Genomic DNA, 57,671 nt, shown 5'->3' with positions numbered 1-57,671 from the left:
GAAATAAAGAAAATTATAAGTATAGTGTAGAAATTCCTTTTAAATACGAAGTTGATGAAGAGGAGTTTGAAAGGAAAGAAGATTTTTTATATAAATTGAGTAAGGAATTAAGAAATGTTTTCAAAGATAATCAGCAAGAGCTTTGGTACTCTTTTACAATGTCTCTGGAACATAGTGGGGAATTTAACATGCATTTCGATTATACAAATTGGTTTGATACAGAATATAGTTTTAGTGATCAGATGATTATTTGGAAACATAAATACTTAGGTGAAGTACCAATTGATGAAAATGATAAAGAGCTAATTCATAAGTATGACAATGAATTTCCGAATAATCCTATTTGACTGAAAGGAAAGAAGAAATGGTTTTTATAAAAATCATGAATTTTAAAGCGTAAGTTGAATGAGAATATATATTCATAATGGAGGACGCTATTAATGGAAGTACACGGAATGGTTTCAATATGGTTCGGTAATATGCAAACGCAAGATCAGTTGGATTCATATATAGATGTTACGTATGATGAAGAAGGAGACTCTATACCAGCAAGATTTTTTGTTGATTTTAATATTGATATGATTGATGTAGATGAAGATTTTATTGAAAAGGAAGTGTTAGAAGAAGCGAGTGATGATATTTCTATGTTATTAACGGGATGTTCATATGATGATAAAATACTTTCTCGAATTAAGGAAGTAGTTAAATTAAATAAATCCTATAATTCTATCGTTTTAATTTATAATTTTCAATATGACAATTCAGTAAGTAATTGTGAAGGTTTTAATTTTGTAACTGCTACAAGTTATCTATAGATACAAGAAAATTGCAGTAGAATAAAAAATACATTTGTATAGTTTTTTCAATGAATTTTTAGTATGCATGTTATTTTTTAATAAATTTACAAACGGAATTTAAAGGTAAGTATGAGGAGTTGTTTATAAATGATAAAGAAATTTACTAGAGTAGTACTAACTACGGTGATGCCAATTGGTCTTATCATGGGTTGTGGGAACGTTGAAAAAACTAAAGCAGAAGAACCGAAAACGGCGGAGAAAAAGGACTATACGGATTACTCATATGGAAGTAAAGGTATAGTAGTAAGCGGCAAAGCGAAAGAACGTCAACAATACGAGGTTGGATATATGGATGATAACAAGTTAATTGGGATTGACGAAAATATTGAGGACTGTATAGTGTTAGATAATAAAGATGAAGCAGGTCTTGTTTGGAAGCAAATAGAGCGTGGATCGATTATTGAAGTGCAATATGGTAAGGACCGCAATGATATTGTAGGCGTACAATTAGTAGGAGATCGTGAGCCATACGAAATTAGTGATAAGTTTGATCGAAATACGATAAACGAGATTGTTGGAAACGTTAAAGGGAATTTGTAATAGAAGCTAAAATAAAAAATATTTTACTATTAAGAAAGTCGATTCCTTATTAAAATAAGAAATCGACTTTTTATAATTATTTATTTTGTAAGTTGTCTTTCCAAAAATTATAGCTATTATCAATAACTTCTTTTAATTTGAAATAGTTTTCCCAAGTATCTTTCACGTGGTAGAGAGTTTCTTCGTCTATAAAAACGTCTGAGTAATCACTTATATACTTCCATTCCTCATCATTATTAAAGTAATACATCGCGAATTGGTTACCTTCGTCATTTAACATGTCATCTGCCAAAACGCCATCCCAGTTCATATAAATTTCTGTGCCGGTCATTTGTCTAAGTTTAAACTGTTTAATTTCGTTTGGAGACTCTTCTTCAAATTCTTCACTATATAAATTATGTTCAATTATCCATCCTAAAAACATACCAGTATGTACAAAAGCTTGATCAATTGATAAGTCCGCAGGAAAATCACCTTGATAATGGTACTTCGCTTTATCGTAAACAATCGTATGTAACAATTCGTTCATCCCCTTTAAATAACGTATTCTCTAATAAATTTGTACTGTTTGTTTTAATAGTTCAACTATGTTTTCAAGCCATTCTAGCGGTGTTATTTCTAGTCCTTCAAAATATATACCATCTGCTGAATATCATGTGTACCCTCGTTTTTCTTCATCATTTTTTGGTCTTCTTCATTTCAGGTATCAATATGAGAAATCTTTTCCAAATAAAACTCATTTCAATGTAAAAGGTTACATCTATATTATCGCAAGAATGTAAAAATGTTAATATTTTCAAAGAGAAAAGTACAAGGAAACAGCATTTATTTAATAGAGACTTGATAGTTATGAAAAATTATAAACATCCTTCTTGTTGAAGCAAAACAGTAAAAGGTATCCTAATCTATTTTTTGAGAAGTAGTAGTGTGCAAAAGGGGACAAGTTCTTTTGACGGCAATAGCAATTGGTTATAAAATAATGTCTGTTAAGGGATTCTCTAGAAAATATAATTCGCCTTCTGGGGATAAAATGAAAAGGTGGAATAAACATATTTTCATACATAGTAGATTCATAGTCTTTCACGAATGAGAAAATAAAGGGAGGTTGAGATATTTACACGGATAGTGTAGGTATCGATTACAGCAATGAATATAAAAAAACGAGTAATCGCACTATCAACAAGTTTAGTGATTTTAGGGAGTGCACCTTTATCAATATCAGCAGAAGAGATAAACAAATCTCATACTGACCAGCTTAGTATTGCACAAGGGGAACGTGGAACGAGCGGATTACGTTATTCTGATTTCAATCTAGAAACTCCTGATCACATGCAAATTAATGAAGCGGAAGTATCAGGAAATGAGAAAATTCTTTTAGAAGAATATAAGCATAAATATTCTGAATCAGAAGAATTACATAAAATGAAAGAAGCGAAAAAAGGTCAAGTAGCAGAAGAAGAAGCTATTTCAAACATTGAAAAGGCATTTGAACATGTAGACGGACGAAATGATGGTTCTACTCGCGAAATGAAGCCGGTTGAAAAACGGAGAGCTATTCAGTATAGCGCATCGATGACTACGAAGAAATATGGAACGCTTGCAGGTACTCCATTTGTAGAGTGGATTGTTCCAGCAGGAAACCCTGATATTCGCCCCGCTAATCCGATGAAAGCACGTTATATTACAATTCACGAAACTGCAAACACTGCCCGCGGTGCAAATGCTGAAAACCATGCGAAGTATTTATATAAACAAGCAACGGAAGGTACGTTCCGAACAGCTTCATGGCATTTTACTGTAGACGATAAACAAATTTATCAGCACTTACCAACAAATGAAAACGGTTGGCATGCAGGAGATGGCGATGGTTCCGGAAATAGAGAATCAATCGGTATCGAGATTGCGGTTAACCAAGATGGAGATTACAATAAAGCGCTAGAGAATGCAAAGAGACTTGCAGGTTATTTAATGAACAAAGAAGGTATTAGTGCGGACCACATTTATAGGCATCAACAATGGAGCGGGAAAAACTGTCCTGATATTTTAATTTCTCGTGGGAATTGGACTGGCTTCGTACAAGGTATTCAATGGTATGCAAATGTTAACGCACAAATTGATTCGCCTTTACAAGAAAGAAATGAGCTATTTGATTCCAATGAATATAATCCAGCTGAACCTAATATGGAGCTTGTAGTGAATGGTGATGGTATAAACGTACGTAGTGGTTCGGGACTTGAACATCATATCGTTCGTAAAGCTTCAAACGGAGATCGTTACAAAGTGTTAGCAGTTAAAAATGGTTGGTATAAAGTAGGTAACGATGAGTGGATTTTCTATAACCCAAGTTGGATTAAGATAAACTATAATGTGCCACATAAAGAAGTACAAAAACCAAAAGATGATATTACAGGTGGATGGTTTGAAGGGAACATTCGTAAGCTGAACAGCCTAGGAATTATGAACGGTGAAGGAAATGGTGTATTTGCGCCTTATCGTAATGTTACGAGAGCTGAGTTTGCAACATTAATCTCAAATGCTCTCAAGCTACCGGAAGGAAATAAGTCATTTGTAGATATTAACAAAGCGCATCCATCACTTCATAGCGGTATTAAACGTAGTGCAAGTGCGGGAATTATTAACGGTCGTGGCGGCGGGATTTTTGATCCTAATGCATCTATTACACGTGAAGAAGCATCGATCATGATTGACAACGCATTACAGTATAACGGTGTTACAGGTGAATTAGTTGCATTACCATTTACAGATCAACATCTAATCACATACAAACAACATGTTCAACGATTATACAGTTTAAAGGTAGTTACTGGTGTTGGAAATAATGAGTTTAATCCTAAAGGGACAGCAACTCGTGGTGAAGCAGCTGCCTTTTTAGTGAAGATGTTAGATGCAAGTCAAAAATAGAAAGAATGATAAAGGAGCTATCCAAAATGAGAATTTGGAACAGCTCCTTTTTATATAAGCCCTTATTAAGCCCCTTGCAAGCCCCTTATAAGCACCTACCAAGTAATAAATCACTAAGAAAAAACAAAACAAAAACAACTACAAAAACAAAAAAGCGCGAAAAAATAAAACCGTCGTTGTAGTAGTTAAAAAAGTTTGGAATTCAACTGCAAAAACCAATCCCTCACTCCTATATGTATATTGAAGGATTGAAATCTGCCTTTTTATAAGTGCGAGGGGGAGGTAAACATATGGCGGTGTACCGTAATGTGCAAGTGAACTTTTGGCAAGATGAATTCATATTAGATTTAACGCCAGAGGAGCGTTATTTTTACATATATTTGTTAACTGGTACGAAAACGAAGCAATGTGGAATTTACGTATTACCGAAACGTTTAGCAGAACTGGAAACAGGCTACAGTATGGAGACTGTTGAGAAGCTGTTAAATAGGTTTGTTGCATATGGGAAAATTTTATACGATGCGGAAACGAAAGAGTTATACATACTAAATTGGTTACACTATAACCCTATTTTAAATACGAATGTAGAAAAATGTGTGTTACGTGAGTTAAAGACTGTAAAAAATAAAGAATTCATACATATGTTTTTACGTAAATGTCTGGAAGAAGAATGGAAGATTCCATTGTTGTTGCAACATTTTAGTATGCCAGAGGAAGAGGATACTAGTAGTTTACAAGAAGTTGTTGAAAAAATAGAAGATATGGAAGTGGAAGAGGATACTCAACATAGTGAAGTTTACAAATTTTACGAACAAAATATAAGTAGTCTATCTCCATATATTGTGAAGGAATTGAAGGGGTGGATACGAAAAGTTTCAGGAAATACCGTACTAGAGGCACTTAAAATTGCGTTTGAACAGAATAAGCGAACGTTTGCTTATGTGAAGGGGATTTTGAGGAATTGGTGTAAGAAAGGACAGGGGAATTTAATTGAAGGAAAGGAAGGAGAAGTTTGTTTACATGATCCATAACATGGGAAAAGAAGGATTTTTCCTTTTCAAAAAGGTTCTTTCAAAATAGAAGCGAATAGTTTGAGAAAGGAGGGGTTATATGGAAGTTGTTATAAAGAAGAAACGAACTAGGGGTAAGAAAATTTTCATTTGGTCTAGTAGTACCGTTCTTTTATTAGTTATTTGTACAGCGATTTTTTTAAACATATATACGCTGAAATCTGTGCCAAAGATAGATGGAACGATAAAACTAGAGGATTTACAACGTGCTGTTACGGTAAAGCGAGATAGTAAAGGAGTACCACATATTAAAGCGGAAAATGCACATGATTTATATTTTTCGCAAGGGTATGTACAAGCGCAAGATCGATTATTTCAAATGGATTTAAGTAGAAGGCAGGCTTCTGGGATGTTAAGTGAAGTTGTGGGGGAAGCAGCTGTTGATCGAGATAAGTTGTTTCGAACGCTCGGTTTACGGCGAGCAGCCGAAGCGTCTGTTAGTCAATATGATGGGGAGGCGAAAGATGCTCTGCAGTCATTTGCTGATGGGGTGAACGCTTTTATACGCGAGGCAAAAGAGGAAAAGAAATTGCCGGTCGAGTTTACTATATTAGGCTATGAACCTGCTGAATGGTCTATTGTTGATACGTTAACAATTGGAAAGTATATGGCGTTTGATTTAGGTGGACATTGGCATGGACAGGCATTTCGATATTGGGCGCTGAAAAATTTGCCGAAAGAGCAAGCAAATGAGTTATTTCCTACATATCCGAAAGATGCGCCTAGATTGCTAGCTGAACTCGAGAATACAAATGTGAATGTTGCACAAAGTTTTGCAAAAGCAATCATTCCACCAGAGTTTAATGGTAGTAATAACTGGGTTATAAGCGGTGAGAAGAGTGCGTCTGGTAAGCCAATTTTAGCGGATGATCCTCATTTATCACTTGCGACACCTTCTATTTGGTATCAATCGAAACTTGAGATGAAAGATTTACATGTGAGTGGCGTTATTTTCGCTGGCGTACCCGGGGTTATATTAGGACACAATGACAAAATAGCATGGGGCGTTACGAATACAGGTCCTGATGTGCAAGATTTATATATTGAGAAGAGAAATCCTAATAATGAAAATGAATTTCTGTATAACGATAAGTGGGAAAAAGCTACCGTTGTGGATGAATCTATTAAAGTAAAAGGCGGAAAGACAATACCGTATAACGTTACCGTTACGAGGCATGGTCCAGTCATTTCAGAGTTTGCGGATAAGGGGAAGAAGAAAACGAAAACCGTATTCGCTTTGAAATGGACTGCTTTGGAGCCTTCCGCTGAATTAAAGGCTGTATTAAATATGAATAAGGCGAAAGACTGGAATGAGTTTGAAACGGCTCTTCAAGATTTCCATACCCCAACTCAAAACTTTGTATTTGCATCAAACGACGGCACAATTGCTTATAAAGCAAATGGAAATATACCAGTGCGTAAAAAAGGTGATGGTAGTTTACCTGTTCCAGGATGGACAGATGAATATGAATGGGAAGGGTATATTCCGTATGATCAGCTTCCAAAAGTAATCAATCCAAAACAAGGGTTTATTTCAACTGCGAATAATAAAATTGTAGATGATAATTATCCGTATCATATTAGTAATACGTGGGCGCAGCCATATAGGCAAATGCGTATTCAAGAGTTTTTACAAGAGAAGGAAAAATATACAGTGAAAGATTTAGAAAAATTACAGATGGATCAAAAAAATTTATACGGGAAAGAGTTTGCTCCTATATTTTTAAAAGAGTTAAATAAAGCATCTTTAAATGAAGTAGAGAAAGAGGGCGTAAAACAATTAACGAAGTGGAATTTTTACGATAGTAAAGATGAAGCGGCACCGTTACTATTCCATTTGTTAATGAAAGAGATTTCAAATACGTTATTTTCAAAAGAAATACCGAAAGATGTGATGGAGTTATTTGAAGGGAAGTCACAAGTTGTGGATGAATTGATTCGAAAAGAAGTAGCAGGAGAAAATAGCGCTTGGTTTAAGAAATACGGGGGCTTCACAAAAGTTGTGCATACATCGTACGAGAATGTAATGAAGAAATTACAGAAGGAATATGGACCCGATGTTACAGAGTGGAAGTGGGGCGATTACCATCAACTTGCTTTTACACATCCAATCTCAAAATCATCTAGTATGTTAGCGTTACTAGCATTTAATCGTGAGAAACCAGTTCCAATTGGCGGAAGTCAAGTTACCGTTCAAGCGGCGAGTTACGGAGATAACGGTATTGTCAATCACGGAGCTTCTTGGCGATTCGTTATTGATACGAAAGATATGTCAAACGGTTATCATATTGTAGGACCAGGACAATCAGGACATTTTAGAAGTGATTGGTATCATGATCAAATAGATGATTGGGTAAATGGCACGTATCATACGACCACATTGAATACGGAGGGGATAGAAGGGGAGGTGTTAAATTTGGAGCCGAAGTGATAGAGTGTTTTTGTTTGTGGAGAGGACTAGTAATAATCTTTTTGATAATGAAATCTTATCATTTAGAACATAACCCAGTTCTTAAATCATTTTAACAGCCAGCCTACTATCATTTAATTGGATAGTAGGCTGTTTCCATCTTCGAAATACGCTGTAGCAACCTCTTCAGGATTACGATTATTTCTACATGCTGCAAGTACTGTAACTAATAAAGCCATTACAACTATTAACATGATCATTCCAGTTTTAAGGGAAATTAGTTAACAAAGACCAGATATTATTTGCAACAGAACTGTTCCTCTGTACCCCTTGTTTCATCATTTTTCTAGGCCATTCAACTTGACAAATGTTTTTTTATCAAACTACAATGAAAATCATTATCAATAATATAGGGAGGATATTTTTGTCAATAAATGAAAAACAATATATTTATAGGTTAATAACTAGATGTTGTTAAGTCGTATGTACTATTTTTAGTTTAGCGTTGCCCAGAATGTACACCAATTAATCTCACGAATTACAAGAAAACTATAATTGAAATGAGGCTTGCATTGTGAAGTTGGACGTGAATGAGTTAGCAGAGTATCTTGCCAATACTCCTTTCCGAGTAGAAGGAGTATATCGTTATGCTAAAAATCCAGGTGTGCCTTGTGCTGAGTCTACAGATTCTTTCCCAGGATTTGTATTTCCACTTACAGGGAAGACGCAATTTCAATTTAATGGTACGCCGTATATCCTTTCCCCAGGAAAAGTTATACATGGGGGTGCAAAAATGACATTAGCCCATAAAATGCTTGGTGAAATAAACTGGGAATATATTCTTGTTTTATATCGGATAAGCAATTCAGAACGAGAAGACTCTGGCTTTACTCATCAGCATTTTGAATTGTTAACAGGACAATCTCCTCGTCTTGTCGAATTACTTATGCGTCTTTGGGATGTGTATAATCAGCGAGGAGGCATTTCGATGTTTCAGACTGAAATGCTGTTTCGCGAAGCGTTGAATGAAGCTTTATTAAGTGTTGTCAATAGAGAAAACAACTATGAATCGCATACTTTATTCGAACGAATATCTAGTTATGTCCATAAATACTATTATAAAGATATTACAATAAATATGCTTACAGAACAAAATAATGTTAATCGAAATCGTCTTTCTTACGTGTTTAGAAAGCATGCAGGTATGGGGCCAGCAGAATATTTATTGAACTATCGTATAAAGATGGCTCAAAAAATGTTATGTACAAGTGGTGTGCCTGTACAACAAATTGCGCAGGCTGTTGGAATCGCAGACCCTTTTTATTTTAGTAGAGTTTTCAAGAAGCGAGTTGGCATTTCGCCTACTAAATATCGCGAGAAGTTCATCAATAATCCATACTAATGTCAACAGAGGTCCATTCTTATTTGAAAATCATTGTTCTATACTTATGGAGAGTTAAAGGAAACATTAGATTGAAAGTACTTTCATTGAAATCACTCCTTTGTACTATCTGAATGAAAAGTTCTGGCCTGAGCATTTTCTTTTTAAGCGTAATAACGACTTTTTTACTTAGATTACTGTAATATAGTGGAAGTTGAAAATGAGGAGGGATCATTATCCATTACCAACCTATTAAACTAAATGACGAGTTATCTAAAATTAACGATTATTGGTATCCACAAGTGATTAGTGAAATGAATGACGATCAAATTCAGCTTTTTAAAGCTAATGGAGATTTTATATGGCATGAGCATCCTAATACAGATAAGCTATTTATTGTGCTTGAAGGGGAGATGTTCATCGATTTTCGTGATGGACAGGTGAAAATTTCTAAAGGAGAGATGTTTATTGTCCCGAGGGGCGTTGAGCATAAACCGTTCACTGAAAAGGAATCCCACATTATGTTGGTAGAGCCTAAAAGGGAAATGGATTGATAATCGTAAAAAGATAAAAAAGGAGCGGAAATCCGTTCCTTTTTTATTTATCATACTATTTTTGGAAACTCAGTGTGAATAAAATGTGAATAAGGGATGAATAGCATTTTTATCAATAAAAATTTATTGGTTTTTTTGTGGAATATATATGAAACGTTGTATAAAATAATCAAGAAAGCCAAAAATTACAGGGGGAAAGTTGTGAAGAAAAATAAGAGTTTAATAAGTTTTTTAGGAGTGTTTATTATGCTGTTTTCTTTTTGTTTTCAAGGAAATGTACAGGCAGATGTAAATACTGTTCAATCTGGAAAAATTAAATCAGGAAATGTAACGGTATGGGAAGTTGGAAATGTAGCGAAAGTGTTAGCTGATGTAGAGCGCTTAAATTTAAATACAGTAAATGTACCAATTCAGGTAGATATTCCGAATGTGACTTCTACGAACATGGTAATTAATCAAGCGCAAAAGCAACAGGCTATTATTTTAATTCAAGAATTATTAAAGCGTAATATTCAAGTTATAGTAGAACCGTTCCCATATATTCAGCAAGGAAATGTTGGAGAAACGGAATGGAATCCAAGTAATATTAATGATTTCTTCTGGAATTGGAAAACGGTTATTTTGCAAGACATCTTTAACTCGATTACAAGTAAATACAATGTGTACGGGCTCAAGATTGCTTCTAATTTCGTGAATATGGAATATGCAGAAGGATATTGGAGCGATACGATTGATTTTGTTCGCCAGCAGTATAAAGGAAATGTTTTGTATCAAATGAATTGGTGGTTAACAGCAAGCTGGGATCCTTCATATGAAGCGAAGTTTGTTGAGAAAATAAATCGTCCGTATTTAAAGAAGGTAGACATTGTTAGTATCGATAGTTGGTTTGAAGTTTCGGAAAAAAGAAATCCATCATACGAAGAAGTGAAGCAAAGTTTATTTGCGACGACAGTGTATAACCGTGGACAAAATGTTGTTCAACAACTAGAACAATTACATAAAGCAACAGGAAAACCGGTTTATTTTGGCGGATTTAACGTTCCAGCGCGTGAACTAGGCTTGCAAAATCCGTGGAATCCAGATGTTTCTAATGTGTTTTCAAAAAACGTACAATTAAACGGATGGCGCGCTTACCGTGACGTATTAGAACCAAAGCCATATTTTAAAGGTTTTTCAATTTGGTTTATTGGTTCTAATGATAGTACGCATGCGTATCAAATACATAGTCAAGAAACGGCGGCAGTTATTAACGGCTGGTACCGAAAATAATTTTTATAAAATAGGTAAGTTTTAAAGTTTGGCACATATATTTCTAGTGAAAGGCCTTTCACCATCTTATCACCTAGGGGGCAATCATAATGAAATTTTTGTCTTACCTTACAGTAATTTTGGTGATTCTTGGCGGTTTGAATTGGTTATTTGTAGCGTTAGATTACAATGTAGTTGAGAAATGGTTTGGTTCTATGCCGGCGCTTGTGGACACTATTTATTGGCTCATTGGTCTTTCTGCAATTTATCAAATTTTTGATCGGTTCTTTACGGACAATTAGCAATTATACTTTATTACTAGAGTGTTAAGTACGATTATGTACTTAACACTTTTTTATGTGTTTATAAAAACATTGGCACTTGCAAGCGATTCCATTGCGTCTTACGCCGTAATAATAGAAAACAAATTGACCGTGTCTTGTATTGTGGGTTATAATTCAGAAAGTTTAAAAAATACCAAAATGAGAAATAGGGAGGTCATCCGGGTGATGGAAAGAGTGTATAATTTTTCAGCAGGACCATCAATACTCCCTTTGCCAGTTTTAGAGAAAGTGCAAAAGGAGCTAGTAAATTATAACGGGACAGGCATGTCTATTATGGAAATGAGTCATCGATCTTCTTATTTTCAAAGTATTATAGAGGAAGCGAGTAGCTTACTTCGTGAATTAATGAACATTCCTGATGAGTATGAAGTATTGTTTTTACAAGGCGGTGCGTCATTACAATTTTCTATGATACCGCTGAATGTAATGAATACGTATAAAAAAGCAGGATATATATTGACTGGCTCATGGTCTAAAAAGGCGATGCAAGAAGCTGAAAAAGTAGGAGAAGTGCAAGTGATTGCTTCTTCTGAAAATGAGAAGTTTACTACAATTCCTAAACTGGATGGTTTACTAGGCGATGAAAAACTAGATTATGTACATATTACAACGAACAATACAATTGAGGGAACGAAGTATGTGGACATTCCACATGTAGATAAAGTACCGCTCGTTGCGGATATGTCCTCAAATATTTTATCAGAACGATATGATGTTTCGAAGTTTGGTCTTATATATGCGGGAGCGCAAAAGAATTTAGGGCCAGCAGGCTTAACGATTGCAATTATAAAAAGAGATTTAATTGGGGGAGCAGATCGCTCTTGTCCTACGATGTTAAACTATGAAACTTACAGTAAAAATAACTCCTTATATAATACACCGCCGTCCTTTAGTATTTACGTAACGAAACTTGTACTAGAGTGGCTGAAAGAGCAAGGTGGAGTATCTGCGATTGAAGAACAAAATAAAATAAAATCTTCACTTCTTTACAATTTCTTAGATGAATCAAAATTGTTTACTTCACCAGTTGATCCTACGTATCGATCACTTATGAACATTCCGTTTACAACACCGTCAGAAGAGCTGAACAGTGAGTTTTTACAAAAAGCGAAAGAACGAGGACTTGTTACACTAAAAGGACATCGTTCAGTCGGTGGTATGCGCGCAAGTATTTACAATGCGATGCCAGCACACGGCGTACAGCAATTAGTAAATTATATGAAGGAATTTGAGCTTGAGAATAGATAGGGAGATGGGGATATGTTTCGTGTTCAAACGTTAAATCAAATTGCAGAAAAAGGTTTGCAAGTGCTTAGCGGAGAGCGCTATGAAGTAGGGGAGAGAATGGACCACCCAGACGGTATTTTACTTCGCAGCTATTCTTTACATCAAGAAGAATTTTCAAAAGATTTAAAGGCGATTGCCAGAGCTGGTGCTGGTGTAAATAATATTCCTGTCGAGCGATGTACAGAAAAAGGGATTGTAGTCTTTAATACGCCAGGGGCGAATGCTAATGCAGTAAAGGAACTTATTATCGCCAGTCTTATTATGTCTTCACGTAACATTATTAACGGAGTAAGCTGGACGAAAAATTTAGAAGGTGAAGAAGTACCGCAGCTTGTTGAATCAGGAAAAAAACAATTTGTTGGATCTGAAATTGCGGGAAAACGCCTAGGAGTTATCGGGCTTGGTGCAATAGGTGCTTTAGTTGCGAACGATGCGTTAGCTTTAGGGATGGACGTTGTCGGATATGACCCTTACATTTCAGTTGAAACAGCTTGGCGCCTTTCTACACATGTGCAAAGAGCATTTAGTTTAGATGAAATTTTTGCAACGTGTGATTATATTACACTGCATATTCCTCTTACGAATCAAACGAAGGGGATTATTGGTGAACACGCTGTAGAGAAGATGAAAAAAGGAATGCGTCTATTCAATTTCTCTAGAGGTGAACTTGTAGATGAAAAGGTTCTTCAAAAAGCGTTAGAAGAAGAAATTATTGCGCATTACGTAACGGACTTCCCAAATGAAAATGTGATAAAGATGAAAAATGTAACTGCGACGCCACACCTTGGTGCATCTACATCTGAATCAGAAGAAAATTGTGCGGTCATGGCAGCGCGTCAATTACGTGAATATTTAGAGACAGGAAATATTCGTAACTCAGTCAACTATCCAAACGTAGAATTGCCGTATATCGGAAAGAAACGTATTACAATCATGCATCAAAACGTTCCGAATATGGTAGGACAAATTACAGGATGCTTAGCAGAACATCATATAAATATTGCGGATATGATTAATCGTAGTAAACATTCTTGGGCGTACACGATGATTGATATTGATAACGGAATTGATGATATAATAAAAGAGAACATTGTGGAAAATATAAGCAAAATTACAGGTGTTGTAGCCGTTCGAATGATTGTGTAAAGGAGAGAGGAATGTGGCAAAAATCCGACCGTTTCGGGCCATTCGTCCAGTAGAAGAAAAAGCAGCACAAGTTGCAGCTTTACCGTATGACGTATTAAATAGTGAAGAAGCAAGAGAGGTTGTAAAAGGGAATCCGTATTCTTTCTTACACGTTGATAAAGCAGAAATTGATTTAGACCCAGCGCTTTCACCGTACGATGATCGCGTATATGAAAAAGCGGGTGAAAATTTAAATCGATTGATACGAGAAGAAGTGTTCATTCAAGACGAAGAGCCAGCACTATATATTTATGAACTGACGATGCAAGGAAGAACGCAGTCCGGTCTTGTCGTTTGTACATCTATTGATGAGTATGAAGACGATACAATTAAAAAACATGAAAGAACGCGCCATGAAAAAGAACTTGATCGTATTCGCCACGTAGATGTGTGTGACGCAAATACAGGTCCTATCTTTTTAACATATCGTACAAAAGAAGAAGTGAAACGTTTCATCGCAAACTGGAAAGCAGAACATACGCCAATCTATATATTTACAGCGGAAGACGGCGTTAGGCATATTGCTTGGAAAATAGATGATGAAGAAGTAATTGCAAGTTTAGTAAACTTATTTGAAGATATTCCTAATCTTTATATTGCAGATGGACATCACCGCTCGGCATCAGCTGCAAAAGTAGGGCTCATGCGAAGAGAACAATATCCGAACTACACAGGAGAAGAGGAGTTTAATTTCTTCCTATCAGTTTTATTCCCTCACGATGAATTATCAATTTGGGACTATAACCGAGTTGTGAAAGATTTAAATGGCTTGTCAGAGGAGCAGTTTTTAAATCAAATTACGCAGTACTTTTATGTAGAAGAAGCATCTGTTTCTCCGTATAAACCAAATGAACCAAAAACATTTGGCATGTATGTGAATGAGAAGTGGTATAAGCTCACAGTGAAAGAGGAAACGTTTGATGCGAATGATCTTGTGAAAGGTTTAGATGTATCTATTTTGCAAGATCACTTATTAAGCCAAGTACTTGAAATACATGATCCGCGATCTGATTCACGTATCGACTTTGTCGGAGGAATCCGCGGATTAGAAGAACTAGAACGCCTTGTAAATAGCGGCGAGTATAAAGCGGCGTTCTCACTATATCCGACATCAATGGAATCTTTATTAGCAATCGCAGACGCTGGAGAAGTTATGCCGCCAAAATCAACGTGGTTTGAACCGAAACTGCGTAGTGGGTTATTTGTACATTCTTTAAAATAATGATAGACTTCATTAGTTTGAAAAACCGAAATGATTTTAGTTTCGGTTTTTCTTATTTTAAAAGAGTTAAGGACATTCCTAGTATTACAAGAAATATCCTTTCCACTAATTTATAGGATGTTTTGCTAAAATTTAAACTCTAAAATTAGTTTACTAGTTTGACCTGTAAACTGATAATTATAGAATCCTCGTAGGTTTTCTAAGTTACCGGTAGCTTTAATAATTGTTCCTGGGGAATCTAAATTTCCTTTATCAAATATACCTTGCTCTATAGCTGTAAATGTTCCTTGTTGCCCCTTATAAATCCCTTCAAAGTGTAAAAAACCAGAAATTTTAGCAGTAGCCAAGTGACCATCATTTATATTTGAGTCTAAATAATATAATAAGTATTCAACAAAAGCTTTTCCTTTTAATTCCCCATCAATATCATATTCAACATGAGCAATATTAATAGGAAAATCTTTTCTAGTGTCATCAATTGGTTTTTCATCCCATTTACTTACTGTAAATGTTACTTCCATACACGTAATCTCCCTCCAATTATATACTTTTAAAAAGTACCAATTCACAGACATATCTCATAGGAGTGATTTTATTCATTCCACGCCACTCTCTAAAATAGAAAAAGATACATTTTCGCAATCAATTTCTGCCATTGCGCCGTAAGGTAAAATAAACTTCGGTTCAGTATGGCCAAAATTAAAATTATAAAGAATCGGCAAATCTTCTAAGTTATGTTCTTTCATTACTTGCAGTATTTCGTGTTTATATTCTTCATAATACATTTCGTCTTTTGGTTTACCAAAAATGATGCCTTTTGCTTTTTGCAGAATGCCTTGCGCTGCATAATTTCGTAACCAATACTTTATATAACTTGGTTCTGGATGATCTTCAGAAGTTTCAAAGAAGAGAATGCTATCCTCCCAATGTTTTTTCTCAGGCCAAAGTTCCGTTCCTTTTGCAAATTCCAGTACTTCTATACATCCGCCAATTAAACGCCCTTGTACAGTAGTAGAACCTTGAAGTACCTCATATCCATTGTTTTGCTGCATCGTCCGTCTTGTATCCTTATTTACCTCTATCCATTCTAAACGCTCACTCGTCCATTCAGGAGCTGGTTGAATTTCGCCAATAACTTCATTTGAAAAGAGAGTTCGCTTTACCATTTCAACCGTATATGGATTCATCTCTATATTTTCAGCAAAATCCGTTAAAATGGCTGGACCGTAAAAAGAGGAAATACCTGCTTTATGGCAAAATAAATGTGAAATGGTAACGTCAGAGTACCCCATAAAAATTTTCGGATTTTCACGTATTACATTAAAATCTATATAGGGAAGTAAGCGAATGCTATCTTCTCCGCCGATATTCGCGATAATTGCTTTCACGCGCGTATCTTGAAATGCAGTCATTAAATCTTCCGCACGAGCCTGTGGATTTTTATAAATGAATTCGCTACCTTTTAAACTATTCGGCATTGGAACAACCGTAAGACCGAAAACTTCTTCTAATCTCTTTACCCCTTGTTCATAACGCCATCTTATTTCAGAATCGCCTGCGCCTCCCCATGAAGGGCTTACTGTTGCCACGATATCACCTGGCTGTAATCTGTTTGGTTTTATTAACATGTTAACTCCGCTCCTACATAATGTAATAGACTACGATTATACGTAACATTGAAAAATATGATGCATGACATTAGTTTCTTCATCATCAATCTGTTTACCTGCTGTGATGCAAGAATTTAGCAGTAGTGCTGAATATAGGAATAATCGATCTATATTTAAAAAGTACAGTATGCATCATTGTATAAGAAAGATGGTTGATATTTTCTACAATCTGTAACTGTAATGATTATAAGTTGGCCGTATTCAATCCGAAAAATAAAATTATCATGAATGGAGAGGTTACAGCTTTTCCTGAACAAGAAAGCTATCGTCTTTAGGCACTTGAGATGAAAGTGGGATTGGATCCGGAGTGTCACTAAAAATCGTAACGTTCGTGGTACTTTAAGTGTCTGAAGTATAGGGAGTTTCTTCGTTTTTTTTGTTGGGGTTTTTAGGGGAGTATTCTTTAATTATTAGATAGAGAGATAAAATAAAATACACCTAGTTAATAGGTGTATTTTTTAGAATTGAAAACCACATAACATCGAATGGTTTTCTTGTAAACATATAGGAACAGTAGTATAGATTGTTTTTAATTTTGTTAACTTACCAACCTGTACCATGTTCAGAATTAGCAGGAGCACCGCCAGTATTGCCATGAGCTTCAAATTTTGGAGCAGGGAAATGTGTATGTCCTTCTTGTTTAGGAGCCCCACCAGTGTCACCAATGTTTAATGCAGGAGCCCAAGTATCCGCATGTGAATCTAATTTTGAGCTTAAATCAGCATGTGTCTCTTGTTTAGGAGCAGGGAAATGTTCGTGCCCCTCAAGCTTCGGAGTCGGCGTATCACCAACATTTAAAGCAGGAGCGCCAGTATTACCATGCGCTTCTAACGTAGGAGCAAAGAAGTCAGCGTGACTCTCTTGTTTAGGAGCCATTCCTTCTCCATGAGTATTTGTATAAGAAGGAGCCCAAGTATCCCCTATATTGTATGATGAAATAGGAGGTCTGCCATGATCATAAGCAGGAGCGCCACCGCCATCTCCAATGCTTACTGATTTCGGAGCAGGAGTATCCCCAACATTGAAAGCAGGAGCGCCACCGTAGTCACCATGATTTTCTAATTTCGGAGCAAAAGTTTCACCGTGCTCAGCTTTTACAACGCCGCCATCCCCAATATTTACACCAAAAAGACCAAAGCTAAACACTGATAACCCTACAACAGCTGTACTAATTTTTCTTTTCAATCTATCTCTCTCCTTTTTATTGTTTTATTTCATTTTGTCTAAACGTGGTAGATAAAATGAAACGAATCGTAAAAAAATTCCAAATATATTACGATATACGAATAATTCTGTGTAATATTTTGTAAAACCTCCTTGAAATTTGAATTTTATGAAAATAAAATTCGACATGGTTCATTATTCAACTAGTTGAATAAATTTTGATTGAGTTTTTATAAAGCTATTCGTTAACCTTAGGACCGAAAGTGGTTCTTAATTTCTTTATACCGTGGTCATAAGGTTATTTTAGCTTTGAATTAAATTAAAGCCCTCTTGTTGTATATTTAAAAAGTACAGTATGCAACATTGCATAAGAAAGGGGGTTGCTATTTTCTACAACCTGTAACTATAATAGTTACAGGTTGGTCGTATCCAATCAAAAATAAAATCATCATGAATGGAGATGTTTCATAATGGGTATGAAAAAATTAATTTTAGCAGGTGCTTTAGGAATCGCAGCATTATCAGGAACGAATTTACCAGGGTTAGAACTAACAAAAGCGAGTGCTGCTTCTATAGAATCGAATTTCTCAACATTAGAAGGGCGAGTAGTAGAAGTAGATAACGGTGTAATTGTCGTAAAATCTAAGCAATACGAAGAACCTGTTAGTGTATACATGGATACTTTCTCAAATGTGAAAGTAGGAGATGAGGTTAAAGCTACTGGATCTATGATGCGTAATTTTACAGAATATATGGTTGCAACTGCAATTGAAAATACAACAAACAAGTTAGGCATGCACATGAAAGAAGATGGCTCACCTGATTATGTAATTGGTGAAGTATCAAAAGTAGGAACAGACGGTGCTACTAAATATGTCGTAGTGGGGTATCCATCGCTAAACGGGAAGAAAGTGATTATTGATGTTTTCTTAACAAAGGGACAAGTATTTCATGCGGGTGAGAAAGTGAAAATTGATATGAATTATGTGGGATGGGGTGGAAGTTCTATTAACTGGAACACAGTTGACCATATTGAAAAAGTTCATGAGGTAAAGAGCAACGTTGAAAATAATGATGATGTTTGGATTTGGTCTTAATTAGACTTCTGTAAATAATAAATGGATTATTCAGTACCTAGCAAATGGTCATACACATGACTATTTGCTAGGTACTTTTTTGTTTTGTATTTTATTGAGAATAAGGTATTCCTGACTAGAATATGATGTTTAAATCGGAGTGAATTTAAAAAATACAATAATGAAAGAGGTGTTTATATATGGAGCGAGATGAGAATTATTTACGAGCTAAAAAAAGAGTGGAGAATTTAAAAGCGTTTTATATTCATTTAGCATTATATATACTAGTTAACTTAATGCTTTTTTTTATAAATATAAGCTCTGATTCAAGTAAATTATGGTTTTTATATCCACTTGCAGGTTGGGGGATTGGTATCGTTATACATGGTTTGACAACTTTTCCATTCGGGATATTCGGAAAAGAGTGGGAAGAACGAAAGATTAAAGAATACATGGAGAAAGATAAGTAAATTTATTTTTGGAATGTATGAATATAAATCTCTACAATCAAATGCTTGATGCGAAGCCTATTTTATAGCTTCGCCTATTTGTTTTGTACTCGAAGTTCATGCGAGTACGTGTTCCTATTCGGTTTTTAGCATGAATAACATGTGAAATCAAAACTTTACTTGTAGTACATAATAAATACAGTTGTTACCCTTTTAAAATTACATGTGGATATAGAATAAAGTTGATTTATCATCCTATATGAAAATAAAAATAAACCACTGTTCGATTTGAATATTCCACGATATAATGGTGAGAGTTTATGACAGAATAAATATTTACATAAGAAGTGAGGTACTGTATGAAAAAAAGAACGACAGACATTATTTTTATTATTATCGGTGCATTTCTTTTTGCGTTAGGTGTCAATTTGTTTGTTATCCCGAACGAGTTTGGTGAGGGCGGGGTAACAGGTATTACGATTATTACGTACTATTTATTTGAATGGTCACCAGGTTTAGTCAATTTAATTTTAAATGCGATTTTGTTAATAGTCGGTTATAAATTTTTGAATAAAATCACAACGATTTATACGATTATCGCTGTAGTTACGAACTCGCTATTTCTTCATTTAACAGAAGGATGGACGATTGCTTCGGATGAAATGCTCGTAAATGCTATTTTCGGTGGAATATTTATCGGGTGCGGGATTGGTCTCATCATTCGCGTTGGTGGAACGACAGCAGGTACTACCATCTTAGCACGGATGACGCATAAATATTTAGGATGGAGCATTAGCTATGGTCTACTGTTCTTCGATTTAATCGTTGCGTTTTCATCTTATTTCATCATTGGTGCAGAAAAACTGATGCTGACAATTATTATGTTATATGTAGGAACGAAAGTAATGGAATTTGTAATTGAAGGTTTAAATCCGAAAAAGGCCATTACGATTATTTCGGATAAACCAGATGAAATTGCAGGGAAGGTAACAACCTTAATGGGCAGAGGAGTTACCGTGTATTCAGGTCATGGCTATTACACGAAAACGCCGAAGGACATTCTTTACGTTGTTATTAATAAGCAAGAAGTAGTGAAGCTAAAGAGGATTGTTCAAATTACAGATCCAGCTGCGTTCATTGCTATACATGATGTTCGTGACGTATTCGGAGAAGGATTTGTTGATATTTCGAAAGCTTAGAAATTATTTTTGTTTAAAATAATCTTAATACTAAAACGTGAGAATCTATTTTGAATAATCTTTTTTCAAAATAGATTCTTTTTCTTTTTCTTGCAAAAAATCCAATTGTTTCTTAATGTAGTGATGTAGAAGGATGAACAAGAGAGGGTTTAATGAAGATGATACATATTTTATTAGCTGATGATGATAAGCATATTAGAGAATTATTGCATTACCATTTACAAAAAGAGGGGTTTACAGTTTTTGAGGCAGAAGATGGAAAGGTAGCGCAAGAAGTATTAGAGAAGGAAAATATTCATCTTGCGATCGTAGACATTATGATGCCGTTCGTTGATGGCTATACGTTATGTGAAGAAATTCGGAAGTATCATGATATTCCTGTTATTTTATTAACAGCAAAGGATCAGTTAGTCGATAAAGAAAGAGGATTTATTTCTGGTACAGACGATTATATCGTAAAACCATTTGAACCAGCTGAAGTCATTTTCCGTATGAAAGCTTTATTGCGCCGTTATCAAATGCTGAGTGCGGACATAATTACACTTCACGGGACGACAATTGATCGTAAAGGTGTTGAAGTAAAGTGTAACGGGCAGACGATTTTGCTTCCATTAAAGGAATTTGAATTATTATCACAATTAGCTAGTTATCCTGGGAGAACATTTTCAAGAGAAGAGTTAATTGAGCTAGTATGGGGAATGGATTTTGAAGGGGATGAACGAACGGTTGACGTTCATGTGAAAAGGCTCCGAGATCGTTTCTCAAAACGAACGGATGATTTTCAAATTACAACAGTGCGCGGACTCGGTTATAAGTTGGAGTTGAAATAAAATGAAATCATTATACTCTAGATTTGTTTTTATGACGGTCGGTATTATGCTACTTAGTAGTATTATCGGCTTTTTATTAACGAACGTATATTATCAAGTGAAGTTAAAACCGTATAATAGTGAAAAGATTTTAAAGTATGCGGAAGAAGTTAAATCGTTATATGAAAAGCAAAGCGAAGAAAATCAAGAGGCGTACTTACAATCTATTGCGAAGTTAGGGTATGAAATTTATATTGTCGATGATCAAAAGAATGGAAAGCGTATCGGCAATGCGTTTCGTAAGACGTCTATTAGTGATGATACCGTTCATAAAGTATTGCAAGGGGAAACGTTTAATGGTGTTTCTACATATCCGACTCGCCTATTTATTACCGGTTTTTTCGATAATGAATTAATAAATAGTGTCGGTGTACCGGTAAAGCACGGTGATAAACAGTACGCATTATTTATTCGCCCTGACATTCAAAACCAATTCGGCGAGATGCGAATTTTCTTAGCGGTATTACTTGGGTTTATCGTACTATTAAGCATTATCTTTATAGCGATTGCAGCAGGATATATCGTTCGTCCAATTCGTAAATTTACGAAGGCTACGCAAAAAATTGCGAGTGGGGAATATGAAATTGAATTAGACGTAAAACGAAAAGATGAAATTGGTACGTTATCTACAAGCTTCCAAAAGATGACGAAAAGTATTAAAGAACTAGATGAAATGAGACAAGAGTTCGTTTCGAACGTTTCACATGAATTCCAGTCACCGCTTTCTTCCATACAAGGTTTTTCGAAAACATTGCAAACAGAAAAGATGAGTGAGGAAGAAAGAAACCATTACTTACAAATTATTGAGGGGGAAAGTAAGCGAATGTCTAGTTTATGTAAACAGTTACTGACGCTCGCTTCATTAGATAAAGAAGAGAAAGTTTTACAAATAAAAGAATTCAATTTGCAGAAGCAAATTAAAGACGCCATTTTTATGCTCGAGTGGAAATGGCGTGAGAAAGATATCGCCGTTGAATTTGATGTGCCAGATATCACTATAAAAGGTGATGAAAACTTACTTCATCAAGTATGGAGTAATATCTTTACGAATAGCATTAAATTTTCAAACGACGGTGGGACCATTGAGTTTTTTGTCGAAGAGTTAGAGTCTAGCGTTATAATCTCGATATCCGATAACGGAATCGGCATGGAAAAAGAAGAAATGGATCGTATTTTTGATCGTTTTTATAAGGTGGATACAGCAAGGGCAAGAAATGTAGAAGGTAGCGGTTTAGGATTGTCGATTGTGCAGAAGATTGTTGAACTGCATAACGGAACTGTTTCAGTTTATAGCACGAAAGGGGAAGGGACGACTGTTCGGGTGGAGCTTCCAAAATAGAGGGAAGAGGCTGTTTGGGAACGGCCTCTTCTTTTTGTCGTTAAGTCGATATAATCGAAAAATCGCTGATATAATTTGAGTTGCGCCGATATATTGTGAAAATCGCCGATATAATTCGAGTTGCGCTGATATATTTGAAAAATCGCCGATATAAATTTCACGTACTATCATTCCTGCTATAAAGCCGCACCTTTCCCGCGCTCTTCCTTAAACCGAACCCCAAAAGTATCCGCTGTAATTTCATCAGCTTTTGGCAATGCTCGTAATTTCGGATGGAGTAGCCATACGAGAGAAATAAATAAAATCCCGATGCTAGCGAGTGCGAAAATGAGTTGGCTACTAAATACATTTGCAGCATATCCGCCAATTAAAGAACCGAACGGCATAGCAATTGTGCCCATACTTCGCATAACTGAGTTGATGCGTCCAATATATCGATTTGGAATTAAAATTTGACTAATTGTCGCAAATAATATGTTGGTTGCACCAATTGGAATCCAAGATAGGCCGAATAAGAAAATAGATAACCATTGAAACGGTACAACCGTAGAGAGAAACCAAAAGATAGCACCAGTCGCAAAGCTAATAATAGATGCGCGGCCAACGTTACGTTTGCCAACCCACGAACTGAATAAAGCACCAATCAGACTACCTGCTAATATAGCAGCTAAGAAGAATCCGTATGATTTCACGCCTCCTAAAGAATCAGCGAAAGAAGGGAGTATGGCCATCGTCATACCGATAGAAAAATTGGCAACAACTGAACCGATTAAGAATACGCTCATTAAGGAACGAAAGACGATTGAAAAACCTTCTTTTAAATCAGAGAAATATTGTTTAGTTGAAAGTGATGTGTTTGCTGCAGTTTGCTGTGGCATTTTCAATGAAAAGAACAAAAGGGCAGTAATCGCGAATGTGAAAGAGTCAATTACATATAAAGAGATTGCGCCAAGTAGTGCTACTAATATTCCAGAAAGAGTCGTACAAATTAAATCGATGCCTTGATACGCAAATGAGAAGAGTGAGTTTCCTTTTAATAATTGTGTTTTATGCAGTAGAAGTGGTAAAGCTTTTGACTGTGCAGGATAGGCGAATTGTTCGATAAAGGCTACGATGGGCATGATGATGAGTAGTAGTTGGACTGTTAATAGGTCGAAGTAGTGTGTAATAGGAATGATTAATATAAGAATGCATTGCAAAACTTGTGTGATGACGAGGGTGTTTTTAATTGGCCATCTATCAACGAATGGGCCGGTAAGAAATTGTAATGCAGAAGGTAGTAACGTAAGGAAACCAGCCAATCCAGAATAAAAAGGATTACCACTTAGCTTATATATGAGCCACATTGCTGCTACGTAATATAAGCTATCTCCTATGTTGGTGAAAATTCTCCCTAAAAATAATAAGAGGAAATTCCGGTTTTTTAATATGTCCACTTTATCTACTCCTTTATAATAAATTTATTCGGTAAAATAAATTTGACCGTTTATCCCGCATTAACGGGCAGTAAGACCTCCATCTCAAAATTCAGCGAAAGCAAAGAAATTAGGTGGGGGTCGGGCTGCCCGTAAAAGCCCGATTGGTTCAACTAATAATCAGTGGGGGATGAACAAAACCCCACTGATTAAAGTTTCACTTTATGTAAAAAAAATCGTATTACGATTTTTCTTCTTTAATAAATTGCTGCATTGTTCTCTCTGCGATTTGAAGTGCAGTAGTAGAAATATAATAAGGTTTACTATTCGGATCTTTATCTGCACCTTTTGTGATTTCGTTTAATTCAGACATTAATTCATAAAACTTTTTTACCCACACTTGAAATTGTTCTGGCGTAGCATCAAACTCCCAGCAAGATGAAACGTAATTCCACTTAGCTGGGTCTTCACTTGCATTTCGTAATGTAAAAGCTTCCTCTGGTGCAGCGAGAATTTGGCTTTTCGTTCTTTCTATCATTTGTAAAAAGATTTGGCGACCTGATTCGCTTACTATTTCTAAATGAGGTAATAGATCTGTGGCAGGGGTGAAGCCTTTAGCGACAGATTGATAAAACTTTTGAATGATGCCATTCTTTTCTTCTGTATAAACAATCTCTATAAGACTATTCTTTTCTAATTCTTTTAAATGATAATGAATTTTCGCCCTTGAAATGCCGAATTTCTCAGATAGTAATTGTCCAGTATAAGGACGTTCGCATAGACGTATCATCATTTCGGCACGTAGTGGATCGCTTAATGCTTTTAATTGGCTATAAGTAGTGAGTGTTAATACGGGCTTCAATATGATCAACTCCTTGAATTAAATTACTCGGTCAATATTATTTGACTGAATTGTATCAAGGATTCTATTTATTTTCAATACTTTCTGAAAATTTAATCTTTCCTCTGTAATCTTCTGTTCATATTCCGTTCATATTTCTTTTTTATGATAAGTGCATAGAAAGAAAGAGGAAGGAGCGAGCGAAATGTTTTTAGCTCTGCGTGAATTGAAACAATCAAAATTAAGATATGGATTAATCGGACTTATCATGGTTTTATTATCATTTTTAGTCCTTGTGATTTCAGGATTAGCAAATGGATTATCATATGATAATGCTTCATCGATTCAAAATATGGAGGCAAATAAGTTCGTTTTAGCGGATGATGCGGAAAATAAATTACTTCGTTCACAAATTAAGAAAGACGATGTAGATAACGTAGTAAGTCAAGTAGGCGAGAAAGAGGCCGTTCCGTTTCGCGTGAAAGTTTCAACATATGAAAAGAAAGATAGTTCAAAAAAGGTTGATATCGCTATTTTCTCAAGTGAACGCGATACATTTTTGGAACCGAACATTGTAAAAGGTGAGAAATTAGGTACAGCAAACAATGAAATGGTTGCTGATGAATCAATTAAAGAAAAAGGAATTGATATTGGGGATACAATTATTGATCCTGTTTCAAAGAAAGAATTTACAATCGTTGGATTTACGAAAGATCAAATGTTTAGCCATACACCAGTTGTATATGTAAATGAAGACGTATGGGGTGCTATTTCACAACCAAATCAAAAAGATTATAGTGCAATTGCACTGAATACAGATAAAGAAATTAAAAATGCACATGTTATCGACAAAAAAGAAGTACTGCAAAGTATTCCAGGATTTAAAGAAGAGCAAGGAACATTAACGATGATCATTGCGTTCTTACTTGTTATCGCTGCGCTATTAATCGGTGTATTCTTCTATGTCATTACGCTGCAAAAAACACAGCAATTAGGCGTATTAAAAGCGATTGGTACAAAGAACTCGTATTTAGCAAATAGCTTAGTCGTGCAGGCGTTATTCTTATCAGTCGTTGCGATGATAATTAGCATCGTTCTTGTACAAGGATTAGAACAAATTTTACCAACAGGTATGCCGTTCTTATTAACAACACCGATGATTGCACAATATGCAGCAATCTTTATCGTCATTAGTATTTTAGGAACACTTATTTCGTTATATCAAGTATTAAAAGTTGATGCACTAGAAGCAATTGGAGGCGGGATGTAATGACTTCATTATTGAAATTAGACAAAGTAAGTAAAGTGTACGGAGAAGGGAATACGGAAGTAACAGCCCTTCATCCGATATCGCTTGATGTAAAAGCTGGAGAATTTATCGGAATCGTCGGTCCTTCTGGATCAGGGAAAAGTACGTTATTATCAATCGCGGGTGCACTATTATCACCGTCAAAAGGGGATATTTACATTCGTGAGCAAAATATTACGAAGTTATCAGAAAAGGAAATGACAGACATTCGTTTGAAAAAAATCGGCTTCATTTTCCAGTTTGCAAATCTTGTTCCATATTTAAATGTGAAGGAACAGTTACTTTACATTGCTAAGCTGAAAAAAGAAAGTAAACAAGAATCAGAAAAGCGTGCGGATCATTTATTAGCAGCATTTGGATTAGGAGAAAGAAAAAATCATTATCCAAATCAACTATCTGGTGGGGAAAAACAAAGGGTAGCAATTGCTCGTGCGTTCATGAATAACCCAGATTTAATATTAGCGGATGAGCCAACGGCAAGCTTAGACTCAAAACGCGCACGTGAAGTTGTGGAAATGATGAAACGTGAAGTGAAGGAGAGCCAAAAAGCAGCAATTATGATTACACATGATGAAAGAATGCTTGATGTATGTGATCGTATATTGACGCTAAGAGATGGACAATTAATATAAAGAAAAAGGGCCAACCGTACATGCGGTTGGCCTTTGTATAATTATTTCTAATAAGTATAATGGCTTTATTTTGAGAATAACGTTTTAATTTTATTGCGCGCAATTAATAAAACGCCGCCTAATACAGATAACATACCTAAAGCCATATTATTTGATTGCTCACTACCAGCATTAGGAAGTTCTCTAGCATTATTGTTTGCATTTGTAGTACCAGTCTTTGTTTCTGTTTGTTTCGATTGAGATACTTCGTTGATCTTGTTATCTACATTTTGCTTCGTTGTGTGTAACTCAGCTAATTTGTCATCAATTTTTTTCTCAGTATGTTTAAAGTCGTTGATTTTAATATCTAAGTCTTGTTTTTTCTTTGATAAATCGTCTGAAACAGTTTGTTTCGATTGCTTAATTTCGTTAATTTTATTGATTAAATCTTGTCTAGCTTCTTGTAAAGCAGCAAGTTTGTTTTTCACATCCTGCTTAGCTAGTTCTAAGTTAGCAGAAAGACTATCTAAATTGCTTTTAATTTTCTTAAGTTCTTCTAACGTGTTACCAATATTCGGTTTGTTTTCTTTTAGTTCAGCAAGTTTGTCCTCAGCAGTTTGTTTCGCTTTCTTTAACTCAGCTAACTTTTCATCGACTTGTTTTTTAACTTCCTTAAGTTCATTAACCTTTTGATCGATGTTCTCTTTATGCTGCTTAATTTCATTCACTTTTTCATCGACAGTTTGTTTATGTTCTTTAATCTCATTAACCTTATTATCGATATTTTGCTTATGTTCTTTCACTTCAGCAACTTTATCTTCTACTTGTTTTTTATGCTCTTTTATTTCAGCGATTTTATCTTCGGCGATTTGTTTGTCTTGCTGAAGTTTTGCATCGAACTCTTCTTTACGTTGCTTAATTTCGTTAATTTTTTCATCGGCAACTTGTTTACGCTCGTGTAGTTCATTCACCTTCGTATCAACATTTTCCTTAACTTTGTTAAGTTCATTCAATGTTTGATCCACGTTTTCTTTGTGTTGCTGCAATTTCGCATCTAACTCTTGTTTATGTTGCTTAATTTCAGCTAATCGATCTCCCGTACTTTGCTGAGGAGTAGCATCAGTTACTTCCGCATGAGCAGAGTTTGCGCCAGCAATCATTGCTAAAGCTAGTGTAGACGCAGCGATTGTTTGTTTTGTTTTCATATTTTTGTACCTCTTTTCTTTCATATGCATGAACTGTTTTGTGTAAAAATGAGCATATAGAAGTAGATTATCTTATCATTATATACTATGTTAGGCGCTTAGAGGAAGGATTTGCATAATAATCTATCATTATGTAATTCTTATAGTCTCTTATTTTGGAGTAGGGGACAAATCTTTAGCAAGATGAACAATTTCTTCAATAGTAAAGCTTACATCTTTACTATTGCGAATAACAAACAAATAATCAGCCTCGTTTTCTACAGGATCTACGACATCATCGTGAAGTGATTCAGTTTGTTGTCGATCAAGTACTTCTTTGAAACTAGCATATCCACCTCTAAAAATATTCGTACTTCGCGTGCTTCGAGCCACTCTTTCGTAAAGTACATCATCTGGAATGTCAAAATGAACGAGTATGCGTACATATTCATTTTGTGGAAATAATTCGTTTAGTAAATATAACCTTCCGTTTTTACTGCGATTGGAGTTACTAATAATAAGGTGTAAATTTGTATGTCCTTTCGCATAATCAACAATGAATTTTGAAAGGCCGTGCTTAAATGTATTAGCGCCTTCAGCCGGCTGTAATTTTTCATAATGCGCGTTAATAAATTCTGCTTGGTTATCTTGATCCATAACGAAAGAGTGGGGTAACTCTTTTTCTAATTCTCTTGCAAATGTAGTTTTTCCGCTGTGTGTTTTTCCTACTGTAATAATGACGAATCTTTTCATATTGGCCTCCATGTGTATTGTTATAATCTGGAATATTCTGTGTGAATCGACAATTTTCCTGCTAGAGAATATACAAAGTGTCGGAGTGATAGTAGGCTGGAAACTTGACAAAAAAACTTATTTATGCTATAATTTGCCAATATAAAAATAAAGTGTATAATAGGGTTCTCCTGGCCAGGGGAACCCTATTTTTGTTGTGAAAATGAAGGAGTGTATGTGCGTGAAAAAAGGTGAAGCAAGTATAACGTCGTTAGTATCAGCTTTCGGAAGGGCATATCATAGTGAATTTGATAATCCGAAAATCTTTGATGATTATGTAGCTAAAGAGTTCATTTCTCAAAAAGAACGTAACGACATTGAAATGAATATGGTTCAAGGAATACATTTTTTCAATACAGACATTGCACAGCAGTTTCAAGATAATCCACAAGAAATATTAAAATGGATTACACAAGTGCAATTATCACCAACACCTTTAGCGCGTGCGGCATATTGTGAAAGAGTATTACTACACGAGATTACGCTGGGAACGAAACAATACGTTATACTCGGTGCGGGATTAGATACATTTAGTTTTAGACACCGAGAATTAGAGAGTAATATAGAAATATTTGAAGTGGATCATCCTTCTACACAAGGGTTTAAGAAGGAGAGAATAAAAGAAGCAGAACTTGAAGTTCCAAATAATCTTCATTTTATTTCGATGGACTTCACGAAAGGATTTTCCTATGAACAGTTACGGAATGAAGGATTTGAAAATAAAAAGACGTTCTTTAGTCTATTAGGTGTAACGTACTATTTAACGAAAGAGGAACTTTCTAGTTTAATAGAATGTCTATTTGTGATGGTTCCAGAAGGGAGCTCTATCGTTTTCGATTATCCAGATGAAAACTTATTTACAGAAAAGGGACTGTCCAATCGAGTGGAAAATATGGTGAAAATGGCTACAATAGGCGGAGAACCGATGAAATCATGTTTTTCTTATACCGAAATAGAAGCACTATTAGAGAAGGCGGGCTTACTCATTTATGAGCACTTATCACCAGAGGACATAAATACATTATATTTTGAAGGACGAAATGATTATTTAGAAGCTTTTGAGACGGTGCATTATGTGCATGCGGTGAAGAAGTAAGGAATTAGTAGGCATGGGGAGGAATCTCTGTGTCTTTTTTTTTGGAAAACAAGAGGATGGGATTTATTGAAAAAGATAATGATAGGTATATTGCTACATGAGTTACTACATCTAAATGAATATCAGGAAGAATGTGGGGTGTCTTTGTATAAAGAAACAGAATATTCAACAAAAATCAACAATTATGTTATATAATGATTTTAATAAACCATATTTTAGAAATTAACCCCGATTGTGTAGAAATTATATTTTGTTTGGATAAGCTAAAATGTTTAGCTAAAAGAACTTGTAGTGGGGCTTGCTACAAGTTCTTTTATTTGTAAAATTTCTATTGGATAAAATATGGAAAAAGGGAGGATGTAAGTTTGATAAGAAATTTAAAGAAAGCAGCACTTAATTCGTTAGATGGGAAATGGGGAGTAAGTATAGGGGGATCGGCGTTATACTATTTTGTACCAACTTTAAGTGCATCAGCAATCGCTAGTTTTATATATTTAATACTTGGCCTGTTTATTGGGGTAATTGGTTTGGATGTTTTCTTTATTTATTCAATTGGTGGGCAGCCGCAAGTAGATCCAACAGCACTAGTTTTACTTATTCTAAGTTATTTTTTTATAGGACTGATTTGTTTTTTTATTTACAGTGTCATACAAGGTATCTTTAATTATGGGTATTCTGTTTTCACCTTACGCTTAGGTAAAAATGAAGATGCTAAGGTGGACGATGTATTTGTAGGGTTTAGGAAGAACAATTTGTTTAGAGCAATGAAATTAGGAGTATTGCAGGCTATTTTTCTATTTTTATGGAGTCTGTTATTAATTGTTCCAGGTATTATTAAATATTTTTCTTATTCAATGGCATATTACATTTTAATAGAGAATCCGGATTATACAGCAAGTGAAGCATTAAGGGAGAGTAAAAGAATAATGAAAGGACATAAGTTCAAGTTATTTGTTCTTTGGTTATCTTTTATTGGTTGGTTTTTATTAACTGCATTTATAGGCATGTTTACATTTAATCTATCATTCATATTCATTTCCCCTTATTACAACACAACTGTCTCGCATTTTTACTTAGACTTAATTAAGAAACAGGATGCTAGAGAAGCGAAGGTAAGTATATAAAGAATATAAGTAGTAAGAAAATATGTATAATGTATCATTTCTCGATTGTGGACATGCAATTAAGCATATCCCTTTTTAATGTGATATTGAAAGAAATAAAGAAGCTGCAATTGGATATGTTTTACTTATAATAATTTGGATAAGGATGTTATAACATTGGAGGAATTTAAAATGGGAAAGAGTGAAATGTTTCAAGATTTTAATTTTAAATTAGTAGTAATTGAAGCTTTATTAGATAAAGAGCCACTATTTTTAAAAGAATTAAAAGACTTAATAGATAAGTATACGAATCATTTTGAATGGTATGCAGGAGCTGGCCCGATTGTTGAAATTAGAGCTTTTTTAGAAGAGTTAATTTTGGAAACAAGTGATTTGGAAAAGATTGAATCCCTTTGCTTTGATGGAGGAAATGAAATTTATCATATTTTAAAGCCAGATTGGGATGGTGAAGACGGTTTATTTGATGTAATATCTGTTGAAGGATTTCAAAATTTAAAAAATCTAAAAACAGTGGAATATATTTCAATGTGTTACCCAAAAGTATTAGAACCATTTAAACAAGCTGGAATTGAAATTGAGGATTAATGAGAGACAAGTTATATAATAATGGAAGTGATTCTTATTAAGAAAGAGTCACTTTTTCTTATGCAACGAACAAAGCAGAATGGAGGATACTATGATACTAATCGATAATGATGGTGAAGGATACTGGAGTAAAACTGTTGATTTAGGCATTTTAGGTAAATTCAATAGCATTTTTATAGATTTAGATGGATGCGATATAACAGGGGCGACGGATAATATGACTCAAGAAGAAAGGGTAGAAAAAGCTACAAAATATTATGGTAATAGATTCAAAGAGTTAGAAACAAATGTTGGATTTATAAATGAGCAATTTCTAATGTGGATTATAACGCATTTATGTGATATAGAATATCCATTTTGGGAATTTGGTGATGAAGAAGAAAGTAGTGAAGGTTATCCAGATTATATAGTAAAAGAAGAAATAAAAAAATTCGAAGATGAAAATGGACAATTGCAACATGATCCGTATAGTCCAAGTCCGATTTATAGAGAAATTCAGAAATATAATGCATTTAATAATGAAGATAATTTATTAAGCTATGAAATCATAACGAAATATTTACCGGTTCTTGATTTCAAAAAATTTGTAGATACAATTAGACCTAATAGTATAGATACATTTGAAGATAACATAAACTTTCAAGTGAGTAGTGAGGTTTGTGGTGGAATGTTACTTTGTGCTACTTACGGAACAATTTATGCTAATAATGAGCTAGAAGTTACGCATAACTGTTAATACAAAGATTACTGATAGGTATATCGCTACACATCTATTAACTGAAAAATATTAATTACAATCGAGCGTAAAAAAACGCGATTCTTAGTAAAAAATAGTGTTTTTTTACTATTCAAATATGATTACATCTGAATTTAATGAAGATTTCTTCTGCAAAAGTAGTAGTTTTTTTTATTTGAATTTACTACCTCAGTTGGATGTATCATATTTCAATCTCGATAGAATAGTAAAATGGAGTTTATATAGTATATTTTTAATAATTTATTTTATATGTATCGTTTGGATGAAAGAGAGAAGTGCTTGAAGAGTAGTTCTCTTTTTTATCCCGCTTTAATGGGCAGTAAGACCCCCACCTCAAAATTCAGCGAAAGCAAAGAAGTTAGGTGGGGGCAGGCTGCCCATAAAAGTCCGATTGGTGAGGGCTGATAATCAGTGGGGGATGAAGAAAACCCCCACTGATTAAAGTCTCACTTTATTAAGTTTTTGAAACAGCGCATTATGTACATACAGTAAAGAAGTAGAAGATTAGTAGGCATGGGGAGAAATCTTTATGTCTTTTTTTATGAGGATTTTTAATTTTAAAAATATATTGTAAGAAATAATTTAAAATTTGTAAAAAATAATTTACAATTATCTAAAGAGGTGTTGCTATTGTTGCATAATAAAATTGTAGTTTGTCGAGCAGAAAAAGGTTGGACCCAAGAAGAACTGGCAACAAGAGTGGGAGTTAGTCGTCAAACTATCGCTACTCTTGAAAAGAATAAATATAACCCTTCTCTAATTCTTGCCTTTAAAATCGCAAATGTATTTGAAAAGTCGTTAACCGACGTATTTGATTATCTAGAGGAGTGATACATATGTTGTTGTTGTTAAAAATTTTGTTATTTGGTTTAATAGTGATAAGTAAGATGTATGTAATAAAATTTCAATCAAGTGATGAAGCAAATGACGAAAGAGGAAGAGCAATTCTATATAAAACAAATAATGCTTTGTACAATATTCTATATTTAGGTATCCTTGCCATTATTGTTTTACAATTAATTGATATTATTCCTTTGAAATTTCTACCTGATTTGTTGTTATATTTTGCACTTTCATTAAGTGTGTTAGGCAGTATTTTTATATTTATCAACAGAAACAGTAAAAATTACTAATACGAGTTAAGTGTTTAATCTTGTTCTGTTAGTTAATTGAACAAAATTTTTTTTAGTAAGCTACAAAAAATAATCAATCTTCTTCATGAAAATTTAAGGAAGCCAAAAGAACCCACACATTTTAATCAAAATGTGTGGGTTCTTCTTTTTATAAAATGAATATTTGTAGTGTGGAATATATCCAATTGATTAACCGAACTAGTATTTTAGGGGGATTAACTGAAATCATAAATATAACTTCATGTCTATCTTGTTGATGAATTTCATTGTCCTCGGATAAAAAATCAGTAAACCCTTTAAGTATGTATTACTTTGGTTTTTATTACAATTTTGTAAGGTAAAGTAATGAAAATCGATAGAACGGGATATTGGAATGGGATACTCTGATTAACGGGTAGAATATTCTGAAAAAAGGGGTAGGACAAATGAAGAATAGACAAAAAGCATCGATAATATGCAAAAGCATTTTATGTTTAATCATTTGCATATTGATTACGAATGAAGCATGGTTTACAAATGTGGTGAGGGCAGAATCGGGCACGTTGACTGATAGGAGTATAGAGGATTTCAAAAAAAAGCTAGATGAACAGGTACCAAAATGGCAGGGGAATTATAATGTACCAGGGGTTGCAATAGGAATTGTACATGAGGGGCGTATTGCTTATACACTTAACTATGGTTATGTAGATAAAAAGACAAAAAAAGCGGTGAGTGATGATACTTTGTTTCAGGCTGGTTCCATATCTAAAAGTCTTACAGCGTGGGGAATCTTGCATCTTGTAGATGAAGGTCGTATATCACTAGATGATCCCGTTGGAAAATATCTGACCAAATGGAAATTACCTAATTCAGAGTTTAATAATAATGAAGTCAAGATCAGAAGATTATTAAGTCATACAGCAGGGCTGTCTGCACATAAAGGATACCTTGGGGTTGCACCAGGGAAACATCTTGATTCTATCCAGGAGTCTCTGTCTGGAAAAGGATGGCTTAATGAACCAGTGGAGGTTACCAATAAACCAGGTTCAGAAACAATTTACTCTGGTGGCGGATATACAATTTTACAACTTGTAATTGAAGAGGTTACCGGAATACCATTTAATCGCTATATGGAAGAACAAATTATGAAACCTTTAGGAATGAAATCTAGCTCATTCTTACAACGTCCTGAAAATCTTAATCTTTCGAAAGTCTATGGATATTTTGGAGAGGAGGTCCCTAGTTACCAATTTACCGAACAGGCTGCTGCAGGTCTCAAGACAAATGTTACGGATATGATGACATTGATACTTGCAAGCATGGATGCAAATAATAAAGGGAATGGTGTCATCAAAAGTGAACGTGTTGAGGAAATGCAAAAGCCAGTATTAGGGGAGAATGGTTTAGGTATATTTGAAAAAAAACTATCTAATCAATGGAAATTACTTTATCATTCTGGTGACAATCGAGGCTGGCATTCTTTTTATGGTTTCATTCCTAATACAAAGGATGGATTGGTAATCCTTACAAATAGTGAAGGTGGTATAGACTTACGTCAGGATATTTACCACGCATGGATTGAATATGAAACGGGAAAATTACCTGAAAGTTACTTCGCTCTAGCTGAGCAGAGAAAAAATAACTCCATTACATCAATTGTTATTGGAGCCGCACTTGGTATGTACTTGCTACTGTTTGTGATTAGATTGTACAAAGGTAGAAGAACGTTCATTTTTAAGCAAGAGAAGAAATCTTACATCGAATTAGTAGTTAGGACATTTTTACTTATTATTACTGCTGTTCTCGTTTTTTGTGCTGCCGATTTGTGGAGAGTTTTCAGCTTGAATTCCGGTAATACAATAAATTTTATTCTAATAATGGTATGGATTATAACGCTATTAATTAGTGGATTTTTCCCGAAAATTAAAAGTAATAAAAACAACGTATGAAACGAAAAGATTTAACATCAAAATTTACATGTATGTAATGTTAAAGGCTAGAAAGCTAGATTGGCGTGAATCGCTAATTGTGGAGTGCAAAAAACGACAAAATCTCTTAAAAAACACTTAACTTTTTACTCCATCTATCTTTACAATCCCTCCTTATAATGTGAATTGGACAAGCACCTAAGAGAAAGCAGAACATGTCAGTTTGTACATTCTATTATTAGGGGGAGAATTTGTATGAAAAAGACAGTTGCTTCGTTAGTGGTTATGACGGCATTATTACCGACATTTTCAGCACATGCGGAAGGGAAAGAGCAAGTTCGAAAATCAGCTACAACTTTTAATGTTATTAGTGATATTCAAGGGGATTTAGGAGACTTTGATCACGTGTTAAAAGATATGAACAAAGTGACGCCACTTTCTAGAGCGCTTATTATGAATGGGGATATAACGCCAACTGGACAACAGTCCCAATATGATGATGTGAAGCGTGTGTTAAACAAAAATAAGCATCCCGAGAATGTATGGTCAACTGTTGGGAATCATGAGTTTTATGCTGGTAAATGGACAGCTGATGGGAAGTTATCTCAAAGTACATGGCCAAATGGTGTAACTGAGGAAACTTTATTTAACCGCTATCTGAAATTTAGCGGACAAGAAAAAGTATATCATAAAAAAGAATTAGACGGTTATCCGCTTCTATTTTTAGGAACGGAAAAATATATGAAATACCACGATTCAAAAATGTGGGATGAAGTATATATGAGTGATGAACAATTAGGTTGGTTAAAACAAAATTTAGAAGAGTACAGCCAAAAAGATAAAAACAAGCCGATTTTCATTTTTTCTCATCACGTTTTACCTGATACGGTGTCTGGATCAAGACAATCACCGTACTTACAAGATTATTTAAATGTCGATAAGTTGTATGATATATTAAAAGACTATCCACAAGTTGTTTTCTTTACGAGTCACACGCACTGGGATTTAAACTTACCGGACTGGGCTGGTAAAAAGAAAATTGCAGGCGGAGATAAAAAAGGATTTACTGTTGTAAATACGGGCGGGATTGAAACGGGCTGGATGTCAGCTGGACCAAATGGAGGAGAGAAGACTGCTCCTGATGGTTATTCATTTAAACAAGGGTTGCAAGTGAAAGCATATGGTAGCGATGTAATGGTGACAGCTTATGATTACAAACGTGATAAGGAAATAAAGAAATTATTAATTAGTGATTCGAAAATTGCACAAATGGCACCCAATGTAACCGCTGATGATAGTAAAAACGTAGTTGTCGGTGCAACGGAGTATATGGAGTATAATGTAGAAGGAACGAACGAGTGGCTGACGTATAATCCAGGAAACCTGCCCAAATTTGACGGGGACAAAATCGTATACGTACGCCATAAAGGCGAAATGAATTTAGAACCAGGATTAACACAGTTACTCCGTTTTTCGGCAAATAAGTGATTGGAAGAGGGCCTGCTTTTTAAAGAGTGGGCCTTTTTGTATTGTCGATTTTTGTCGGTAAGTCGATATCTCATGTCGAATCGTCGATATATTGAAAAAATCGTTGATATATTTCAAGTTATGAATGATATATTTTAAAAATCGTCGATATAAATTTCATGTACCGTAATATGGTTAAAATCATTATTATAATTTCATGTACCGTATTGAAGATAAAACCTTTAATACAATTCCACTCGCCAAAGCCGAATTCCAACACATTTTTCCCCCAGAAAGATGACTTCATCATTTTTACATGCAATAATAGTAACGTTACATACATTGTGAAAGAAGTACAAAGGAGCGTTATTCATGAATTTAGCTAAATTCCCGAGAAAAAAATATACAGAATCATATACACCAATTGAGAAATTAAACAATTTTTCTGAGGCACTTGGCGGGCCGACTATTTATTTTAAACGAGATGATTTACTTGGTTTAACAGCTGGTGGTAATAAGACGAGAAAGTTAGAGTTTTTAGTTGCGGATGCACAGGCGAAGGGTGCAGATACGTTAATTACAGCTGGTGGTATTCAGTCAAATCATTGCCGCCTAACACTGGCAGCTGCGGTGAAAGAGAAAATGAAATGTATTCTTGTATTAGAAGAAGGGCTTGAGCCAGAAGAGAAGCGAGACTTTAATGGAAACTATTTCTTATATCATTTACTAGGTGCTGAAAATGTCATTGTTGTACGAAACGGAGCAGATCTTATGGAAGAGATGCATAAGGTTGCGAAAGAAGTAAGTGAAAAAGGGAATACACCATATGTCATTCCAGTTGGTGGATCAAATCCTACTGGCGCAATGGGATACGTTGCTTGTGCGCAAGAAATTATGGCGCAATCATTCGATCAAGGAATTGATTTCAGTTCAGTCATTTGCGTAAGCGGTAGCGGCGGCATGCACGCTGGGTTAATTACAGGTTTTGCTGGAACACAAAGTAACATCCCAGTAATCGGAATTAACGTAAGTAGAGGAAAAGCAGAGCAAGAAGAGAAAGTAGCAAAACTTGTAGATGAAACGTCAGCTCACGTTGGTATTCCAAACTTTATCCCGCGCGAAGCTGTTACATGCTTTGATGAATATGCAGGGCCAGGTTACGCGTTACCAACGCCAGAAATGGTGGAAGCAGTGCAGCTGTTAGCAAAAACTGAAGGTATTTTACTTGATCCAGTATACACAGGTAAAGCAGTAGCGGGATTAATCGACTTAATTAGAAAAGGTACATTTAATAAAGAGGACAACATTTTATTCGTACATTCAGGTGGTTCACCAGCTTTATATGCGAATACATCTTTATTCGCGTAAGTATGAAAAAGCATTGGGTATCCAATGCTTTTTGTTATATACTGGAATTATTAGGAGGCCAGAAGGGGGAGTATATGAGTTCAAACTTAAAATGGATGATATACACGATACTCGGTATTTTTATTTTATTAATTTTATTTGTAGCTTATGGAGTTTATTTATATTTCACTTAAGTGAAATGGTAACCGAACCAAAGGAAGAATAAAATAATTGCTGTATTAAATAGAGTAAAACATAAACCGATAATCGCTAAAATTTTCCTTTCATTTCGACTACAAAAAGATATTACCGCTAATAGGATTGCTATAACAGCGGAAGCTAATATGAAGTAAGCGAAAGGCACAACATATTCTACTCCAACCCTGTCTAAAATAGGTGTGAAAAGAAAGAGATTAATCGTAACGAATATACTTACAATGAGAAACGTATAGCTTTTCCAAGTGTATGTTTTTAACTGCATGGAACGATACTCCTTTCTCTTTATTATTTATATTTTTAAGTCTAAATTAATTACCCTCTTTTCAATACAAAATAAAATATTTTGTATTGAAAAGAGGGTATTAATATGAAAGTTAGAAATTGGCCTCTAGTTATGATTAGTATCTGTATATTCATAATAACCGGCTGTTCAAATATACTAGAAAATGAAGAGCAAAGAATTGAAGTGCAAAAAGATATTGGTGATAATGAATATGAAGATTTTAAGGTAGTGACAGATAATAATGAAGTGATGCAAGTAAAGAAAATATTAAAGGATACTATTTTTGAAAATAAAAAAGTGGAAATGTCTCGTCCAGCTGATTATCATTTTATTTTTCAATTTAAAAATCCGAAAATAGAGGCGAAAGCTGTGTTGTATCAAATTTGGATAAGCCCTAATAAGGATACAGTGGAAATCATCTCGGGTGGTAATCGGTACGCTCAATTAGAAGAAAAAAATGCAGCTATTTTGTTTCGGATTGTTACAGGGGAAAAGTTAGCTGAGTAAACTATATTGGATTATAGGAATTCAGTTCATATTTTTCATTTTGAGAGATAATTAGTTTTCAACAATAATAGCTATCTTTTTATGTTGGAATAAACATTGAGAATCGGATAAAATGGAAATTAGACATTGGATTCATGCTCCTTAAGGTGTGCTTTAATCTGCCAACGGATAATAAAACTAGGAAATATATTGTTTTTATAAAGATTCGATGTTATGTTTAGTTTTCTTAATATAATATTTCCCTTATATAGGAGTGGCTATTTGAAGAAATTAATAGTATTAGTTTTATTGGCTACATGCTGTCTCACTATTGCAGGATGTTCTAATAATAGGGTTACAACAAAGGATGAGTCTAAAAATTCAACACCTGTAAAGATTAAACGTATCAATAAAGCGTGGTATAAACATATATAATAGTTTTCAAGAAACTTGAAATTGTTGATGATAAAGATATCATAAGGTGAAATTAGTTAGGCAGATTAGAGGTTGTGAAACCTGGTGACAAGCAGGAAGCATGGTTCGCATTTAAATTAATAAAATATGCGGCATTAAAATATTCACAAAAAAGAGTCTACATGTAGGTCATTTTTTGTGGATATTTTTCATAAATAAGAGATATTCTATGCTGCCTGTCTCTAACTTGGACCTTCTAAAAATTACTTTACTAGGTTAAAATGTTTATAGAGTATCATCCTTCAAAATGCGGTGGGTCCCATAATAACTCGATTGATGTGGTCCTTTTTCGCGTTATTTACTATCTTTATATATCTTTCTATTAAAAAATCTAACTTTAATAGATTAAATGAGATAAAACCTAGTTAAAAACAATGAAATTTCAGGAAAAATAAGGTACACTATTCAATGGTTTTGGTTTAAAATCAATTGACGTTAATGTATACGGGGGAAAGATTGATGAACAACAATACAGTAAATGAATCTGTTGAAGAAGTTGAGAAAAAACGGGTAAGATCAAAAAAACGTTTTACAAATTGGAAGCTTATCGCAGCAGGTGGCGGTGTACTTGCACTTCTCCTTGGGGGAATGAGTTATTATCAGGCAACTCACTTCAATTCTAATGTTACGATTAATGATACAAAAGTCGGTGGTATGAGCGCTGATGAGGCAATACAGAAATTAAAAACATCTGGACTAGCAAACAAAGTTTATATTGATCAACAACAAATTTTAGATGAAAAAGAGACAAAAACGGAACTGACGGAAAAAGATTTGCCGCAAGTTAAGAAACTATTAAAAAGCCAGTGGACATTTTTCCCTTCTTCAAAGGAAAAAGATTATTCATTGCTACCAAAAAAGGCAGAGCAGTATCGTAGTGAAACGATGAAAAAACTTGTAGAAGAAAAGCTCATGTCTATGAATGAAAAATTAAAGGCACCTCAAGATGCTATGGCAAAGCTTGAACAAGGAAAAATTGTTATTTCGAAGAGCGTTGATGGAAAACAGTACGACGTTACGAGTTTACTAAAAGATTACGATAAGCAGAAGCATAAAAGCGAAATTCATTTAAAGTCTGCATACATACAGCCTATTAAAGAAAACGATCCGATTATTAAAAAAGAAGAGAAAGCATTACAGAATCTTCTTACGCAGTCTGTTGATTATAAAGTGCAAAATGAAGTGTATTCATTAAAAGCAAAAGATTTAATTCAAAATGCCTCTATGTCAAAGGATATGAAAGTGACAATCGATGCGAGCGATATTAAGAATAAGGTTGCTGAAATTAATAAGGCTAAATCTACATTACATAAAGACTTCGCTTTTAAAACACATTCTGGTTCGGTCATATCAGTAAAAGGACAAGGATACGGCTGGGCACTAGATGTGGAAAAAGAGACAAAACAAGTTGGGCAAGCTTTTGAGAAAGGTGAAAAATCACTTTCTGCTTCTAATATTCACGGAAATGGTTGGGAGAAGGAAGGGATCGGTTATAAAACAACATCGAATAATGGTATCGGAGACACATATGCAGAAGTTTCAATTGCAGATCAACAAATTTGGATTTACAAAGATGGGAAATTAGTCCTCACAACAAATGTAGTAACGGGTAAACATAGCACAGGTGAAGATACATCACCAGGTGTGTGGTACGTTCTATACAAACGAACACCATATACGCTAAGAGGTAGCGCAGTAGGGAAAGCTGATTATGCAGTGAAAGTAGATTACTGGGTTCCATTCACAAATAGCGGTCAAGGATTCCACGATGCCGGCTGGCGAAAAGACTGGGGAAGTAATGCTTATTTAACAGGAGGATCAGGCGGTTGTGTAAACCTTCTTCCTAACGTTGCAAAAACTGTGTATGATAGTTTGAATACGTATGATCCAGTTATCGTGTACTAGAAAATAGCTACGTATTAAGAACTTAAACGAATAAATAAAGCACCTGATGGTACATGAAAAAACACCTCTTGCATTCGCATACAAAGTGTGCAAATGCAATGGAGGTGTTTTTGTTTGAATACAAGAGTTTATTGCTTATAAGAAGTAAAGTGGAGAGAGATTCAGATGAAGAAACAGGTTTTCAAATAGTCAATAAAATTGACACTGAATATCATTTTCATTTATGATGGAATCGTCGTATGTAATTGGACATGAATTTTATGAAAAAGTCTATTTCTTATATTCATATAATAGATTTCTATTAAGGTATCACATTCAAGAACTATTACTAAATCTTTTAAGAACTTAAACGTAGGAAAGGATAATATAAAATGAACTGGAAAAAAGGCGGATTATGGGTTATTATTTTTTTCGTTGTAAAAGGCACAATTTCTACACTGTTAATCGTTACAGGGGCTAAATATTTTGATTTGTCATTTATGCAACTTTTCGTACTAATATTGATCTTATTACTGATTTCTCTCATAAGTCGAAAATTACTGTATAGACATAAACAAAACAAAAAGCAAAAAGAGCTAAATATATAAGGAAGCCCCAGAGACCTTTGGATTTCTGGGGTTTTATTTATTCAATAGTGAGTTTTGGCTCCGTGATACGAATGGTACACCCCATCAGTTTTATCGGTTGTAAATCAAAAGAAAGATATATTTACAAGGACTCTTAACAAGTCTTACGAATCCAAAAGTCTCTTTATTCTTTATTGCGTTTCTGCCGCAGTTTATAGATACAAAGGCTTCAGGTCCTATACCTTTTATCATTTTAGGAATTACTTTTACAGTAACTGGACTATTGTGGTGTTTATTTGTTGCTTATTTCTCTTCCTATGTCACCAAAAAATTAAGAGGAAATCAAAAGGTAGGAATGATTCTAAATAAAGTAACAGGACTGATTTTTATTGGGATGGGGTTAAAGTTGCTTCAAACAAAGGCTCCTCAATAAACATGAATAAGAAAAAAATGCCCCCTTCAAGAGTTGTTATCTTTGCTTTAAGCTAATTTCTATATATTAAAAACCTCTTCAAATTTGAAGGGGTTTTTTGCATGTTATTTTGGTTTATCTAAAAATTTATTTTATAGTGAATGATCTATTTTAATCAATTGTCATGTGAATATGTCCTCCAATGACAAGGTTAAATCCATTCATTTCGTCATCGTAGCTTCGTTATCTTGCTATTACATTCCAAAATGCGTACAATAGCGTGCCTTCAAGGTTATACTGATGCTGGAGGTGATTCAAAGTGACATACGATTGGAAAATGAATTCGAAACAAACTAATTCACAATCAGATTCTTACAAGTGAATTCCATCAGTATACCATTTGGTTTATAAACGAATGTGGAAGTATCTTTCGGAAGATGAGCTTTTCATTAGCTAGAAGATTTTTAAACATCTAGTCATCATTTGAAACTAAAATCGTTTTTATATTAGGTTTCGAATTTTTATGTGGTACAGACATTAGTTGAAAGGTAGGTTTCGCCTGCTTTGACTTATATCGCAAACTTGATAATTTATAAAGCTGGATTTGATGGGGGGATATTATGAAAGGTAGCAATCATTTTAATTTTCACAAGCTTTGGTTAGGACAGTCTATAAGTTTATTAGGTACTCAGTTTACAATAGTAGCTTTGCCGCTTTTTGCATTAGAGGTGTTACAAACAAGTGAAGCAAATGCTGCTATACTTCGTGGGGTTATATTCGTCCCTTATCTAATTTTTGGGTTAGTAGCCGGTGCTTTAATAGACATTTTTCATAGGAAAAATATTTTGCTAATTTGTAGTATATGTCAAGGAGTATTGTTTTTATCAGTATTCATACTGACTGTAACAAATATTATAACGTTCCCCTTATTGGTAGTTGTCATGTTTTTAAATGGAATATTCACCACATTTTACAACATCGCTATTCCTTCTTTCTTACCGGAAATAGTAACAGATAAAGACAACTTAAAAAAAGGAAATGCTCAACTAGCACTTTCAGAGTCTCTTTCTATAGTAATTGGTCCTATGCTAGCTGGAATCGTCATTACTCTAGTTGGATTAACAGGTTCATTCACTGTTGACGCAGTAACGTATTTTGTTTGTTTTATGTTTGTATTATTTATTTCAAAGTTTAAACCGCATACAGAGGGTTCTTTAAAAGACGTAAATATAAAATCCATATACCAAAACATATATGAAGGTCTGATATATTTCAAAAAACACCCTGTATTAGAGCCAATTGTGACATGTGGTGCTGTTTACGGTTTTTTTAAATACATACTAAATAGTATTTTAGTAATATTCCTTTATAAGGTAATGGGTCTATCTGAAATTGAAATAGGGTTTGTTGTAGGTTCAGCAGCGGTCGGATTTTTAATAGGTAATACGGTTCTCATGAAAAAAAGTCAACAAATTAATAATACAAAAATGCTTATTTATAGCGCTACTGTATCAGTTACCGGTTTGGCTTTTATACCGATAATGGGATATATGGGAACAATTTACGGTATAGTAGCCGCAAGTATTATACATGGTATGGGAGAAGGTGTATTTGGCCCTTACGCCGCAACTATACGACAACTTGCCTCACCAAATCACATGCTGGGCCGAGTAAATGCTGTACAGCGCACGCTTAATTGGGGAGCTTGGGCATTGGGAAGTTTTGCTAGTGCACTTTTAATTTCTATATTCGGGCTTCAAATTACATTATTTATAGGGGGATTTGGAACAACATTGTGTTTAGTGGCGTTGTTAAGACGAGGCATATTAAAAGGAACTGACATTGAATATACGAGTTCATTTTAGGGGAGCTGATATTGATGCATAAGGTATTAAAAGGAACTGACATAGAAAATAAACCACATATTTTATTTATAGGGGGATGGACAAAGCCTATACAAGATGCATTAGACAGTGGGTACACTGTTTCCTATATAGGATCTTACGCTAGACACATATATTTTGATGGATTTATCTTAGAAAAATGTTTCTATAAAAAAGAAATAGATACAACAAACATACCCTTATCTATATACTATGCTGAAGAATTATTTAAAGAGAAACCTTTTGATGTGGTTGTATCTTTCAACGAAACAGCATTAGATACGGCTTGTATAATTGCAAAGATTTTTAATGTTAAAGGACCTTCTTACAATGCTAATATGATAACTCGTAATAAAGACATGATGCGTGAAATTCTAGCAGGTAAAGACTTTTCGATAGATTCGACAGTTTGTAATAATACTGAAGACATTAATGAATTTTTGAATAAAAAAGATAGTGTTATAATAAAGCCGCCGATTGGGGCAGGGGGTAAAGGAGTATGTAAGCTAGACTCGGGAGATGACGTAGGGGTATTTATTGAAGAAAATGGTATTCAACTACCTGTTTTAGTGGAAGAGTATATTGCAGGTGATATAGTTTATACGGTTGAAACCGTTTCTTATAACAAAAAACATTCTATACTTGCTATATCAGCTGAAGTATGTAAAGAAGATACATTTCTAATAAACTATACGATTATGCCGGCACCTATAGATGAATCTCAAAAACAATTAATTATGGAGAAAGTAATGATGTTTTTGAACGACATGCAAATGGAAAATGGCATTACTCATACAGAAATAAAGTTAGACAAACAAAATAAGCCAATAATTATAGAGTCTCAAGTTAGAATAGGTGGGGGCAACATCTGGAAGATGGTGGAACTAACAACTGGCATATCTCAATTTGGATACTATTATGATGCGCTAAATACTGAGACTATAGATGAATTTAGATGTGTACCTTCAAAATGTCATGCTATGTCTTTAAGCTTGATTCCAAAACCAGGTTGCTTAAAAGAAATCAAGTATAAAGGGCTAACTAACATATCCGAAGTCGTATTAATTGATCTAGTAGTAAAAGAGGGCGATACCATACCAACTATTATAGATAGCACGCAACGCAAAGGGGCTATATTATTTACGGCTAATGATATAAAACATATGTATGAAGTTGCAGAGGAAATATGTAACAACATAACGTTTGTTTATGAGGATTTCTCAGAATGGAAACCTTCTTTTAAAAAAATATATGTAAAAAGAAATGTGGCAAATGACTGGTCTATATAACAAAGGATAATTTAAATCACATGTCTCTATTAACCAAAAATCGAATAAAAATGTATTAGCTAGAGCCATGTTTTTTGATGAAAATGACGAGTTTATATAACGAGTCCTTCAAGATCAATTACAATGAGCCGGTTTATCCTTAGTAGGACAAAAATTGGCTTTTTTGTATGAAAATGTGCTTAGTGTGGTTTTTGTTCGAAATACTGGAGAAATCCCATTGCTATCATGTAAAGAAATACATTCTTCCCTAAAATGAAATTTTAGTTTGATAGCGACGAGCTACTGATTGTGGAAAATCTCCAGGCTTCTATTAGCTGCTTAGTTGAAGAATTTGTTCCATAGCTCTTAAGGTATTGTAATATAAATAATAAAATTATCTTTCTGCCATTCATTTAAGTGGCTCAATCTCTACATCTTATGAATTCCCTGAAAGTACTAAAACTATGCAAAATAATTAACCATCCTATGCAATAAAGTTACTCCATTAAAGGACCATATTGTGGTACTGTTAAGGAAAAGCGAGTAATTGCGTTGTACAAGGGGGGTGTTGGGGTGAATGTAATTGCGTGGTTGATCGTTGCTTGTGAAATAGGGTTTTGGGTTGTTATAACTTTAGGTCTGCTCACACGATATATCCTTAAGAAAAATAAATTAGGATTGTTTTTCCTAGCTTTAACACCTGTTATTGATTTAATTTTATTAGTTGTTACGGGTGTGGACTTGTATCGTGGTGCGACCGCTACCCAAGTGCATGCAATAGCTGCTGTTTATATTGGAATCTCAATCGCATTCGGTAGGAGTATGATTGAGTGGGCTGATATACGCTTTCAATATTATGTGATGAAACAAGGAGCGAAACCAGTTAAAAGATTTGGCATGGATTATGCAAAACACTACTTTAAAAGCTGGGGACAACATGTGCTTGCTTTTCTAATAGGTGTCGGAATTTTATTTGTCTTAATCTATTTAATTAACGATTCTTCGCGAACAGAAGTGTTGGCTGGCTTTCTAAAAGTATGGACACTTGTGTTGGGTATCGATCTTTTGATTGCCATAAGCAATTTTATTTGGCCGAAAAGGAAAAAAGGGTAGCAATTTAATAATATGCAATTGGGCGCGATTGTTGAGCAAACACAGGTAGAAAAATGATTAAACTTTTTTATGAAAAATGATTCACTAGCAACAAAAAAAACAAGCATTTTGATCGAGTTTTCTTTCGAAATATTTGGTTTTTTTTTATATTGAAAAATCAATTTTTGTAGCATGCTTTTGATCAAACTTTATTACAAACCAACAGCATTTATGGCAAGCTTATGGGTTAATAATTAATCCACGGCGAAGGTATGTTGATTTACGTTAATATTGAAGACGTTGATGATCCACTAAGCTTCGCAAGGAAAGTTAGAAGAGCGTTATGCAATTAACTTATTTATTAAGTTAGATGAGCAATAGGAAAGGATCTTTCGATGGAAGATCCTTTCCTATTATTCGTAAGTAATAGATTATGCTAATTAAAATATCTCGGATTATTAATGCTTTTTCAATGGTTTCACTAAATACTTGAGACAGCCTCTTTCCATTTTTTGCTTCAAGTTCTTTCATACATAAGATGAAGATTTTTATGAATTAGGTTTACTTGACTAGCAGACGAACGTATTTTTTGCAAGAATCAACATAATAATCTCCATTTTTATTGTAGTATCAGTGCTTAGTAGAAAATAAATATATACGACAAATTTTGACAAAGAAAGGATTGTATTTTTGTTATGCTATGAAAGTTATTGATTTGTAATGTGTATATAGGAGGATTTTTAAATGTCAAAGAAATTGTTATTATTTGCACTTATGAGTTTATGTGTAATTGCTTTAAGTGCTTGTAAAGGTAATGAAGAAAAGTTAAAGGGCGCGCCAAATGAGCAAAAAGTGGATGAAGACAAAAAAGTAGAAGAAGAAAAACGTAAACAAGAAGAGCAACAAAAAGTAGAAGAAGAAAAACGTAAACAAGAAGAGCAACAAAAAGTAGAAGAAGAAAAACGTAAACAAGAAGAGCAACAAAAAGCAGAAGAAGAAAAACGTAAACAAGAAGAGCAACAAAAAGCAGAAGAAGAGAAACGTAAACAAGAAGAGCAGCAAAGAGTAGAAGAAGAAAAACGTAAGCAAGAAGAGCAACAAAGAGTAGAAGAAGAAAAACGTAAGCAAGAAGAGCAACAAAGAGTCGCTGAAGAAAAACGCAAGCAAGAAGAGAAGAAGGCTCAGCAACAGCAATCTACACAACAGGAGAGAACACAAAAACAAGAAAAACCGACACAAGCAACAGGTGGGAAACCAACAAGATCACAAATTTCAGTTGGTTCACATGTAGTTATTCAATTGGATAATGACTATAGTAAAACTGTAAGTGGCGTTGTGAAAGATATTTTGACACATAGTGAAACACATACATACGGCATTAAAGTTCGCTTACAAGATGGACAAATTGGCCGTGTTCAAAGTGTTAAATAATGAAAAAAAGATTTGACTACTTTTCAAATAAATTAAAAAACCCGGTTCTTTCGTAAAGGAACCGGGTTTTGCATTTTGTTGGTGCTACTACACCTCTATTGATTTATCAGATACAAAATAGATGTTTTTATAATTTGAAAGACGAGGAAACGAACTTGGAGGGAGTATTAGAAGCATGTTTAAGAAGATGAAATCAATGGAGAAAAGGAACTGGTTTTTAAGTCTGGGCTATGGACCTATCCTCTCGTTCTAATCCACTAAAAAAAGAACTTCCCCATACCCATTAGACTACTAAGCATTCCAATTCCATTCATAGTGCCTTTTCCTACTGTAAGTAAGTTTCCAAGCATTCCTGGCTGACCGTAACCTCCGTTATTCCCCCATCCCATGGGACTTATCTGTCCGCCCCATCCTGGAGAGTTTCCGAAAATACCCCAGTTATTGTTACTGAATTTAAAAGCTTTAGCTGGCGGTGAGAGTAAGGCGGCAAGATGACCTTGTGCGAACATCCCTGTATGGTTGAATGGTTGAGCCCAGGGGATGGGAGGTTTTTGATAATTAAAACCTGCATGGCTTGGTAATGGGGTCCAATTAGCAGGATGTCCTTGTGGCATCATCCCTGCATAATGGATTGGCTGACCAAAAGAGAAGGGAGGAGGATCGGGAGTGAAAGTCATATAATTGGCTGGTGAATCCGAACCAATTGGATAGAAGCGACAACTCCAATCCTCACAAATCTTCAAACCACTCATTTCGTCAGCTTTATTTATTTGGGGCTGTGAATATAATGATGACATTGAATTTTGGTTATTATATTGTTCCTCGTTTTCCTTTGAATTCACATACCAATATTGGTGCATAAGCTTATTCCCCTTACTTTAAAAATGTAATGTTAGACTTAGCCTATGTAATATTTCTTTTTATGGATGGTTACATAACTAGATTTCCAAGCCTGTATTTAAAGGAATGGGTGTGTGGGCTGTCAGTAAAAAAACATGGATTAAAGTTTCGCTTTATTTTAGAAGGGTATTTTCATTAGCTCTTTTTGTTTATTTTAGCCTAATGTAATTTCGGTTAACAAACGTGTTTACATATTCATTCAAAATTTTAAGCTGGGTAAGTAGAATTGCTAAAAAGAGAATATCCATTCGAAGAGTTTGGCAAAATACTGCAAGGGTAATAAATTCTCGTGCAAATATGCAAACGAGTTAAATTAATCAATGGAATTGATAATGAAGGGGTAAATCAATCTATGAGTGAAACGTTACATAAAAGAAAACCACCATATGTAATGCTTGTAATCCTTTTTATTGGGGCATTTGTTTCATTTCTAAATAACTCGCTTTTAAATGTGGCCTTGCCATCAATAATGAAGGATTTAGAAATTCAAGATTATTCAACAATCCAGTGGCTTTCTACAGGATATATGCTTGTAAGTGGTATATTAATTCCGGCATCAGCATTTTTAATAACCCGCTTCTCCAATAGGAGTTTATTTATTACATCCATGTTGATTTTTATCCTTGGTACGGCTTTAGCAGCTGTAGCACCGAACTTCGGTTTATTACTTACTGGTCGGATGGTTCAAGCAGCAGGTTCTTCAGTGATGGGACCTTTGTTAATGAATATTATGCTAGTAAGCTTTCCGAGAGAAAAAAGGGGAACAGCAATGGGGATTTTTGGGTTAGTTATGATTACAGCTCCAGCAATTGGACCGACACTATCAGGTTATATTGTAGAGTATTATGACTGGCGTTTGCTTTTTGAAATGATTTTACCGCTAGCAATCATTAGCTTACTGTTAGGGATTTGGAAATCGGAAAATGTCATGAGACAAAACAAAAATGCAAAACTTGATTATCTCTCATTACTATTATCTTCTGTCGGCTTTGGCGGTCTGTTATATGGGTTTAGTTCTGCAAGCTCAGATGGGTGGACGAATAAAGTTGTCTTAACAACCTTAATCATAGGCGCTATTGCCCTAATTGCTTTCATTATCCGTCAATTAAAAATGAATGAACCGTTGTTGGATTTACGTGTTTACAAGTACCCAATGTTTGCACTTGCGTCTGTAATTGCAATTGTTAATGCGGTGGCTATGTTTTCGGGGATGATTTTAACACCAGCTTATGTACAAAATGTCCGTGGTATTTCGCCGCTGAGCTCTGGGCTGATGATGCTTCCAGGTGCGGTAATAATGGGAGTTATGTCACCCATTACAGGTAAACTATTTGATAAGTATGGCCCTCGGCTTCTTGGTATAGTAGGACTTTCCATTACAGCTGTTTCAACTTATATGTTGGCAAATCTGCAAATCGATTCTAGTCACACACATATTATCCTTATTTACACATTGCGGATGTTTGGGATGGCGATGGTGATGATGCCACTTATGACAAATGGCCTTAATCAATTGCCAACTCGCTTAAATCCGCACGGTACAGCTGTTAATAATACAGCTCAACAAGTGTCCGGTTCGATTGGTACTGCTATTCTTGTTACGATTATGAATTCTGTAACAAAAACAAAAGCTGAAAGTTTAATGGCTCATGTAGATCCAACAACCTTCACAGAAGCTACGAAGGCAATGGTAACGCAGAAGGCTTTGTTATCCGGAATTCAGCATTCATTCTATGTAGCGCTGGGCATGAATGTTGTTGCGCTACTATTAGTTTTTTTCGTTAAACGTGTAGATACAAGCGTGGAAGCTGTCGAGAGGTTAAATCGATAGAGCAAAATAAAAATCGAGATGATGATTTCTACTAAAAGGGGAAAAGAGATGAAAGAAAAAGTGAAATAATTACACAGAATGAAAAAGGATTTGATATGAATATCAAATCCTTTTTCATTAGCAACAGAGTATACTTGCTTATCGTATTTGTTTGAATTGACATGAGAAACTACTGGTTTTCCTAATACTACAACCTTTAGCTCTCAATTTCTAATAAACATTATAATAATATGCCTCATTGTAATATATTATTTTTTCTGCAAGGTATAAATCTAATGTCAATAGACGGTTTAGATTACCAACCTTATAAGTAATATCATAATCGTGAATAGTTAGGGAAAAGATAAAATAAGGTAATCAATTACATATCTTTTGTCCCATGCGATTCATTGCTATCTTCTTTTTATTGAATGGGATATTTTAGTATTTTTTGAAAGGGTGTTTGTAATGGATAAAAAAGTATCTGCCATTCCTCAGCCGAAAACATATGGACCGCTGGGGAATCTCCCATTAATCGATAAAGATAAACCGACTCTATCGTTTATTAAGCTGGCAGAAGAGTATGGTCCTATTTTTCAAATTCAAACTTTAAGTGATACGATCATTGTCGTTTCTGGACATGAACTGGTAGCGGAAGTTTGTGATGAAACAAGATTTGATAAAAGTATAGAGGGTGCTTTAGCAAAGGTTCGTGCCTTTGCTGGAGACGGACTATTTACAAGCGAGACTGACGAGCCTAACTGGAAAAAAGCTCATAATATTTTGATGCCTACATTCAGTCAACGGGCAATGAAAGATTATCATGCTATGATGGTCGATATTGCCGTGCAACTCGTTCAAAAATGGGCAAGACTGAATCCGAATGAAAATGTAGATGTCCCAGGGGATATGACTCGCCTTACATTAGATACAATTGGTCTATGTGGTTTTAATTACCGATTCAATAGCTTTTATCGTGAGACCTCTCACCCTTTTATCACTAGCATGACCCGTGCTCTAGATGAGGCGATGCACCAATTGCAGAGACTGGATATAGAAGACAAACTCATGTGGAGAACGAAACGTCAATTTCAGCATGATATTCAATCTATGTTTTCTTTAGTAGATAATATTATTGCTGAACGTAAAAGTAGTGGGAATCAGGAAGAAAATGATTTACTTTCCCGTATGTTAAATGTGAAGGATCCGGAAACGGGTGAAAAATTAGATGATGAAAATATTCGTTTTCAAATTATCACTTTTTTAATAGCTGGGCATGAAACAACAAGTGGATTGTTATCTTTTGCAATCTATTTTTTATTAAAGAATCCGGATAAATTGAAAAAAGCTTATGAAGAAGTAGACCGTGTTTTGACAGATCCCACTCCAACATACCAACAAGTTATGAAGCTTAAGTATATACGGATGATTTTAAATGAATCACTACGTCTATGGCCGACTGCTCCAGCATTCAGTCTCTATGCAAAAGAAGATACAGTGATTGGTGGAAAATACCCAATTAAGAAAGGCGAAGATCGTATCTCTGTTCTTATTCCACAGCTACATAGGGATAAAGATGCGTGGGGAGACAATGTGGAAGAATTCCAACCTGAACGATTTGAAGAGCTGGATAAGGTTCCTCATCATGCTTATAAACCATTTGGAAATGGCCAGAGAGCATGTATCGGTATGCAGTTTGCACTTCATGAAGCGACACTCGTAATGGGAATGCTTCTTCAACATTTTGAATTCATCGATTATGAAGACTATAAGCTGGACGTAAAACAAACATTAACGCTAAAGCCTGGTGATTTTAAGATTAGGATTGTACCTCGAAATGAAACTATTAGCCATACTACTGTTCTTGCGCCTACAGAGGAGAAACTGAAAAACCATGAAACCAAGCAGCAAGTTCAGAAGACTCCTTCCATTATTGGAGCCGATAATCTTTCACTTCTTGTTCTGTATGGCTCGGATACAGGGGTAGCAGAGGGCATTGCAAGAGAACTAGCGGATACAGCTAGTTTAGAAGGTGTTCAAACGGAAGTGGCAGCTCTTAACGATCGAATTGGAAGTTTGCCGAAAGAAGGAGCGGTTCTTATTGTAACTTCTTCTTATAATGGAAAACCGCCAAGTAATGCAGGACAGTTTGTGCAATGGTTGGAGGAATTAAAACCAGATGAGCTAAAAGGTGTTCAATACGCAGTTTTTGGTTGTGGAGATCATAATTGGGCTAGTACTTATCAGCGAATTCCAAGATACATTGATGAGCAAATGGCTCAAAAAGGAGCAAAAAGATTTTCTAAACGCGGAGAAGCAGATGCAAGTGGTGATTTCGAGGAACAGCTCGAGCAATGGAAACAAAGTATGTGGTCTGATGCGATGAAGGCATTTGGATTGGAACTTAACAAAAACATGGAGAAAGAACGCAGTACTTTGAGCCTACAATTTGTCAGCCGTCTTGGAGGATCTCCTCTTGCGCGAACATATGAAGCAGTTTATGCATCTATATTAGAAAATCGTGAACTTCAATCATCTAGCAGTGAAAGAAGCACGCGACATATTGAAATATCCTTGCCAGAAGGGGCTACATATAAAGAAGGAGACCACCTTGGGGTACTACCAATTAATAGTGAGAAAAATGTCAACCGAATTTTAAAACGCTTTGGATTAAACGGGAAGGATCAAGTCATATTAAGCGCAAGTGGGCGCAGTGTAAATCACATACCTTTAGACAGTCCTGTTCGTTTATATGACCTTCTTAGTTATAGTGTCGAAGTGCAAGAAGCAGCCACTCGAGCACAAATACGAGAAATGGTGACATTCACAGTATGCCCTCCTCATAAAAAGGAATTGGAATCATTATTGGAAGAGGGAGTTTATCAAGAACAAATATTAAAGAAACGTATTTCAATGTTAGATCTTCTTGAAAAGTATGAGGCTTGTGAAATCCGATTTGAACGCTTTTTAGAACTTCTTCCGGCGCTCAAACCGCGTTACTATTCAATTTCAAGCTCTCCACTCGTTGCACAGGATCGTCTGAGCATTACGGTCGGTGTTGTAAATGCGCCTGCATGGAGCGGGGAAGGGACATATGAAGGAGTCGCTTCTAATTATTTAGCTCAGCGTCATAATAAAGATGAGATTATCTGTTTCATTCGAACGCCACAATCAAACTTTCAATTACCTGAAAATCCAGAAACACCAATTATCATGGTTGGACCAGGTACTGGAATTGCACCATTCCGTGGATTCTTACAAGCGCGTCGTGTTCAAAAGCAAAAAGGTATGAAGGTAGGAGAAGCACATCTATACTTTGGTTGTCGTCATCCTGAAAAGGATTATCTCTATCGTACAGAACTAGAAAATGATGAAAGAGATGGATTAATCTCTTTACACACAGCTTTCTCTCGCTTAGAAGGACATCCTAAAACATATGTACAGCATATAATAAAAGAAGATAGAATCCATTTAATTTCGCTATTAGATAATGGAGCTCATCTTTATATATGTGGTGATGGAAGTAAAATGGCTCCAGACGTAGAAGATACCCTTTGTCAAGCCTATCAAGAAATTCATGAAGTTAGTGAACAAGAAGCAAGGAATTGGTTGGATCGTGTGCAAGATGAAGGGCGATATGGAAAAGATGTTTGGGCTGGTATATGAATGTTTCTTAATTAAATAAGTAATATGTAACGAATGAACTTCTTTCGAATAAGTGAATAACTCATTTATAACAATCCCGTGTTTTTATTCAATACGGGATTTTATTATTTTTAATAAGCTGGACGGATACTGTAGGAAAAGAAAAAATCTCATATGAAACTAAAGCTATATAATCTTAGTTTGATGAGTACGGTGTTAAACACGTCATTTAAAATATAAACCTTTGCGCACTGGTTGAACAGTTTTTAGCACATTGTTAAATCGCTGGGGAATTTATTAAATTAGGTATACTTTCTATAACGTATGAGATGAACTCAGAGTCAGATTTGAATCACGGTGGACGTCACTGAATCACCCGCTTATCTTAACGTGTATTTTGATTCTACTGCCCCTTTTAGTATATAGGGGTATCGCCACATTGCTATCAAGTTAAGGTTTTACAGTACTTCCTAAATGGAAATTTTATTTCTCTATAGTTAGTTATTTTGAGAAATGAGCTCATTTTTTATTTTTGGGGTGTGTACTTTTCTTAAGTTAATGGGCATGGAATACCGTCAGCATTCCGAAAAAATATATGCTAGGAACATGCAAGATTTTATACAGTTTTTCGGATAATCCAGTTACAAACGAGAATCATAAAACTACGTTAGATTAGGAATGTATAAAAAATGAATAGATTCATAGAATAAAAAAGGAGGTTCCCTTGTGAAAGTATCGTTCCTCCTTTTTCCTAGCTACTGATAATGAAATATTACATTAATCTTATATGAATATAATATTTAAGTATTTAAATATCTTATTTTTCATAAAAATGATGGAATGTTTTTTTATTGATTTTATTTTGTTGATTCGGTGCATCTATTAGTTATGATAAAAGTTTTTTTGGAGGTGAATCATGTTAAATAAGAAAAAATGGGAAGGTCTTATATCAGATGATTTTTTGAGTGCAGCTGCATTAGATCCAAATTTGATTGGTCCTACATTACCACCTATCCCTTCTATAACATTTCCAACGGGAAGCACTGGGCCAACAGGGAGCACTGGACCAACAGGAAGCACTGGGCCAACAGGGAGCACTGGACCAACAGGAAACACTGGACCAACAGGAAACACTGGACCAACAGGAAACACTGGACCGACAGGAAGTACTGGACCAACAGGAAACACCGGACCAACAGGAAGCACCGGCTCAACAGGAAGCACTGGCCCAACAGGAAACACTGGACCGACAGGAAGTACTGGGCCAACAGGAAACACTGGCCCAACAGGAAGTACTGGGCCAACAGGAAACACTGGGCCAACAGGAAACACTGGACCGACAGGAAGTACTGGGCCAACAGGAAACACTGGGCCAACAGGAAGCACCGGCTCAACAGGAAGCACTGGCCCAACAGGAAACACCGGATCCACGGGAGACAGCGGCCCAACAGGAAGCACTGGCCCAACAGGAAGCACCGGCCCAACGGGAAACACCGGACCAACCGCAACAATCTGTATTAGAACTGATCCGAATAACGGATGTTCTGTAGCAGAAGGGATAGCCACATTAGCAGAGGGATTTGCCTCTCATGCGGAAGGGGAGAACACAGTAGCAAGTGGAGATGACTCTCATGCGGAAGGAAACTTCACAATAGCATTTGAATTTGCCTCTCATGCGGAGGGAGTATCCTCAATAGCAGGTGGAATTGCCTCTCATGCGGAAGGAGAAAACACAAGAGCAAGTGGAAGAAGCTCTCATGCGGAGGGGACAGATGTAGTAGCAAGTGGGGATGCCTCTCATGCGGAAGGGACTCTCACAACAGCAAGTGGGGATGCCTCTCATGCGGAAGGGACTCTCACAACAGCAAGTGGGAATGCCTCTCATGCGGAAGGAGAAAACACAAGTGCAAATGGGACCGCTTCCCATGCAGAAGGAGTGTCCTCAATAGCGGATGCGGATTACTCTCATGCGGAAGGAGAAAATACCAAAGCAAATGGGATTGCCTCCCACGCTGAAGGTTCAGTCACAACAGCAGTTGGAACTGCCTCCCATGCAGAGGGATCCCTTACAACAGCACTTGGAATTGCTTCCCATGCAGAGGGAGCAGACACAACAGCGCTTGGATTTGCTTCCCATGCAGAGGGAGCAAACACAATAGCAAATGCAAATTACTCCCATGCAGAAGGGCTAAATACCGTAGTAAATTCAATTCATACAGGTTCTCATATTATGGGGCAAAATGGAGTCACCAGATTCCCATTTTCTTGGCATTTAGCAAATGGTCTTGCTGTTGGACCATCCTTAAATTCCGCTGTAATTGAAGGGCTAACAGGAAATCTTTATCTCGACGGTACTGTATTCTTTTCTGCTGCTGCGGATTATGCAGAAATGTTTGAGACGGTTGATAAAAATCCAATCGATGTCGGATACTTTGTAACTTTAGACGGGGACAAAATACGAAAAGCAAACGCAAATGATAATTATATCCTAGGAGTAGTAAGTGCGAATCCAGCAATGATTGCAGATGCAAGTGATTTACGTTGGCATAATCTTTTCGTAACAGACGAATGGGGAAGAACTCAATATCATGAAGTTGTTGTGCCAGAAATAAAAGATGACAAAGGAAGAGTGATTCACCCTTCCTTTACAAAAAGTGAACCTATATTAAATCCTGAGTGGGACTCTTCACAAGAGTATATCCCACGTCTACAAAGACCTGAATGGGTTCCAGTTGGTCTTGTTGGTAAACTTCTGGTTCGAGATGATGGTACCTGTCAAGTAGATGGTTATTGTAAGTCCAATGATGAGGGAATTGCTACAACATCAACTAAAGGATATCGTGTTATGAAGCGCACAGGACCAAATCAAATTATGATTCTAGTTCGCTAAAAGACAAACCACCATTAAACTCCATTAATATAATTGAGTTAACAGGTTTCATT

49 protein-coding genes and 3 pseudogenes (1 of these 52 only partly in view) are annotated in these 57,671 nt (G+C 35.2%); 41 read left to right on the top strand and 11 right to left on the bottom strand.

The features are described from left to right. The 3 genes from BAQ46_RS27360 to BAQ46_RS27350 form a co-directional block, all read left to right on the top strand. Positions 1–347 carry the 3' portion of an antitoxin YezG family protein gene (locus BAQ46_RS27360; protein ID WP_000403548.1) on the top strand. The gene continues 142 nt to the left of window position 1, outside the view, so only the last 347 of its 489 coding nucleotides appear in the window; the start codon falls outside the window, past its left edge; the stop codon is at positions 345–347. A gap of 93 nt (positions 348–440) precedes the next feature. Beyond that, positions 441–815 carry an immunity 22 family protein gene (locus BAQ46_RS27355; protein ID WP_061182949.1) on the top strand — a complete coding sequence of 125 codons (375 nt, stop codon included), beginning with the start codon at positions 441–443 and terminating at the stop codon, positions 813–815. Between the two features lie 129 nt (positions 816–944). Beyond that, a complete protein-coding gene (locus BAQ46_RS27350; protein WP_001989083.1) occupies positions 945–1,397 on the top strand; it encodes a hypothetical protein in 453 nt (150 codons plus the stop codon). 76 nt (positions 1,398–1,473) lie between these two features. On the opposite strand, the gene BAQ46_RS27345 is transcribed toward BAQ46_RS27350, so the two are convergent. Beyond that, positions 1,474–1,917 carry a DUF7832 domain-containing protein gene (locus tag BAQ46_RS27345; protein WP_078419236.1) on the bottom strand — a complete coding sequence of 148 codons (444 nt, stop codon included), beginning with the start codon at positions 1,915–1,917 and terminating at the stop codon, positions 1,474–1,476. 626 nt (positions 1,918–2,543) lie between these two features. Here BAQ46_RS27345 and BAQ46_RS27340 point away from each other — a divergent pair. The 3 genes from BAQ46_RS27340 to BAQ46_RS27325 all read left to right on the top strand — a co-directional run bounded on the left by BAQ46_RS27340 (position 2,544) and on the right by BAQ46_RS27325 (position 7,820). Next, positions 2,544–4,319: an S-layer homology domain-containing protein gene (locus BAQ46_RS27340; protein ID WP_071743220.1), complete on the top strand. Its 1,776-nt coding sequence runs from the start codon at positions 2,544–2,546 to the stop codon at positions 4,317–4,319. A gap of 290 nt (positions 4,320–4,609) precedes the next feature. After that, positions 4,610–5,350 (top strand): DnaD domain-containing protein, encoded by a 741-nt coding sequence (locus BAQ46_RS27330; protein WP_061130601.1) that lies wholly within the window; start codon positions 4,610–4,612, stop codon positions 5,348–5,350. Between the two features lie 79 nt (positions 5,351–5,429). Then, positions 5,430–7,820: a penicillin acylase family protein gene (locus BAQ46_RS27325; RefSeq protein ID WP_071743218.1), complete on the top strand. Its 2,391-nt coding sequence runs from the start codon at positions 5,430–5,432 to the stop codon at positions 7,818–7,820. 113 nt (positions 7,821–7,933) lie between these two features. Here BAQ46_RS27325 and BAQ46_RS31480 read toward each other — a convergent pair whose 3' ends face one another. Continuing rightward, positions 7,934–8,059 carry a hypothetical protein gene (locus BAQ46_RS31480; RefSeq protein WP_100655532.1) on the bottom strand — a complete coding sequence of 42 codons (126 nt, stop codon included), beginning with the start codon at positions 8,057–8,059 and terminating at the stop codon, positions 7,934–7,936. A gap of 314 nt (positions 8,060–8,373) precedes the next feature. Here BAQ46_RS31480 and BAQ46_RS27320 point away from each other — a divergent pair, with 314 nt between their 5' ends. The 7 genes from BAQ46_RS27320 (at position 8,374) to BAQ46_RS27285 (ending at position 15,020) form a co-directional block, all read left to right on the top strand. Further along, the gene (locus BAQ46_RS27320; RefSeq protein ID WP_071743217.1) at positions 8,374–9,201 is read left to right on the top strand and encodes a helix-turn-helix transcriptional regulator; all 828 of its coding nucleotides are present in this window, start codon (positions 8,374–8,376) and stop codon (positions 9,199–9,201) included. A gap of 293 nt (positions 9,202–9,494) precedes the next feature. After that, complete coding sequence (locus tag BAQ46_RS27310; protein WP_000997182.1) at positions 9,495–9,734, top strand: cupin domain-containing protein; 240 nt, start codon at positions 9,495–9,497, stop codon at positions 9,732–9,734. 201 nt (positions 9,735–9,935) lie between these two features. Further along, entirely contained in the window at positions 9,936–11,003 is a 1,068-nt protein-coding gene (locus tag BAQ46_RS27305; protein ID WP_048556815.1) for a glycoside hydrolase family 113, read from the top strand. Between the two features lie 89 nt (positions 11,004–11,092). Next, positions 11,093–11,284: a DUF378 domain-containing protein gene (locus tag BAQ46_RS27300; RefSeq protein WP_000670803.1), complete on the top strand. Its 192-nt coding sequence runs from the start codon at positions 11,093–11,095 to the stop codon at positions 11,282–11,284. Between the two features lie 207 nt (positions 11,285–11,491). Next, complete coding sequence (gene serC, locus BAQ46_RS27295; protein ID WP_061130605.1) at positions 11,492–12,574, top strand: 3-phosphoserine/phosphohydroxythreonine transaminase; 1,083 nt, start codon at positions 11,492–11,494, stop codon at positions 12,572–12,574. Between the two features lie 12 nt (positions 12,575–12,586). Further along, positions 12,587–13,759 (top strand): 3-phosphoglycerate dehydrogenase family protein, encoded by a 1,173-nt coding sequence (locus BAQ46_RS27290; protein ID WP_071743215.1) that lies wholly within the window; start codon positions 12,587–12,589, stop codon positions 13,757–13,759. A 13-nt stretch (positions 13,760–13,772) separates the two neighbouring features. Next, positions 13,773–15,020, top strand: a complete 1,248-nt coding sequence (locus BAQ46_RS27285; RefSeq protein WP_071743213.1) for a DUF1015 domain-containing protein — start codon at positions 13,773–13,775, stop codon at positions 15,018–15,020. 125 nt (positions 15,021–15,145) lie between these two features. On the opposite strand, the gene BAQ46_RS27280 is transcribed toward BAQ46_RS27285, so the two are convergent. The 3 genes from BAQ46_RS27280 to BAQ46_RS27270 all read right to left on the bottom strand — a co-directional run bounded on the left by BAQ46_RS27280 (position 15,146) and on the right by BAQ46_RS27270 (position 17,875). Continuing rightward, entirely contained in the window at positions 15,146–15,541 is a 396-nt protein-coding gene (locus BAQ46_RS27280) for a DUF3224 domain-containing protein (protein WP_000454104.1), read from the bottom strand. A gap of 75 nt (positions 15,542–15,616) precedes the next feature. Further along, a complete protein-coding gene (locus BAQ46_RS27275) occupies positions 15,617–16,648 on the bottom strand; it encodes a S66 family peptidase (protein ID WP_071743212.1) in 1,032 nt (343 codons plus the stop codon). A gap of 585 nt (positions 16,649–17,233) precedes the next feature. Further along, entirely contained in the window at positions 17,234–17,875 is a 642-nt protein-coding gene (locus BAQ46_RS27270) for a hypothetical protein (protein ID WP_000823366.1), read from the bottom strand. A gap of 449 nt (positions 17,876–18,324) precedes the next feature. Between BAQ46_RS27270 and BAQ46_RS27265 the strand changes: the two genes are divergently transcribed. From BAQ46_RS27265 to BAQ46_RS27245, 5 genes are all read left to right on the top strand, one after another. Beyond that, a complete protein-coding gene (locus BAQ46_RS27265; protein ID WP_071743210.1) occupies positions 18,325–18,951 on the top strand; it encodes an ATP F0F1 synthase subunit alpha in 627 nt (208 codons plus the stop codon). Between the two features lie 179 nt (positions 18,952–19,130). Then, a complete protein-coding gene (locus BAQ46_RS27260) occupies positions 19,131–19,400 on the top strand; it encodes a 2TM domain-containing protein (RefSeq protein ID WP_000438991.1) in 270 nt (89 codons plus the stop codon). Positions 19,401–19,738: 338 nt separating this feature from the next. Further along, a complete protein-coding gene (locus BAQ46_RS27255; RefSeq protein WP_071743208.1) occupies positions 19,739–20,578 on the top strand; it encodes a YitT family protein in 840 nt (279 codons plus the stop codon). Between the two features lie 152 nt (positions 20,579–20,730). Then, complete coding sequence (locus BAQ46_RS27250) at positions 20,731–21,408, top strand: response regulator transcription factor (RefSeq protein ID WP_000781975.1); 678 nt, start codon at positions 20,731–20,733, stop codon at positions 21,406–21,408. A gap of 1 nt (position 21,409) precedes the next feature. Next, positions 21,410–22,786 carry a sensor histidine kinase gene (locus BAQ46_RS27245; protein WP_071743206.1) on the top strand — a complete coding sequence of 459 codons (1,377 nt, stop codon included), beginning with the start codon at positions 21,410–21,412 and terminating at the stop codon, positions 22,784–22,786. A gap of 176 nt (positions 22,787–22,962) precedes the next feature. Here BAQ46_RS27245 and BAQ46_RS27240 read toward each other — a convergent pair whose 3' ends face one another. Together BAQ46_RS27240 and BAQ46_RS27235 are read right to left on the bottom strand one after the other, a co-directional pair. Next, positions 22,963–24,222, bottom strand: a complete 1,260-nt coding sequence (locus tag BAQ46_RS27240; RefSeq protein WP_071743204.1) for an MFS transporter — start codon at positions 24,220–24,222, stop codon at positions 22,963–22,965. Positions 24,223–24,442: 220 nt separating this feature from the next. Then, positions 24,443–25,063 (bottom strand): ArsR/SmtB family transcription factor, encoded by a 621-nt coding sequence (locus BAQ46_RS27235; protein WP_061130610.1) that lies wholly within the window; start codon positions 25,061–25,063, stop codon positions 24,443–24,445. A gap of 184 nt (positions 25,064–25,247) precedes the next feature. On the opposite strand from BAQ46_RS27235, the gene BAQ46_RS27230 reads away from it, so the two are divergent. Further along, positions 25,248–26,312: an ABC transporter permease gene (locus tag BAQ46_RS27230; protein WP_000477777.1), complete on the top strand. Its 1,065-nt coding sequence runs from the start codon at positions 25,248–25,250 to the stop codon at positions 26,310–26,312. Then, on the top strand, positions 26,312–26,983 hold the full coding sequence (locus BAQ46_RS27225; protein ID WP_000202587.1) for an ABC transporter ATP-binding protein: 672 nt from the start codon (positions 26,312–26,314) through the stop codon (positions 26,981–26,983). The genes BAQ46_RS27230 and BAQ46_RS27225 overlap by 1 nt, the downstream gene beginning before the upstream one ends. A 65-nt stretch (positions 26,984–27,048) precedes the next feature. Here the strand turns inward: BAQ46_RS27225 and BAQ46_RS27220 are convergent, their stop codons facing one another. Together BAQ46_RS27220 and BAQ46_RS27215 are read right to left on the bottom strand one after the other, a co-directional pair. Next, a complete protein-coding gene (locus BAQ46_RS27220) occupies positions 27,049–28,167 on the bottom strand; it encodes an LPXTG cell wall anchor domain-containing protein (protein ID WP_071743202.1) in 1,119 nt (372 codons plus the stop codon). Between the two features lie 150 nt (positions 28,168–28,317). After that, on the bottom strand, positions 28,318–28,899 hold the full coding sequence (locus BAQ46_RS27215) for an ATP-binding protein (protein ID WP_071743200.1): 582 nt from the start codon (positions 28,897–28,899) through the stop codon (positions 28,318–28,320). A 214-nt stretch (positions 28,900–29,113) separates the two neighbouring features. Here BAQ46_RS27215 and BAQ46_RS27210 point away from each other — a divergent pair, with 214 nt between their 5' ends. The 9 genes and pseudogenes from BAQ46_RS27210 (at position 29,114) to cuyA (ending at position 38,375) form a co-directional block, all read left to right on the top strand. Next, positions 29,114–30,034, top strand: coding sequence for a class I SAM-dependent methyltransferase (locus BAQ46_RS27210; protein ID WP_071743198.1), 921 nt, complete (start codon positions 29,114–29,116; stop codon positions 30,032–30,034). A 365-nt stretch (positions 30,035–30,399) separates the two neighbouring features. Then, the gene (locus BAQ46_RS27205; protein ID WP_000620768.1) at positions 30,400–31,158 is read left to right on the top strand and encodes a DUF975 family protein; all 759 of its coding nucleotides are present in this window, start codon (positions 30,400–30,402) and stop codon (positions 31,156–31,158) included. Positions 31,159–31,329: 171 nt separating this feature from the next. Then, entirely contained in the window at positions 31,330–31,743 is a 414-nt protein-coding gene (locus BAQ46_RS27200; RefSeq protein ID WP_061130617.1) for a DUF6892 domain-containing protein, read from the top strand. 91 nt (positions 31,744–31,834) lie between these two features. Beyond that, positions 31,835–32,479 (top strand): hypothetical protein, encoded by a 645-nt coding sequence (locus BAQ46_RS27195; protein ID WP_000600668.1) that lies wholly within the window; start codon positions 31,835–31,837, stop codon positions 32,477–32,479. Positions 32,480–33,130: 651 nt separating this feature from the next. Then, on the top strand, positions 33,131–33,331 hold the full coding sequence (locus BAQ46_RS27190; RefSeq protein WP_000903050.1) for a helix-turn-helix transcriptional regulator: 201 nt from the start codon (positions 33,131–33,133) through the stop codon (positions 33,329–33,331). 8 nt (positions 33,332–33,339) lie between these two features. Then, entirely contained in the window at positions 33,340–33,633 is a 294-nt protein-coding gene (locus BAQ46_RS27185; protein ID WP_000925446.1) for a hypothetical protein, read from the top strand. A gap of 425 nt (positions 33,634–34,058) precedes the next feature. Then, positions 34,059–35,599, top strand: a pseudogene (locus BAQ46_RS27180) (serine hydrolase domain-containing protein). Between the two features lie 196 nt (positions 35,600–35,795). Further along, positions 35,796–37,028 carry a DUF4073 domain-containing protein gene (locus BAQ46_RS27175; RefSeq protein WP_071743196.1) on the top strand — a complete coding sequence of 411 codons (1,233 nt, stop codon included), beginning with the start codon at positions 35,796–35,798 and terminating at the stop codon, positions 37,026–37,028. Positions 37,029–37,379: 351 nt separating this feature from the next. Then, positions 37,380–38,375: a D-cysteate sulfo-lyase gene (gene cuyA / locus BAQ46_RS27165; protein WP_071743194.1), complete on the top strand. Its 996-nt coding sequence runs from the start codon at positions 37,380–37,382 to the stop codon at positions 38,373–38,375. Between the two features lie 169 nt (positions 38,376–38,544). Here the strand turns inward: cuyA and BAQ46_RS27155 are convergent, their stop codons facing one another. After that, positions 38,545–38,835, bottom strand: coding sequence for a hypothetical protein (locus tag BAQ46_RS27155; RefSeq protein ID WP_071743192.1), 291 nt, complete (start codon positions 38,833–38,835; stop codon positions 38,545–38,547). A gap of 105 nt (positions 38,836–38,940) precedes the next feature. Here BAQ46_RS27155 and BAQ46_RS27150 point away from each other — a divergent pair, with 105 nt between their 5' ends. From BAQ46_RS27150 to BAQ46_RS27110, 9 genes and pseudogenes are all read left to right on the top strand, one after another. Beyond that, on the top strand, positions 38,941–39,363 hold the full coding sequence (locus BAQ46_RS27150) for a YhfM domain-containing protein (RefSeq protein ID WP_071743190.1): 423 nt from the start codon (positions 38,941–38,943) through the stop codon (positions 39,361–39,363). A gap of 912 nt (positions 39,364–40,275) precedes the next feature. Then, entirely contained in the window at positions 40,276–41,721 is a 1,446-nt protein-coding gene (locus tag BAQ46_RS27145) for a L,D-transpeptidase family protein (RefSeq protein WP_001064105.1), read from the top strand. A 371-nt stretch (positions 41,722–42,092) separates the two neighbouring features. Beyond that, on the top strand, positions 42,093–42,308 hold the full coding sequence (locus BAQ46_RS27140) for a hypothetical protein (RefSeq protein ID WP_001104100.1): 216 nt from the start codon (positions 42,093–42,095) through the stop codon (positions 42,306–42,308). A gap of 109 nt (positions 42,309–42,417) precedes the next feature. Further along, a pseudogene (locus BAQ46_RS27135) lies at positions 42,418–42,720 on the top strand (LysE family translocator); the annotation flags it as partial. 599 nt (positions 42,721–43,319) lie between these two features. Next, positions 43,320–44,564, top strand: coding sequence for an MFS transporter (locus BAQ46_RS27130; protein ID WP_000678801.1), 1,245 nt, complete (start codon positions 43,320–43,322; stop codon positions 44,562–44,564). Positions 44,565–44,578: 14 nt separating this feature from the next. Further along, positions 44,579–45,871 (top strand): ATP-grasp domain-containing protein, encoded by a 1,293-nt coding sequence (locus BAQ46_RS27125; protein WP_000549727.1) that lies wholly within the window; start codon positions 44,579–44,581, stop codon positions 45,869–45,871. Positions 45,872–46,423: 552 nt separating this feature from the next. After that, a complete protein-coding gene (locus tag BAQ46_RS27120) occupies positions 46,424–46,963 on the top strand; it encodes a hypothetical protein (protein WP_071743188.1) in 540 nt (179 codons plus the stop codon). Between the two features lie 254 nt (positions 46,964–47,217). Continuing rightward, positions 47,218–47,295: pseudogene (locus BAQ46_RS27115) on the top strand (DUF1259 domain-containing protein); the annotation flags it as partial. 391 nt (positions 47,296–47,686) lie between these two features. Continuing rightward, positions 47,687–48,373, top strand: coding sequence for a YwbE family protein (locus BAQ46_RS27110; RefSeq protein WP_071743186.1), 687 nt, complete (start codon positions 47,687–47,689; stop codon positions 48,371–48,373). A 257-nt stretch (positions 48,374–48,630) separates the two neighbouring features. Here the strand turns inward: BAQ46_RS27110 and BAQ46_RS27105 are convergent, their stop codons facing one another. After that, positions 48,631–49,233, bottom strand: coding sequence for a hypothetical protein (locus BAQ46_RS27105; protein WP_000554439.1), 603 nt, complete (start codon positions 49,231–49,233; stop codon positions 48,631–48,633). 392 nt (positions 49,234–49,625) lie between these two features. Here BAQ46_RS27105 and BAQ46_RS27100 point away from each other — a divergent pair, with 392 nt between their 5' ends. The 3 genes from BAQ46_RS27100 to BAQ46_RS31475 all read left to right on the top strand — a co-directional run bounded on the left by BAQ46_RS27100 (position 49,626) and on the right by BAQ46_RS31475 (position 57,618). Beyond that, entirely contained in the window at positions 49,626–51,104 is a 1,479-nt protein-coding gene (locus tag BAQ46_RS27100; protein WP_071743184.1) for a DHA2 family efflux MFS transporter permease subunit, read from the top strand. A 447-nt stretch (positions 51,105–51,551) separates the two neighbouring features. Further along, on the top strand, positions 51,552–54,749 hold the full coding sequence (cypD, locus tag BAQ46_RS27095; RefSeq protein WP_048556837.1) for a bifunctional P-450/NADPH--P450 reductase: 3,198 nt from the start codon (positions 51,552–51,554) through the stop codon (positions 54,747–54,749). Between the two features lie 895 nt (positions 54,750–55,644). Next, positions 55,645–57,618, top strand: coding sequence for a peptidase G2 autoproteolytic cleavage domain-containing protein (locus BAQ46_RS31475; protein ID WP_071743182.1), 1,974 nt, complete (start codon positions 55,645–55,647; stop codon positions 57,616–57,618). The last annotated feature ends 53 nt before the right edge of the window (positions 57,619–57,671 follow it).

The sequence above is a fragment of the Bacillus paranthracis genome (assembly GCF_001883995.1).
GTDB classification, from domain to species: domain Bacteria; phylum Bacillota; class Bacilli; order Bacillales; family Bacillaceae_G; genus Bacillus_A; species Bacillus_A paranthracis.
The sequence above is the reverse complement of the archived record's forward strand: the minus strand, read 5'-3'. Positions and strand labels throughout refer to the sequence as shown.

What these genes read in the sequence shown, in the direction of transcription:
- BAQ46_RS31480 (WP_100655532.1), bottom strand. Translation starts at nt 8,059, where the DNA reads ATGATCATGTTAATAGTTGTAATGGCTTTATTAGTTACAGTACTTGCA.
- BAQ46_RS27245 (WP_071743206.1), top strand. Translation starts at nt 21,410, where the DNA reads ATGAAATCATTATACTCTAGATTTGTTTTTATGACGGTCGGTATTATG.
- BAQ46_RS27265 (WP_071743210.1), top strand. Translation starts at nt 18,325, where the DNA reads ATGGGTATGAAAAAATTAATTTTAGCAGGTGCTTTAGGAATCGCAGCA.
- BAQ46_RS27340 (WP_071743220.1), top strand. Translation starts at nt 2,544, where the DNA reads ATGAATATAAAAAAACGAGTAATCGCACTATCAACAAGTTTAGTGATT.
- BAQ46_RS27325 (WP_071743218.1), top strand. Translation starts at nt 5,430, where the DNA reads ATGGAAGTTGTTATAAAGAAGAAACGAACTAGGGGTAAGAAAATTTTC.
- BAQ46_RS27215 (WP_071743200.1), bottom strand. Translation starts at nt 28,899, where the DNA reads ATGAAAAGATTCGTCATTATTACAGTAGGAAAAACACACAGCGGAAAA.
- cuyA (WP_071743194.1), top strand. Translation starts at nt 37,380, where the DNA reads ATGAATTTAGCTAAATTCCCGAGAAAAAAATATACAGAATCATATACA.
- BAQ46_RS27220 (WP_071743202.1), bottom strand. Translation starts at nt 28,167, where the DNA reads ATGAAAACAAAACAAACAATCGCTGCGTCTACACTAGCTTTAGCAATG.
- BAQ46_RS27225 (WP_000202587.1), top strand. Translation starts at nt 26,312, where the DNA reads ATGACTTCATTATTGAAATTAGACAAAGTAAGTAAAGTGTACGGAGAA.
- BAQ46_RS27125 (WP_000549727.1), top strand. Translation starts at nt 44,579, where the DNA reads ATGCATAAGGTATTAAAAGGAACTGACATAGAAAATAAACCACATATT.
- BAQ46_RS27255 (WP_071743208.1), top strand. Translation starts at nt 19,739, where the DNA reads ATGAAAAAAAGAACGACAGACATTATTTTTATTATTATCGGTGCATTT.
- BAQ46_RS27300 (WP_000670803.1), top strand. Translation starts at nt 11,093, where the DNA reads ATGAAATTTTTGTCTTACCTTACAGTAATTTTGGTGATTCTTGGCGGT.
- BAQ46_RS27195 (WP_000600668.1), top strand. Translation starts at nt 31,835, where the DNA reads ATGATACTAATCGATAATGATGGTGAAGGATACTGGAGTAAAACTGTT.
- serC (WP_061130605.1), top strand. Translation starts at nt 11,492, where the DNA reads ATGGAAAGAGTGTATAATTTTTCAGCAGGACCATCAATACTCCCTTTG.
- BAQ46_RS27100 (WP_071743184.1), top strand. Translation starts at nt 49,626, where the DNA reads ATGAGTGAAACGTTACATAAAAGAAAACCACCATATGTAATGCTTGTA.
- BAQ46_RS27290 (WP_071743215.1), top strand. Translation starts at nt 12,587, where the DNA reads ATGTTTCGTGTTCAAACGTTAAATCAAATTGCAGAAAAAGGTTTGCAA.
- BAQ46_RS27110 (WP_071743186.1), top strand. Translation starts at nt 47,687, where the DNA reads ATGTCAAAGAAATTGTTATTATTTGCACTTATGAGTTTATGTGTAATT.
- BAQ46_RS27310 (WP_000997182.1), top strand. Translation starts at nt 9,495, where the DNA reads ATGAATGACGATCAAATTCAGCTTTTTAAAGCTAATGGAGATTTTATA.
- BAQ46_RS27355 (WP_061182949.1), top strand. Translation starts at nt 441, where the DNA reads ATGGAAGTACACGGAATGGTTTCAATATGGTTCGGTAATATGCAAACG.
- BAQ46_RS27260 (WP_000438991.1), top strand. Translation starts at nt 19,131, where the DNA reads ATGGAGCGAGATGAGAATTATTTACGAGCTAAAAAAAGAGTGGAGAAT.
- BAQ46_RS27210 (WP_071743198.1), top strand. Translation starts at nt 29,114, where the DNA reads ATGTGCGTGAAAAAAGGTGAAGCAAGTATAACGTCGTTAGTATCAGCT.
- BAQ46_RS27155 (WP_071743192.1), bottom strand. Translation starts at nt 38,835, where the DNA reads ATGCAGTTAAAAACATACACTTGGAAAAGCTATACGTTTCTCATTGTA.
- BAQ46_RS27280 (WP_000454104.1), bottom strand. Translation starts at nt 15,541, where the DNA reads ATGGAAGTAACATTTACAGTAAGTAAATGGGATGAAAAACCAATTGAT.
- BAQ46_RS27145 (WP_001064105.1), top strand. Translation starts at nt 40,276, where the DNA reads ATGAACAACAATACAGTAAATGAATCTGTTGAAGAAGTTGAGAAAAAA.
- cypD (WP_048556837.1), top strand. Translation starts at nt 51,552, where the DNA reads ATGGATAAAAAAGTATCTGCCATTCCTCAGCCGAAAACATATGGACCG.
- BAQ46_RS27140 (WP_001104100.1), top strand. Translation starts at nt 42,093, where the DNA reads ATGAACTGGAAAAAAGGCGGATTATGGGTTATTATTTTTTTCGTTGTA.
- BAQ46_RS27150 (WP_071743190.1), top strand. Translation starts at nt 38,941, where the DNA reads ATGAAAGTTAGAAATTGGCCTCTAGTTATGATTAGTATCTGTATATTC.
- BAQ46_RS27350 (WP_001989083.1), top strand. Translation starts at nt 945, where the DNA reads ATGATAAAGAAATTTACTAGAGTAGTACTAACTACGGTGATGCCAATT.
- BAQ46_RS27200 (WP_061130617.1), top strand. Translation starts at nt 31,330, where the DNA reads ATGGGAAAGAGTGAAATGTTTCAAGATTTTAATTTTAAATTAGTAGTA.
- BAQ46_RS27250 (WP_000781975.1), top strand. Translation starts at nt 20,731, where the DNA reads ATGAAGATGATACATATTTTATTAGCTGATGATGATAAGCATATTAGA.
- BAQ46_RS27230 (WP_000477777.1), top strand. Translation starts at nt 25,248, where the DNA reads ATGTTTTTAGCTCTGCGTGAATTGAAACAATCAAAATTAAGATATGGA.
- BAQ46_RS27105 (WP_000554439.1), bottom strand. Translation starts at nt 49,233, where the DNA reads ATGCACCAATATTGGTATGTGAATTCAAAGGAAAACGAGGAACAATAT.
- BAQ46_RS27275 (WP_071743212.1), bottom strand. Translation starts at nt 16,648, where the DNA reads ATGTTAATAAAACCAAACAGATTACAGCCAGGTGATATCGTGGCAACA.
- BAQ46_RS27130 (WP_000678801.1), top strand. Translation starts at nt 43,320, where the DNA reads ATGAAAGGTAGCAATCATTTTAATTTTCACAAGCTTTGGTTAGGACAG.
- BAQ46_RS27175 (WP_071743196.1), top strand. Translation starts at nt 35,796, where the DNA reads ATGAAAAAGACAGTTGCTTCGTTAGTGGTTATGACGGCATTATTACCG.
- BAQ46_RS27330 (WP_061130601.1), top strand. Translation starts at nt 4,610, where the DNA reads ATGGCGGTGTACCGTAATGTGCAAGTGAACTTTTGGCAAGATGAATTC.
- BAQ46_RS31475 (WP_071743182.1), top strand. Translation starts at nt 55,645, where the DNA reads ATGTTAAATAAGAAAAAATGGGAAGGTCTTATATCAGATGATTTTTTG.